This is a genomic window from Pseudoalteromonas sp. K222D (genome assembly GCF_017653575.1).
In the GTDB taxonomy this organism is placed as follows: domain Bacteria; phylum Pseudomonadota; class Gammaproteobacteria; order Enterobacterales; family Alteromonadaceae; genus Pseudoalteromonas; species Pseudoalteromonas nigrifaciens.
Genome location: NZ_JAGGDL010000012.1, coordinates 1 through 57,199 on the forward strand (window position 1 = coordinate 1; position 57,199 = coordinate 57,199).

General features: G+C 40.9%; 55 protein-coding genes, 1 pseudogene and 1 riboswitch. Of the genes and pseudogenes, 31 read left to right on the top strand and 25 right to left on the bottom strand.

All coding sequences use genetic code 11. From position 1 onward, the window contains the following. Positions 1–78: 78 nt before the first annotated feature. Positions 79–1,389 (bottom strand): TIGR00366 family protein, encoded by a 1,311-nt coding sequence (locus J5X91_RS08045; RefSeq protein WP_011326858.1) that lies wholly within the window; start codon positions 1,387–1,389, stop codon positions 79–81. A 179-nt stretch (positions 1,390–1,568) separates the two neighbouring features. On the opposite strand from J5X91_RS08045, the gene J5X91_RS08050 reads away from it, so the two are divergent. Further along, positions 1,569–2,639: a potassium channel family protein gene (locus J5X91_RS08050; protein ID WP_179807379.1), complete on the top strand. Its 1,071-nt coding sequence runs from the start codon at positions 1,569–1,571 to the stop codon at positions 2,637–2,639. Further along, positions 2,636–2,839, top strand: coding sequence for a PLDc N-terminal domain-containing protein (locus J5X91_RS08055; RefSeq protein ID WP_011326860.1), 204 nt, complete (start codon positions 2,636–2,638; stop codon positions 2,837–2,839). The genes J5X91_RS08050 and J5X91_RS08055 overlap by 4 nt, the downstream gene beginning before the upstream one ends. A 62-nt stretch (positions 2,840–2,901) precedes the next feature. Here the strand turns inward: J5X91_RS08055 and J5X91_RS08060 are convergent, their stop codons facing one another. Together J5X91_RS08060 and J5X91_RS08065 are read right to left on the bottom strand one after the other, a co-directional pair. Beyond that, entirely contained in the window at positions 2,902–3,933 is a 1,032-nt protein-coding gene (locus J5X91_RS08060; RefSeq protein ID WP_208834377.1) for a cytosolic protein, read from the bottom strand. 186 nt (positions 3,934–4,119) lie between these two features. After that, complete coding sequence (locus J5X91_RS08065; protein ID WP_182684122.1) at positions 4,120–4,581, bottom strand: EVE domain-containing protein; 462 nt, start codon at positions 4,579–4,581, stop codon at positions 4,120–4,122. Between the two features lie 76 nt (positions 4,582–4,657). On the opposite strand from J5X91_RS08065, the gene tesB reads away from it, so the two are divergent. Then, a complete protein-coding gene (gene tesB, locus J5X91_RS08070; protein ID WP_011326863.1) occupies positions 4,658–5,515 on the top strand; it encodes an acyl-CoA thioesterase II in 858 nt (285 codons plus the stop codon). Between the two features lie 103 nt (positions 5,516–5,618). Here the strand turns inward: tesB and plsB are convergent, their stop codons facing one another. Beyond that, positions 5,619–8,057: a glycerol-3-phosphate 1-O-acyltransferase PlsB gene (plsB, locus tag J5X91_RS08075; RefSeq protein WP_208834378.1), complete on the bottom strand. Its 2,439-nt coding sequence runs from the start codon at positions 8,055–8,057 to the stop codon at positions 5,619–5,621. A gap of 438 nt (positions 8,058–8,495) precedes the next feature. On the opposite strand from plsB, the gene rpsJ reads away from it, so the two are divergent. The 15 genes from rpsJ (at position 8,496) to J5X91_RS08150 (ending at position 18,867) form a co-directional block, all read left to right on the top strand. Beyond that, entirely contained in the window at positions 8,496–8,807 is a 312-nt protein-coding gene (gene rpsJ / locus J5X91_RS08080; protein WP_002957900.1) for a 30S ribosomal protein S10, read from the top strand. A gap of 27 nt (positions 8,808–8,834) precedes the next feature. Beyond that, positions 8,835–9,470, top strand: a complete 636-nt coding sequence (gene rplC, locus J5X91_RS08085; protein WP_011326865.1) for a 50S ribosomal protein L3 — start codon at positions 8,835–8,837, stop codon at positions 9,468–9,470. A gap of 17 nt (positions 9,471–9,487) precedes the next feature. Further along, positions 9,488–10,093, top strand: coding sequence for a 50S ribosomal protein L4 (gene rplD, locus J5X91_RS08090; RefSeq protein ID WP_002957897.1), 606 nt, complete (start codon positions 9,488–9,490; stop codon positions 10,091–10,093). Continuing rightward, a complete protein-coding gene (gene rplW, locus J5X91_RS08095; RefSeq protein ID WP_011326866.1) occupies positions 10,090–10,392 on the top strand; it encodes a 50S ribosomal protein L23 in 303 nt (100 codons plus the stop codon). Before rplD ends, rplW begins: the two co-directional genes overlap by 4 nt. Before the next feature lie 15 nt (positions 10,393–10,407). Next, complete coding sequence (rplB, locus tag J5X91_RS08100) at positions 10,408–11,232, top strand: 50S ribosomal protein L2 (protein WP_011326867.1); 825 nt, start codon at positions 10,408–10,410, stop codon at positions 11,230–11,232. Positions 11,233–11,248: 16 nt separating this feature from the next. Next, entirely contained in the window at positions 11,249–11,527 is a 279-nt protein-coding gene (gene rpsS / locus J5X91_RS08105) for a 30S ribosomal protein S19 (protein WP_010376377.1), read from the top strand. 13 nt (positions 11,528–11,540) lie between these two features. Beyond that, entirely contained in the window at positions 11,541–11,873 is a 333-nt protein-coding gene (gene rplV, locus J5X91_RS08110) for a 50S ribosomal protein L22 (protein ID WP_002957892.1), read from the top strand. Between the two features lie 12 nt (positions 11,874–11,885). Further along, a complete protein-coding gene (gene rpsC / locus J5X91_RS08115; protein ID WP_011326869.1) occupies positions 11,886–12,587 on the top strand; it encodes a 30S ribosomal protein S3 in 702 nt (233 codons plus the stop codon). A 12-nt stretch (positions 12,588–12,599) separates the two neighbouring features. Continuing rightward, on the top strand, positions 12,600–13,013 hold the full coding sequence (gene rplP, locus J5X91_RS08120) for a 50S ribosomal protein L16 (protein WP_011326870.1): 414 nt from the start codon (positions 12,600–12,602) through the stop codon (positions 13,011–13,013). Beyond that, the gene (rpmC, locus tag J5X91_RS08125; protein ID WP_011326871.1) at positions 13,013–13,204 is read left to right on the top strand and encodes a 50S ribosomal protein L29; all 192 of its coding nucleotides are present in this window, start codon (positions 13,013–13,015) and stop codon (positions 13,202–13,204) included. Before rplP ends, rpmC begins: the two co-directional genes overlap by 1 nt. Further along, positions 13,204–13,461 (top strand): 30S ribosomal protein S17, encoded by a 258-nt coding sequence (gene rpsQ / locus J5X91_RS08130; protein ID WP_011326872.1) that lies wholly within the window; start codon positions 13,204–13,206, stop codon positions 13,459–13,461. Before rpmC ends, rpsQ begins: the two co-directional genes overlap by 1 nt. 421 nt (positions 13,462–13,882) lie before the next feature. Continuing rightward, on the top strand, positions 13,883–15,697 hold the full coding sequence (locus J5X91_RS08135; RefSeq protein WP_182684121.1) for an assimilatory sulfite reductase (NADPH) flavoprotein subunit: 1,815 nt from the start codon (positions 13,883–13,885) through the stop codon (positions 15,695–15,697). Positions 15,698–15,745: 48 nt separating this feature from the next. Beyond that, positions 15,746–17,443, top strand: coding sequence for an assimilatory sulfite reductase (NADPH) hemoprotein subunit (cysI, locus tag J5X91_RS08140; RefSeq protein ID WP_011326874.1), 1,698 nt, complete (start codon positions 15,746–15,748; stop codon positions 17,441–17,443). Positions 17,444–17,486: 43 nt separating this feature from the next. Continuing rightward, on the top strand, positions 17,487–18,227 hold the full coding sequence (locus J5X91_RS08145; protein ID WP_011326875.1) for a phosphoadenylyl-sulfate reductase: 741 nt from the start codon (positions 17,487–17,489) through the stop codon (positions 18,225–18,227). Positions 18,228–18,363: 136 nt separating this feature from the next. After that, complete coding sequence (locus J5X91_RS08150) at positions 18,364–18,867, top strand: DUF4124 domain-containing protein (protein WP_208834379.1); 504 nt, start codon at positions 18,364–18,366, stop codon at positions 18,865–18,867. A gap of 7 nt (positions 18,868–18,874) precedes the next feature. Here the strand turns inward: J5X91_RS08150 and J5X91_RS08155 are convergent, their stop codons facing one another. The 9 genes from J5X91_RS08155 to glnA all read right to left on the bottom strand — a co-directional run bounded on the left by J5X91_RS08155 (position 18,875) and on the right by glnA (position 28,290). Continuing rightward, a complete protein-coding gene (locus J5X91_RS08155) occupies positions 18,875–19,126 on the bottom strand; it encodes a hypothetical protein (RefSeq protein ID WP_208834380.1) in 252 nt (83 codons plus the stop codon). 141 nt (positions 19,127–19,267) lie between these two features. Continuing rightward, the gene (acnA, locus tag J5X91_RS08160; protein ID WP_208834381.1) at positions 19,268–22,012 is read right to left on the bottom strand and encodes an aconitate hydratase AcnA; all 2,745 of its coding nucleotides are present in this window, start codon (positions 22,010–22,012) and stop codon (positions 19,268–19,270) included. 186 nt (positions 22,013–22,198) lie between these two features. Continuing rightward, on the bottom strand, positions 22,199–22,633 hold the full coding sequence (locus tag J5X91_RS08165; protein ID WP_208834382.1) for a hypothetical protein: 435 nt from the start codon (positions 22,631–22,633) through the stop codon (positions 22,199–22,201). A gap of 107 nt (positions 22,634–22,740) precedes the next feature. Beyond that, positions 22,741–23,115, bottom strand: a complete 375-nt coding sequence (locus J5X91_RS08170) for an RNA-binding S4 domain-containing protein (protein ID WP_208834383.1) — start codon at positions 23,113–23,115, stop codon at positions 22,741–22,743. A 79-nt stretch (positions 23,116–23,194) separates the two neighbouring features. Then, positions 23,195–23,653, bottom strand: coding sequence for a cyclic nucleotide-binding domain-containing protein (locus J5X91_RS08175; RefSeq protein ID WP_011326881.1), 459 nt, complete (start codon positions 23,651–23,653; stop codon positions 23,195–23,197). A gap of 29 nt (positions 23,654–23,682) precedes the next feature. Continuing rightward, positions 23,683–25,068 carry a nitrogen regulation protein NR(I) gene (gene ntrC / locus J5X91_RS08180; protein WP_208834384.1) on the bottom strand — a complete coding sequence of 462 codons (1,386 nt, stop codon included), beginning with the start codon at positions 25,066–25,068 and terminating at the stop codon, positions 23,683–23,685. Between the two features lie 15 nt (positions 25,069–25,083). Then, complete coding sequence (gene glnL / locus J5X91_RS08185) at positions 25,084–26,154, bottom strand: nitrogen regulation protein NR(II) (RefSeq protein ID WP_011326883.1); 1,071 nt, start codon at positions 26,152–26,154, stop codon at positions 25,084–25,086. Between the two features lie 92 nt (positions 26,155–26,246). Further along, a complete protein-coding gene (locus tag J5X91_RS08190; protein WP_089368922.1) occupies positions 26,247–26,768 on the bottom strand; it encodes a DUF4124 domain-containing protein in 522 nt (173 codons plus the stop codon). 115 nt (positions 26,769–26,883) lie between these two features. Then, positions 26,884–28,290 carry a glutamate--ammonia ligase gene (glnA, locus tag J5X91_RS08195; RefSeq protein WP_086993786.1) on the bottom strand — a complete coding sequence of 469 codons (1,407 nt, stop codon included), beginning with the start codon at positions 28,288–28,290 and terminating at the stop codon, positions 26,884–26,886. Positions 28,291–28,799: 509 nt separating this feature from the next. On the opposite strand from glnA, the gene typA reads away from it, so the two are divergent. Continuing rightward, positions 28,800–30,623, top strand: coding sequence for a translational GTPase TypA (gene typA / locus J5X91_RS08200; RefSeq protein ID WP_208834385.1), 1,824 nt, complete (start codon positions 28,800–28,802; stop codon positions 30,621–30,623). 333 nt (positions 30,624–30,956) lie between these two features. Here typA and J5X91_RS08205 read toward each other — a convergent pair whose 3' ends face one another. Continuing rightward, a complete protein-coding gene (locus J5X91_RS08205) occupies positions 30,957–32,036 on the bottom strand; it encodes an MBL fold metallo-hydrolase (protein WP_011326887.1) in 1,080 nt (359 codons plus the stop codon). 92 nt (positions 32,037–32,128) lie between these two features. Next, entirely contained in the window at positions 32,129–32,785 is a 657-nt protein-coding gene (locus J5X91_RS08210; protein ID WP_011326888.1) for a DUF2959 domain-containing protein, read from the bottom strand. 87 nt (positions 32,786–32,872) lie between these two features. Here J5X91_RS08210 and J5X91_RS08215 point away from each other — a divergent pair, with 87 nt between their 5' ends. Then, the gene (locus J5X91_RS08215; RefSeq protein ID WP_011326889.1) at positions 32,873–33,775 is read left to right on the top strand and encodes a virulence factor BrkB family protein; all 903 of its coding nucleotides are present in this window, start codon (positions 32,873–32,875) and stop codon (positions 33,773–33,775) included. 1 nt (position 33,776) lies between these two features. Further along, positions 33,777–34,214, top strand: coding sequence for a D-aminoacyl-tRNA deacylase (gene dtd / locus J5X91_RS08220; RefSeq protein WP_058372331.1), 438 nt, complete (start codon positions 33,777–33,779; stop codon positions 34,212–34,214). Here the strand turns inward: dtd and J5X91_RS08225 are convergent. Then, a complete protein-coding gene (locus J5X91_RS08225; protein WP_226898060.1) occupies positions 34,198–34,914 on the bottom strand; it encodes a fused MFS/spermidine synthase in 717 nt (238 codons plus the stop codon). The genes dtd and J5X91_RS08225 overlap by 17 nt on opposite strands. Before the next feature lie 174 nt (positions 34,915–35,088). Here J5X91_RS08225 and J5X91_RS08230 point away from each other — a divergent pair, with 174 nt between their 5' ends. Further along, on the top strand, positions 35,089–35,982 hold the full coding sequence (locus J5X91_RS08230; RefSeq protein WP_208834386.1) for a bifunctional GNAT family N-acetyltransferase/hotdog fold thioesterase: 894 nt from the start codon (positions 35,089–35,091) through the stop codon (positions 35,980–35,982). A 76-nt stretch (positions 35,983–36,058) separates the two neighbouring features. Here the strand turns inward: J5X91_RS08230 and J5X91_RS08235 are convergent, their stop codons facing one another. The 5 genes from J5X91_RS08235 to dapA form a co-directional block, all read right to left on the bottom strand. Beyond that, positions 36,059–37,093, bottom strand: a complete 1,035-nt coding sequence (locus J5X91_RS08235) for a phospholipase A (protein WP_089367574.1) — start codon at positions 37,091–37,093, stop codon at positions 36,059–36,061. A 194-nt stretch (positions 37,094–37,287) separates the two neighbouring features. Then, entirely contained in the window at positions 37,288–38,406 is a 1,119-nt protein-coding gene (locus J5X91_RS08240) for a succinylglutamate desuccinylase/aspartoacylase family protein (RefSeq protein ID WP_089367575.1), read from the bottom strand. A gap of 49 nt (positions 38,407–38,455) precedes the next feature. Continuing rightward, positions 38,456–39,661: a PLP-dependent decarboxylase gene (locus J5X91_RS08245; protein WP_208834387.1), complete on the bottom strand. Its 1,206-nt coding sequence runs from the start codon at positions 39,659–39,661 to the stop codon at positions 38,456–38,458. After that, on the bottom strand, positions 39,661–40,401 hold the full coding sequence (locus J5X91_RS08250) for a 2,3,4,5-tetrahydropyridine-2,6-dicarboxylate N-succinyltransferase (RefSeq protein WP_011326897.1): 741 nt from the start codon (positions 40,399–40,401) through the stop codon (positions 39,661–39,663). Before J5X91_RS08250 ends, J5X91_RS08245 begins: the two co-directional genes overlap by 1 nt. A gap of 15 nt (positions 40,402–40,416) precedes the next feature. Next, positions 40,417–41,301, bottom strand: a complete 885-nt coding sequence (gene dapA / locus J5X91_RS08255; protein WP_011326898.1) for a 4-hydroxy-tetrahydrodipicolinate synthase — start codon at positions 41,299–41,301, stop codon at positions 40,417–40,419. A 152-nt stretch (positions 41,302–41,453) separates the two neighbouring features. Then, positions 41,454–41,651, bottom strand: a riboswitch (Lysine riboswitch). 203 nt (positions 41,652–41,854) lie between these two features. On the opposite strand from dapA, the gene J5X91_RS08260 reads away from it, so the two are divergent. The 6 genes from J5X91_RS08260 (at position 41,855) to J5X91_RS08285 (ending at position 50,394) form a co-directional block, all read left to right on the top strand. Next, complete coding sequence (locus J5X91_RS08260; protein ID WP_011326899.1) at positions 41,855–42,553, top strand: DNA-3-methyladenine glycosylase I; 699 nt, start codon at positions 41,855–41,857, stop codon at positions 42,551–42,553. Positions 42,554–42,562: 9 nt separating this feature from the next. Beyond that, entirely contained in the window at positions 42,563–43,972 is a 1,410-nt protein-coding gene (locus J5X91_RS08265) for a protein adenylyltransferase SelO family protein (protein ID WP_208834388.1), read from the top strand. Between the two features lie 386 nt (positions 43,973–44,358). Then, on the top strand, positions 44,359–45,423 hold the full coding sequence (locus tag J5X91_RS08270) for an OmpA family protein (protein WP_011326901.1): 1,065 nt from the start codon (positions 44,359–44,361) through the stop codon (positions 45,421–45,423). Positions 45,424–45,719: 296 nt separating this feature from the next. Next, on the top strand, positions 45,720–48,317 hold the full coding sequence (gene acnB / locus J5X91_RS08275; protein ID WP_011326902.1) for a bifunctional aconitate hydratase 2/2-methylisocitrate dehydratase: 2,598 nt from the start codon (positions 45,720–45,722) through the stop codon (positions 48,315–48,317). Positions 48,318–48,516: 199 nt separating this feature from the next. Continuing rightward, positions 48,517–49,149 carry a 2OG-Fe dioxygenase family protein gene (locus tag J5X91_RS08280; RefSeq protein ID WP_208834389.1) on the top strand — a complete coding sequence of 211 codons (633 nt, stop codon included), beginning with the start codon at positions 48,517–48,519 and terminating at the stop codon, positions 49,147–49,149. A 9-nt stretch (positions 49,150–49,158) separates the two neighbouring features. Beyond that, the gene (locus J5X91_RS08285) at positions 49,159–50,394 is read left to right on the top strand and encodes a cysteine desulfurase-like protein (protein WP_011326904.1); all 1,236 of its coding nucleotides are present in this window, start codon (positions 49,159–49,161) and stop codon (positions 50,392–50,394) included. Between the two features lie 19 nt (positions 50,395–50,413). Here J5X91_RS08285 and J5X91_RS08290 read toward each other — a convergent pair whose 3' ends face one another. Then, positions 50,414–51,118, bottom strand: a complete 705-nt coding sequence (locus J5X91_RS08290) for a 2OG-Fe(II) oxygenase (RefSeq protein ID WP_011326905.1) — start codon at positions 51,116–51,118, stop codon at positions 50,414–50,416. 33 nt (positions 51,119–51,151) lie between these two features. On the opposite strand from J5X91_RS08290, the gene J5X91_RS08295 reads away from it, so the two are divergent. Continuing rightward, entirely contained in the window at positions 51,152–51,550 is a 399-nt protein-coding gene (locus J5X91_RS08295; protein WP_011326906.1) for an acyl-CoA thioesterase, read from the top strand. 12 nt (positions 51,551–51,562) lie between these two features. Here the strand turns inward: J5X91_RS08295 and glpD are convergent, their stop codons facing one another. The 3 genes and pseudogenes from glpD to J5X91_RS08310 all read right to left on the bottom strand — a co-directional run bounded on the left by glpD (position 51,563) and on the right by J5X91_RS08310 (position 55,077). Continuing rightward, on the bottom strand, positions 51,563–53,068 hold the full coding sequence (gene glpD, locus J5X91_RS08300; RefSeq protein ID WP_197108628.1) for a glycerol-3-phosphate dehydrogenase: 1,506 nt from the start codon (positions 53,066–53,068) through the stop codon (positions 51,563–51,565). Between the two features lie 58 nt (positions 53,069–53,126). Further along, complete coding sequence (gene glpK, locus J5X91_RS08305; RefSeq protein WP_179807395.1) at positions 53,127–54,632, bottom strand: glycerol kinase GlpK; 1,506 nt, start codon at positions 54,630–54,632, stop codon at positions 53,127–53,129. 202 nt (positions 54,633–54,834) lie between these two features. Next, a pseudogene (locus tag J5X91_RS08310) lies at positions 54,835–55,077 on the bottom strand (YdcH family protein). Positions 55,078–55,348: 271 nt separating this feature from the next. On the opposite strand from J5X91_RS08310, the gene J5X91_RS08315 reads away from it, so the two are divergent. Next, entirely contained in the window at positions 55,349–55,930 is a 582-nt protein-coding gene (locus J5X91_RS08315; RefSeq protein ID WP_208834390.1) for an aminodeoxychorismate/anthranilate synthase component II, read from the top strand. Positions 55,931–55,975: 45 nt separating this feature from the next. Then, positions 55,976–57,136 (top strand): HDOD domain-containing protein, encoded by a 1,161-nt coding sequence (locus tag J5X91_RS08320; RefSeq protein ID WP_208834391.1) that lies wholly within the window; start codon positions 55,976–55,978, stop codon positions 57,134–57,136. Positions 57,137–57,199 lie beyond the last annotated feature (63 nt).

Here is a 57,199-nt window from a genome sequence, read left to right on the forward strand (position 1 = left end):
CCCTCATGAATTATTTACGGGGCAATCAGAAATACTGGTGGCTGCATAATGATTGCACTTAATACTTGAATTCGAGAGTTAATAAAAGCTCAACATTAAGGATATAAATACCCCAGTTACAAATAGCTGCACTACACAAAATCCCATAATGTCTTTGGCTTTTAGGCCTGCTATAGCAAGTACAGGTAATGCCCAAAAAGGTTGAATTAAGTTAGTCCACGCATCGCCCCAAGCTACTGCCATTGCAACTCGTGAGATGTCGGCGCCAAGCGCTTGCGCTGCGGGTATTACAATTGGCGCTTGTACCGCCCATTGTCCGCCGCCCGAGGGCACAAACATATTAACTAACCCGGCACTTATAAAACTAAAAAATGGCAAACTGTCTGCATCTGCTATGGCAATAAAACCGCTTGATATTTGCTGTGCTAGGCCACTATCAACCATTACCGCCATAATGCCGGCATAAAACGGAAATTGAATAACAATACCTGCGCCACTAGGAATTGCCTGCTGTAAGCTATTGAGTAAGTTATGCGGTGTTTGATGTAAGGTTATAGCTAAAAACAAAAACAACGCAATTACGCTATTTAAGTTTAAGCCGCCACCGGCAACTAAAAAGTAATAACCTAAATAAATTAACCCCAGTAATCCAATTGTAATACCAAGCAATTTACTTTGCTCTAAGTGTTGGGCTGGCCTGGTAATATTAATTATTGCAGGGGAGGTACTTTTTAATAGTGCGGGGTCTATGTAAACACTTTCCTCGGCGCTTGGTAGCATGTAACGGTTAACTAGCGGCATAATAATAAATAACCCTACTAGTATGGCAATATTAAAGCCCGCAAATAGCGTTTGCTCAGTGCTAATAATCCCCATGCTTGATTGCAAAAAGTGCCCTTCGGTGGCTATCGTCAGTGGAATTGAGCCTGCTAACCCGCCATGCCACACTACAAAACCTGAGTAGGCGCTGGCAACTAATAAGCGGTAATCAACTCGGGTGTGTTTAGCAATGGCTTTGGCAAATAACGCGCCAATAACTAAGCCAAACCCCCAGTTAAGCCAACTAGCGAGTAGTGAAATAAGCGTTACTAATATAATTGCTTTTGGTGCAGTGTTAGCAAAGGTGGCGAGCTTTTCTAGTAACTTACTAATAGGTGGAGTGCTTGCCAACATATAGCCGGTAATTAACACCAGCAGCATTTGCATTGCAAAGCTAAGTAAGTTCCAAAAACCATCGCCCCACGCTTGCAGTACTTCAATACCGGTTGTTGGAGTAAACACGCTAGCGATAACTAAGGTAATAACACTTAGCAGTATTACAAATATAAAGGGATCAGGCAGGTAGCGCTCAACGAGCTTGGTAAAGGGAGTGGCTATTTTATTAAGCATAACTAGGGCTGTTGTTAGTATTATTTGCAGGGTAATTAATCACGAAAAACATTAATTGGCAAACCGCATTTAGTCTTATGGGCGTTATGTTTAAATGAGAATAGTGAAAATATTGCTTAAACCAATAGCATAAAGTAACGTGTTGTTTATAGATAATTTACTAACTAAGACTTTGTATTATGCCGGTGATATTTAAAAGGCTAGTGTTACTTGTACGGGCTCATATAGATCAGTTGAGTTGGCAAGCAGTGGCACTGGCTATTTTGACTCATATGCTTTTAACATGGGGATTGTTATATATAGCAAATGAGCAAGCACTCACCTCCCTAACAACCTTTTTTTATTATTACACGGTAACCACTTCAACCGTAGGGTATGGCGATTTTAGCCCAACCACAGATTTAGGGCGTTGGGTGGTGGCTTTAATACAAATACCTTTTGGTTTAGCTTTATTTGGCGTTCTGTTAGGCAAAACAGGGCAAACAATAACTTACTTAATTAGGCGCGCTATGACTGGTGATAAAAACTTTGCTCACAGTAGCAACCATATTATTATTTTTGGTTGGCACGATACCCGTACTAAAAAAATGATTGATTACATTCTGGCCGACACTAAACGTACCGAACGGCGTATTTTACTTGCAGTAACTGAGCAAATGGAGCACCCATTTTTAAGTAACGAAAGTGTCGACTTTGTGCGGTTAAGTAGCTTTACCGATTTAGAGGAGCTAAAACGTGTCGCTATAAGCTACGCCGATAAAGTGATTATTGACGGCCAAGACGACGATCAAACCTTTACTACCGCATTGCGTATTAGCCGTTTAGTTAAAGATGATTGCCATATAAGCGCGCATTTTTTAGATGAAACAAAAGTAGATATGCTATTAGAGCATTGCCAAAATGTAGAATGCAGCAGTGTTAAATCGGCAGAAATACTCGTACGTTCAATGCAAGATCCAGGTTCGAGCCGAGTGCACGAAGAGCTCCTATCAATTTTACATGGCGATACGCAGTTTAGCTTAGCCATTCCAGAGCAAAGCAAAGAGATGGAGTTTGGTACTTTGTTTCATCATTTTAAACATCAGCATGATGCTATTTTACTTGGTGTAGCGCACAACTTAAGTGCACAAAATATGGATTTAAATCCGCCACTTGATTATAAAATTAGCGCCGGCGACATTTTGCACTACATAGCAGTAGAGCGAGTATTAAGTCGTGAGGTTGACTGGCCGGCTTTGGCAAAAGCATGAACGAAGTTATATTTTTAATCATTCTTTTAATTGCCTATATTTTACCTGTGGTTATTGTACTCAATAGTAAGCGTACTCAAGGCCACGAAAAAAATGCTTGGTTAATTGGCATTGTATTTTTTTCGTGGTTAGGGCTTATTATGTATTTAGCCATAGTGCCTAAACATGGGCGTAAAAAAAGGCAAAATAAAAAGCCTTAAATATAAGGCTTTTGGGCAATAGGAAGTAGTGGTATTGCAGGCCGCTAGTTTAAATTTTAGTACTATTCAAGCTCTTTCAGTTTGTGCTTCACAAGAGGGTCGTTTGGCGCTAATTGCTTGGCGACTTCGAGTAATTGGATGGCATCATCGGGGTGCTGATCTTGATGTTTAAGCGCTACATCAATAAGTGGCTGAATATCAATGCTAGCTTGATGCTCCTGTACGTGAGCTGTTTTTTCGTCTATCAAAATATTATGTGCAGTACTTAGTAATTCTAGGCGATGCGCCGATTTTTTATTCGCTTTATTGAGCCTTTTGTAATAGTCCTCTTTAAAGCGTAAGGTTTTAGTTTGCAGGCGAAACTGCGCAATATCAATTTGTTGATGGCGCATAAAGTCCACAGCTACTTGCTTATAAAAACCAAACTTGTTTAAGTAAGTGGCGTGAGTGCCGTGACCCATACCAAATACCCGTAAATGGTTAAGTTGCTTATAGCGCTTGGCATGTAGTCGATCAATACGATTAGTGGGGTCGTAAATAATATAGCCTTGGGCGTTGCCTAAATCTAAATCGGCATAACTGCCTTCCCAATCATATTGCTGAGCTATATCTGTACTAGAGCGGTCGTCCCATGGCACTAAGCTTTTATTTTTAGTGCTAACAGGGTGAAAAAGCAATACCTGATCTAGCTTTAATAATTTTGCAAAAGCACCAACCGCAAAGCCACCCCGGCTTAAGCCATAACCTAATCGAGTCTTAAAAGATGTAAGCAGTGGGGATAATTGTTCCAGAAAAAAAATTAAATTGCGGTTACGAAACCAATTACTTTTCCCTAGGTGCTGAAAGGCAATCACATTTACGTTTTGTTTTTGTGCCAGGTGATAACCCCAGGGCGCGAAGTCTGCGTGAAGGTCTTGCTCCTGCACATCAGTACCAGCAGGCGAAAAGGTAAATAGTAGAGGCTTATTAATATCAATAAAGTCGTACTTAACATATATATCGCCAAGTAAATCTCCCCCAGACATTGGCAGTTTGGCTTGCTGCTCATCACACGAAAGGGTTAACCACTCATCTAACCAATACAGTAACTTCATTTTTCCTCCACAAAAACAAGCGGCGAATTATAGCAAATTACCATAGATAAGAAAAACAAACGTACTTTTGTATTAGTGTCAGAGAGTTATACCTGTTGCATAGAGGATTGCTTTACTTATAAATTAGCCGGTAACTAAATTTACCGCTTTTTAAATAACTAGGCTCAGGTTAAATAGTAAAATATTTTACTCCTCAGCCATGTGGGTGATTATTTGCCAATCACTTTTGGTTACGGGCATTATTGACAATCGCCCGCCTTTTTTAAGCGCTATGTCGGTGATGCGAGGGTTAGCTTTTATTTCTTTTAAGCTAACCAGAGAGTCTAAATGAGATTGATAAGTTACTTCTACTACTACCCAGCGAGGATTGTCGCTGGTGGCTTTAGCATCATAATAATCACTACTTAAATCAAACTGAGTTGGATCTGGGTAAGCTGCTTTTGTTACTACAGCAATACCTACTACGCCTACGAGCTTGCAGCTAGAATGGTAAATCATTACGAGGTCACCTACTTTTACCTCGTCGCGCATAAAGTTACGTGCTTGGTAATTACGTACCCCTTCCCAAAGTGTGGTTTGATTTTGTGCATTTTTAAGATCGTCAATCGAAAATGCATCGGGTTCAGTTTTAAATAGCCAATACGCCATATCAGGACTCGTAGAATGATTTACATCCCTCTATTGTATAGTATCATTTGGGTATTAGAGAATTGAGGAAGTAATAATGAGCCAAGTATTAGATGATTTATTGTCGTTGTTAACACTTGAAGAAATTGAGCAAGGTTTGTATCGAGGGCAAAGCCAAGATTTAGGTTTTGGTGCTGTATTTGGCGGCCAAGTTATGGGCCAAGCGCTATCTGCTGCAAAAGAAACGCTACCAGAGGGGCGTATTGTACATTCACTCCACTCTTACTTTTTACGCCCAGGCGATGCCACGAAGCCTATTGTGTATGATGTAGAAGCTATTCGCGATGGTAAAAGCTTTAGCACTCGTCGGGTTAGTGCTATTCAGTACGGTAAGCCTATTTTTTACATGACAGCGTCTTTTCAAGGAGCTGAAGAAGGATTATCGCATCAGGCGACTATGCCTGACGTACCTTTACCCGAAGAGCTGCGTTCATCGTTAGAGTTTTATAAAGAAAACGCCGAGCAAATACCCGCAGCTATACGCAATCAATTTATTAGTGAAATGCCAATAGAAATACGTCCGGTGACCTTTCATAACCCATTTAAACCTGAAGCAATGGAGCCAGTTAAGCACATTTGGTTTAAAGCTAACGGTGAAATGCCAGACGATCAACGTATTCATAATTACTTATTAGCGTACGCGTCTGATTTTGAATTTTTACCAACTGCTTTGCAGCCGCATGGTGTGTCTTTTATGCAACCTAATATGCAAGTTGCCACGATTGACCATGCAATGTGGTTTCATCGACCATTTAGAATGGATGATTGGATTTTATACTCAGTTGACAGCCCAAGTGCAAGTTCTGGTCGAGGGTTAGTAAGAGGGCAATTTTTTGACCGCCAAGGCAACTTAATTGCCTCAACAATGCAAGAAGGGGTTATGCGTCAGCGCTAACTTACGCACTAGTAACAAAGGGTAGTAGGTGCCATATAAATTGTACGGCACCTACATTTAAACAAGTAAGTAAGCGGCGTTGCACTCACTCAAAACTAAGGCTTTATTTACACTGACCTTGTACTATATCGCTAATTGACTGCCAAACACGTGCTGGCAATAATGCTTTAAGATGCATATAAGTTTCACATAATTGCACGCTGCCTATTAAGCCCGCATCACCATCGGTAATTAAAGACTGTGCGCGTAAATTATCAATAAAGCTGACCAGCACCTTTTTATCAAAAAACTCTGGGGTTTTAATCCCATGCAAAGTACCTAAGCGTTGTGCTAGCACTTGGCTTTCTCGCTCTAACTCTGCTTTTTCAATGCCGTTGCTAGTTTGTATAAAGCCAATCACAATGGCATAACGCTGCAACGTAAAGTTTAGTGCTTTACCTAACATATCCAATTTAGCCAAACAGTCGTTGGTATTGGTTATATGAATGTTATCGCCATCAAGTTCTATTAAGTTTTGATCTACAAAATTAGCTAAAATACGCGTAATGTAGTCCTCATCTAGCTCTCGTAAATACCATTCTTTAGCAAATAGCGGATAAAACGCAGCAACTAGCTGCTGACACTTTGAAACTGTTGTGGTTTTTTCTCTAAACAAATGCAGTGCAATTAAACTTGGTACGGCAAAAAGATGTAAAATATTATTACGATAATAATTAAAGAGTGTTTTTTCTTTATCGTTAATCGCGATAATTTCGCCAAATTCATCACTTATCACATCAAACTTATTAAGCTTTAATGCATGCGTTAACAGTTGCTCTGGCGTTTCCTCTGGAGCTGTTACTTTATTACTGTAGCTGGCGTCGCGTTGTAAGCGTAAGTAAAAATCAAGTTGCGCTAAAAGTTTTGGCTTACTCAGTGCATGCTTGTCGTTTACCAGTAAAATCATCGCTAATAAATTAACTGCATTAAGTGCCGCTGCATTGTTAATTTTAACCATAACTTGGTCGGCTAGGTTTGCTACTTGTGGGCCTAACCATTGTGGTTTTTGTACATCGGTAGGGTGTATGTCGTCACGCCAATTGGGTTGGTTGTCGTTTAAGTATTGGTTTATAGAAATAGGGTCACCAAAGTTTAAATAACCTCGACCATAGTTTTTAAGATTTTTAATCGCTTTAAAAATTCCAAAGATAGACTCACCTTTTTTATCATTTCCAGCGAGTTCTTTAAGGTACGTGTTAATTTCCATAACGTGCTCGTAACCAATATATACCGGCACAATAGAAATAGGGCGGTCAATACCACGCAGCATAGCTTGCATGGTCATTGCTAACATACCCGTTTTAGGTGGTAACAAACGCCCGGTGCGGCTACGCCCGCCCTCGGTATAAAATTTAACAGAGTAACCTTTAATAAATAACTGGCTTAAATATTCTTTAAATACTGCAGAGTAGAGCTTATTACCGGCAAATGAACGGCGAATAAAAAACGCACCCGAGCGGCGAAAGATCCCGCCTGCCGGAAAAAAGTTAAGGTTAATACCCGCGGCTATATGTGGTGGTACTAAACCTTGATGATAAATAGCATAAGTAAGTAGTAAGTAATCCATATGGCTGCGATGGCACGGCATATAAATAATTTCGTGGCCTTTATTAGTCAGCTCATGAATTTGATCTGTGTATTTTATATCTATACCGTTATATAGCTTATTCCACAGCCAAGTTAAAAAGCGCTCAGCTACGCGTATCATTGCCTCTGAATAGTTAGCCGCTATTTCATTAAGTAACTTAACCGCATTTTGACGTGCTTGCGCTTGGCTAATATTTTTAGCTTTTGCTTCGTCTTGTATGGCTTTTTTTATTGTTGGAGAGGCTAATAATGAGTTAAATAGCTGCTCGCGCGATGGCATTTTAGGGCCTGTTGCGGCAAGTTTTTGGCGGCGAAAGTGCACGCGGGCTACTCTTAATAGTTTTTGTGGAAGCTCGTTAACGTCCGCTTTTTCGTCTACTAAAAGTGATAAGTCGAGTGGTTGGCTAAAGCGGATAAAGTTATCTCGGCCAGAAAACAACACCACAAATAACTTTCTAAACCAACTTGGTGTTAATGAGTGTGTTATGAGCGTGCTAAGTCCGGGCTTTTCTTTGCCGGGCGCTCGGCCCCATAAAATAGTAACAGGAATAACCTGTACATCTTTTTGACCACTACTTAATAAGTGATCAATAATTTGTTTGCCTTGCGCCAGTGCATTAGTTGGCTTTGCTATGTCACCAATTAATGGAGGTGGGTTTTCAATCCCTATAAAGCGGTCTAAGCGTTGTGTGCCTAATACTTGTTGTTCTCTAGGATCGGGTAATCCATGGCGTTTACATACCCGAGCAAGCGCCGCTAAGTCAAAGCGAGAGTTTAGGCGCACAATATAAAAGGTAGGGTTTTTAGAGTTTAATTCATATTGTTCAGTCGGCTTTTCTGGCAGTACCTTACTTCTTACAAGTAAGCGGCTTACTCCAGCTGATAAAACATTTAAGCAATAATTTACAATACGCATCGACTCACCATATAGAGAGTAATTACCCATATAATTTGGGTATATAAAAGCAAAATTGGCGCATATGATAACATAAGATCTAAAAAAGCCTTTAATTTGCGTTGCCGATTAGTCAGTACGTTATGGCTTAATATATATGCATTACACTTGATTGTAGCTGCTCTATAATAGGTTGCAGTATATTTGAGCAACCAGCAGGCTGTAATTATTTACTAATTAGCTGTTGCATTTATCACCAATGTAATTATAATACGCAGGCTTTCAAAATTCCCAAGGGAACTTGGAAGGATAAATTAAGCTAGGATTTCTAGCTAATAAACAGGAGTTCCGATTTGGAACTCAACGTAGATATAATCTAACAACCGACATCTTAATATTTAAGATTGTTTCGGTCGTTTTTTTATGCTCTTTTAAATGCTCTTTATATTGAGGTTAAGAATGTCAAATCAACGCATTCGTATTCGCCTAAAAGCTTTTGACCACCGTTTGATTGACCAATCAACGGCGGAAATCGTGGAAACTGCGAAACGCACTGGCGCACAAGTACGTGGACCAATTCCACTACCTACACGCTTTGAACGTTTTACTGTACTAACATCACCGCACGTTAATAAAGACGCGCGTGATCAGTACGAGATCCGCACCCATAAACGTCTGATCGACATCGTTGAACCAACTGACAAGACTGTTGACGCTCTTATGCGTTTAGATCTTGCTGCTGGTGTAGATGTTCAAATCAGCCTGGGTTAATCGGAAGATTAGAGAGGTTTTAGGAAAATGGCATTAGGTCTAGTCGGTCGTAAAGTGGGTATGACACGAATCTTCACTGAAGATGGTGTATCTATCCCTGTGACAGTTATTGAAGCGACACCTAACCGCATTGCTCAGATTAAATCTGAAGCAACAGACGGTTATAACGCGCTTCAAGTAACCGCAGGCACTAAAAAAGCAAGTCGTGTAAACAAAGCTTCAGCGGGTCATTTCGCTAAAGCTGGTGTTGAAGCGGGTCGCGGTCTGTGGGAATTCCGCCTAAATGGTGGTGAAGGCGATTTTGAAGTAGGCGCTGAGCTTACTGTTGAATTATTCAACGAAATCAACAAGGTTGACGTAACCGGTACTTCTAAAGGTAAAGGTTTCCAAGGTGGTGTTAAGCGCTGGAATTTCAGCATGCAAGACGCTACACATGGTAACTCTCTATCTCACCGTGCTCCTGGTTCAATCGGTCAAAACCAATCACCTGGTAAGGTGTTTAAAGGTAAGAAAATGGCCGGTCATATGGGTGCTGAGCGTGTAACGACTCAAAACTTAGAACTAGTTCGCGTTGACGCTGAGCGTAATTTGCTTTTAGTTAAAGGTGCAGTACCTGGCGCTATCGGCGGTGACGTTATCGTTAAACCAGCTGTTAAAGCATAAGTCCTGGAGATTTAGTGATGGAATTAGCAATTAAAGACGCTTCTGGCGGTCTTGAAGTTTCTGAAGCTACTTTTGGACGTGAGTTTAACGAAGCATTAGTACATCAAGTAGTTGTTGCATACGCAGCAGGTGCTCGTCAAGGTACTCGTGCTCAGAAGACACGTTCTGAAGTAAGCGGTGGTGGTAAAAAGCCATGGGCTCAAAAAGGTACTGGCCGAGCACGTGCTGGTACGATTCGTAGCCCAATTTGGCGTTCAGGTGGCGTTAGCTTTGCAGCTAAACCACAGGATCATAGCCAAAAAGTAAACCGTAAAATGTACCGCGGTGCGATTAAAAGCATCTTATCTGAATTAGTTCGTCAAGAGCGTTTAATCGTTGTTGAAAGTTTTGCTCTAGCAGCACCAAAAACTAAAGAACTAGTTGCTAAGCTTAAAGAACTTGAGCTTAAAGATGTTCTTATCGTGACTGAAGAAGTAGATGAAAATCTTTTCTTATCGGCACGTAACCTTTATAAGGTTGACACGCGTGATGTAGCTGGTATCGATCCTGTAAGCTTAATTGCTTTCGACAAGGTACTTATTACAGCCGCTGCTGTTAAGCAACTTGAGGAGGCGCTAGCATGATTCGCGAAGAACGTCTTTTAAAAGTGATCGTTGCTCCACATATCTCTGAAAAAAGCACTATTGCTGCTGAAGAAAACAATACTATTGTTTTTAAAGTAGCAAAAGATTCAACTAAAGCTGAAGTTAAAGCAGCAGTTGAGAAACTTTTTGAAGTAGAAGTAACGGGTGTTCGCACACTTAACGTTAAGGGTAAAACAAAACGTACTGGCGCACGTTTCGGTCGTCGTAACGACTGGAAAAAAGCTTACGTTACTCTTAAAGAAGGTAGCGAGCTAGACTTTGTCGGCGGCGCCGAGTAATAAGGGGATAGAATTATGGCACTTCAAAAGTGTAAGCCTACTTCTGCGGGCCGTCGTCACTTAGTTAAAGTGGTTAACTCTGATTTACATAAGGGTAAGCCGTACGCACCACTATTAGAGAAAAACTCTAAATCAGGTGGTCGTAATAACAATGGTCGTATTACGGTTCGTCATATCGGTGGTGGTCATAAGCAACATTACCGTTTAATCGATTTTAAACGTACTAAAGATGGCATTCCAGCCACTGTTGAACGTTTAGAATACGATCCAAATCGTAGCGCAAACATCGCTCTTGTATTATATGCAGACGGTGAGCGTCGTTACATTATCGCACCAAAAGGCTTAAAAGCTGGCGATGCAATCCAGTCTGGTGTTGATGCACCAATCAAACCTGGTAATGCATTACCAATGCGTAATATGCCTGTAGGTTCGACTGTTCACAACGTAGAATTAAAACCAGGTAAAGGTGCTCAAATCGCACGTTCTGCTGGTGCATACGTTCAAATCCTTGCTCGTGATGGTCAGTATGTAACATTACGTCTTCGTTCAGGCGAAGTACGTAAAGTTGAAGCTGATTGTCGTGCGACTCTAGGTGAAGTAGGCAATGCTGAGCATATGCTTCGTTCACTTGGTAAAGCAGGTGCAAATCGCTGGCGTGGTATCCGTCCGACAGTTCGTGGTGTTGCCATGAACCCGGTAGATCACCCACACGGTGGTGGTGAAGGTCGTACATCTGGTGGTCGTCATCCTGTGTCTCCATGGGGTAAGCCGACTAAAGGTGCTAAGACACGTAAGAACAAGCGTACTGATAAGTTTATCGTACGTCGTCGTACTAAATAATAGTTGAGGAATAGCCATGCCACGTTCTCTCAAGAAGGGTCCTTTTATAGACCTACACTTGCTGAAGAAGGTAGAGAAAGCGTTGGAAAGCGGAGACAAGAAGCCAATTAAAACTTGGAGCCGTCGTTCAATGATCATACCTAACATGATCGGATTGACCATCGCTGTCCATAATGGTCGTCAGCACGTTCCTGTGTTTATCACAGACGAAATGATCGGTCACAAACTAGGTGAATTTGCACCAACTCGCACTTACCGTGGCCATGCTGCGGATAAGAAAGCGAAGAAACGATAAGAGGGGAAGATAAATGCAAGCATTAGCTAAACATAAATTCGCCTCTGGTTCGGCGCAAAAAGCACGTCTAGTTGCAGATCAGATCCGCGGACTACCGGTTGATCGCGCACTAGAAATCCTGGCGTACAGCCCGAAAAAAGCGGCTGTATTAGTAAAGAAAGTACTTGAGTCTGCTATTGCTAACGCAGAGCATAACGAAGGTGCTGACATTGATGAGCTTCGTATAACAACGATCTTTGTGGACGATGGTCCTACAATGAAACGTATTATGCCACGTGCTAAAGGACGCGCAGACCGCATCCTTAAGCGTACAAGCCATATCACTGTTATGGTTTCAGATAGCTAGGAGATATAAGTAATGGGACAAAAAGTTCATCCTACTGGTATTCGCCTAGGTATATCTAAACCTTGGGTTTCTACCTGGTACGCGAGTTCAAAAGATTTCTCTGCACAGCTTTTTGGCGATCACAAAGTACGTACATTCCTTACAAAGGAATTGAAAACGGCTTCTGTGTCTAAAATCGTTATTGAGCGTCCAGCAAAATCAATCCGCGTAACAATCCACACGGCTCGTCCGGGTGTTGTTATCGGTAAAAAAGGCGAAGACGTAGAAAAATTACGTCAAGCGGTAACTAAAATCGCTGGTGTACCTGCTCAGATTAATATTTCTGAAGTACGTAAACCAGAACTAGATGCACAACTAGTAGCAGACGGCATTGCCTCTCAACTAGAACGTCGTGTTATGTTCCGTCGCGCTATGAAGCGTTCGGTACAAAATGCAATGCGCATCGGTTCTAAAGGGATTAAAGTTGAAGTTAGCGGTCGTCTTGGCGGCGCAGAAATCGCACGTACAGAGTGGTATCGTGAAGGTCGTGTACCTCTACATACTCTTCGTGCTGATATCGACTACGCAACTTCTGAGGCCTTAACCACTTATGGTATCATTGGTGTTAAAGTTTGGATCTTCAAAGGCGAAGTTATTGGTGGTTTACCACTAGTACAAGAGCAAGAGAAGCCAGCTAAACGCGCACCAAAGAAAGCCAAAAAAAGTGCTAAGTAGAGGTAGCGAGTAATGTTACAGCCAAAACGTACAAAATTCCGTAAAACGCACAAAGGTCGCAACCGTGGTCTAGCGCAAAACGGTAACAAAGTAAGCTTCGGTACTTTCGGTTTGAAAGCTACTGGCCGTGGCCGCATGACTGCTCGTCAAATCGAAGCAGCTCGTCGTGCCATGACGCGTCACGTGAAACGTCAAGGTAAAATCTGGATCCGTGTTTTCCCAGACAAGCCAATCACGAACAAACCGCTTGAAGTTCGTATGGGTAAAGGTAAAGGTTCTGTTGAGTATTGGGTTGCTGAAATTCAGCCTGGTAAAGTACTTTACGAAATGGAAGGTGTTTCAGAAGAGCTTGCTCGTGAAGCGTTTGACCTTGCTGCTCGTAAATTGCCATTCAAAACAACTTTCGTAACTCGGACGGTAATGTGATGAAAGCTAGCGAACTAAAAGATAAAAGCGTAGAAGAGCTTAATACTGAACTTCTAGGACTTCTTCGTGAGCAATTTAATATGCGCATGCAAGCAAGCACTGGTCAGTTAGCTCAGACACACACGCTAAGAACAGTACGCCGCGATATCGCGCGTGTAAAAACAGTTATTAACCAGAAGGCAGGTCAATAATGAGCGATAAAATTCGTACTCTTCAAGGCCGTGTAATTAGCGACAAGATGGAAAAATCTTTCACTATTGCTATCGCACGTTATGTGAAGCACCCAATTTATGGGAAATTCATTCGACGCACGACTAAGCTACACGTACATGACGAAAATAATGAAGTTCAGGCTGGTGACGTAGTTACTATCCGTGAATGTGCTCCAATTTCTAAGAGTAAATCTTGGACATTCGTAGCAGTTATTGAACGTCCAAAACAAGCTTAATTTTTAATTAAGTCTGTTTTATAAAAAGCCCCGGCATTTATTTGCTGGGGCTTTTTGTTTTTACGAAGCTGCGAGTTTGAGCTGCAAGCAATCAGCAACTCAGAGTTAATTTAGCGCTCTTTTATGATTGTGGTATTTATACATAACAACAATATTTATCTACTCAATAAAGCTCAGGCACAAATAGCCCCTTTTATCCTTCGAAAATACATTTCTTAATCTGTTTTTAACTATATTTACTAAAGTTAATAACTAAATAGAATATCAAAGTTGATTCTGTTCTTTTTTTAACTCTGCATTGCCCGCTATCCTACAAGCTCAGTAAACCTCAACAGATAGTCTCTGGGTGAGGTAAAACTCATTTTGAACGACGTATAACAGTACGTTGTGTTTAACTTTTAGGGTTACGGGGAATTGATTCATGTTGCTAGGTCAACTAAACGCTGCGGCAAGTCCGCTATCGCAAGAGCAAGTACAAAAGCTGCAAGGTTTAGTGGCTGAGCTTAATCCAATTCAACAAGCATGGGTTAGCGGCTATCTTGCTGCAAATGCTAATACGGCGGCCTTAGGCGGTGCTATGGGCGCAGCTCCAAGTGCTGGTGAGGCAGTTGCATTAACTATTTTATATGGCTCGCAAACAGGTAATGCAAAGGGTGTAGCTGCTAAGTTAAAAGCACAAGCAGAGTCACGCGGTTTAGCCGTAAAGCTAGTGAGCATGGCCGATTACAAACCAACTGCACTAAAAAAAGAAAAGTTTATAACTGTGGTTGTTGCAACTTACGGCGAAGGTGAACCACCAGAAGATGCAGAGGCTTTACACGAATTTTTAACCACTAAAAAAGCGCCTAAGTTAGATGGGGTGAAGGTAGCCGTGATTGGCTTAGGGGATTCGAGCTATGAATTTTTTTGCCAAACAGCAAAAGACTTTGAGCAGCGGTTAAATACACTCGGCGCAGAAACAATTTATCAACGCGCCGATTTAGATGTAGATTACGAAGACGAAGCGACAACTTGGATCACTGGCGCACTGGATGCCTTTGAACCGGATTTAAAAGCACAGCAAGGTAGCTCAGGTGGTCAAGTTATCGCAATGCCGTTTGCTGGGTCAACTACCGTGGCAAGCCAATATACTAAGCAAAACCCGTTTGCCGCAGAACTAGGTTTAGTGCAAAAAATTACAGGTCGCGATTCAACTAAAGATGTCCGCCACGTAGAAATTTCGCTTGAAGGCTCAGACATTAGTTATATACCAGGTGATTCATTAGGTGTGTATTTTTTAAATGACGAAGCCCGTGTTGATGAGTTGCTTACACACACGCAAATTGATGCAGCTAGTTTAGTAAAAGTTGCAGATGAACAGCTAAGTATTCGCGATGCACTGATTGAAAAACTTGAATTAACGCAGTCGTACCCTGGCTTTGTGGAAAAATATGCAATAGCGACAGGCACACCACAACTATTAAAATTGGTTGAAGATAAAGCGGCAATGCATCAATACATTGAGCCGCGCCAAATATTTGATGTAGTTGCACAAAACCCCGCTAAGCTTGACGCGCAAACACTCGTCGATTGCCTGCGTAAATTACAAGCACGTTTATATTCAATTGCCTCTAGCCAAAGCGAGGTTGAAGACGAGGTACATTTAACCGTAGCATTAGTTGAGTTTGATGCCTTTGGTCGTGAGCATTTAGGCGGTTGTTCGGGCTATTTAGCGCGCCGTGCTGAGGAAGGCTGTAAAGTTAAGATATTTAGTGAGCATAACGATAATTTTCGTTTACCAACGAATGATGAAACACCAATCATTATGGTTGGCCCTGGTACGGGAATAGCACCGTTTCGAGCCTTTTTACAAGAGCGTGATGCGCGTGGCGCATCAGGTAAAAACTGGCTGTTTTTTGGCAATCCACATTTTACTCAAGACTTTTTATACCAAGTTGAAATTCAAGGTTACTTAAAGTCGGGTTTACTAAGCAAAGTAGATGTTGCATTTAGCCGCGATCAAGCCGAAAAAGTGTATGTGCAAGACAAGTTGCGTAGTAACAGCAAAGCTATTTTTGAGTGGCTTGAAGCTGGCGCACATTTTTATGTGTGTGGCGACGCTAACAATATGGCAAAAGATGTGCACCAAACATTACTCGAAATTATTAAAGAAAATACCGGCAAGAGCGATGAAGATGCTCAGCAGTATTTAAAAGATTTACGCAGCGCAAACCGCTATCAGAAAGACGTTTACTAAAATTAAATATTTAAAGCAGCCGTCACTGTCACTAATTTAGGATTAAACATGAGCGAACAAGATAAAAACGTAAAGCTTTCTGATAACGAGCGCATGAAACGAGAAAGTAATTTTTTACGTGGCACTATAGCAACAGATTTAAAAGATGAGATCACCGGTGGTTTTACCGCTGATAACTTCCAGTTAATTCGGTTTCACGGTATGTACCAGCAAGATGACCGCGATATTCGTGGTGAGCGCGCTAAGCAAAAGCTTGAACCATTACACAACGTAATGTTACGTGCGCGTATGCCTGGCGGTATTATTAAGCCTGAGCAATGGTTAGCCATAGATAAATTTGCAGAAGAAAAAACCAGCTATGGCAGTATCCGTTTAACTACGCGTCAAACGTTTCAGTTTCATGGTGTATTAAAGCCTAATATTAAAGGCATGCATCAATTACTGGATAGCGTTGGAATTGACTCTATTGCTACCGCAGGCGATGTTAATCGAAATGTGTTGTGTACTACTAATCCGGTTGAGTCAGAGCTGCATCAAGAAGCGTATGAGTGGGCTGCAAAAATTTCAGAGCACCTATTACCAAAAACCAAGGCTTACGCCGAAATTTGGCTTAATGGTGAAAAAGCAGAAACCACAGAAGAGCCAATTTTAGGTTCTAATTACTTACCGCGTAAGTTTAAAACAACGGTAACAATTCCGCCGAATAATGAAGTGGATGTGCACGCCAATGATTTAAACTTTGTAGCTATTGCCGAAAATGGTAAATTAATTGGCTTTAACGTACTTGTCGGTGGTGGCCTTGCCATGACACATGGCGATACAGCAACCTACCCACGTAAAGCAGACGACTTTGGTTTTATTCCACTAGAACATACGTTAAAAATTGCCGAGCATGTGGTGTCGGTACAGCGCGATTGGGGTAATCGTTCAAATCGCAAAAATGCTAAAACAAAATACACATTAGATCGAGTAGGCGTTGATGTATTTAAAGCGGAAGTAGAGAAACGTGCGGGTGTTGAGTTTGCTTCAAGTCGTCCTTATAAATTTACTCACCGAGGCGATCGTATAGGTTGGGTTGAAGGTATAGATGGCAAACATCACTTAACATTATTTATTCAAAGTGGGCGTATTTTAGATTATCCAGACAAACCACTAAAAACAGGCTGTCGTAAAATAGCAGAAGTTCACCAAGGTGACATGCGCATGACGGCAAACCAAAACTTAATTATTGCTGGTGTAGCTGCAAATCAAAAAGCCGTGATTGAAGAAATTGCCCGTAACCATGGTTTAATTGACGATAAAGACACCGAACAACGTAAAAATTCTATGGCGTGTGTGGCACTGCCAACATGCCCATTAGCTATGGCTGAAGCTGAGCGTTATTTACCTAGTTTGGTTGAAAAAATAGAAGCACTGTTAGCCAAGCATGGTGTGCCGAATGACAGTATTATTATGCGCGTTGTGGGTTGCCCCAATGGCTGTGGGCGTGCCATGTTAGCCGAAGCGGGATTGGTTGGGAAAGGTCCGGGTAAATATAATGTGTATCTAGGCGGTAACCTTGAAGGCACACGTATTCCTAAATTATATTTAGAAAATGTGGGTGAAGACGTGTATTTAGCTGCTTTTGATGAATTAATTGGTCAATGGGTTAATGAGCGTAATGACGGTGAATGCTTTGGTGATTTTGTGATCCGCAAAGGCATTGTTGCTGAAGTTAAAGTATCAGTTACCGATTTTCACGCATAATAATAAGCCAGTGCAACACACTGGCTAAGGTTTGGAATTTACCATGAGTGAATTTAAAAACATTTTACAGTTAGATAAACAAAGCCAAACTAGCATGCTAGCAGACGCCAATGGCATACTGAAAAACATGAGCGCCGAGCAGCGCGTGCAATGGGCACTTGAAAACTTACCTGAGACACATTTTTTATCATCGAGTTTTGGTATTCAAGCGGCCGTAATGTTGCACTTAATAACATTACAACAGCCAGATATTCCGGTGGTATTAACAGATACAGGTTATTTGTTTCCACAAACGTATCAATTTATTGAGCAAATGACGGCACGTTTATCACTCAATTTAAAAGTGTACAAATCAGAGCTTAGCCCTGCTTGGCAAGAAGCTAAATTTGGCAAGTTATGGGAGCAAGGAGAGGCCGGAATTAAGCAGTACAATCAGCTTAATAAAGTTGAGCCGATGACTCGCGCCTTAAAAGAAATTAATGCTGGTACGTGGTTTAGTGGCCTGCGTCGCGACCAAGCATCAAGCCGTGCTGATAAGCAAGTAATTGAAATTAGCCGTGGTACAGTAAAAGTTTACCCAATTATTGAGTGGACAAACCGCGATGTATATCAGTATTTAACTAAGCATAACTTGCCGTACCATCCTCTTTGGGAAGAAGGCTATGTCTCTATGGGAGACATACATACTACACGTAAGCTAGAGCCCGGTATGACCGAAGAGGAAACTCGCTTTTTTGGTTTAAACCGAGAGTGTGGTTTGCACATTGATGGTGATGGTATTTAATATTATTGATTATCTCGCTCAATATTTAATAAAACGCAGCCTTGGCTGCGTTTTTTACTTACACAAAAGGATTGCCTGATTGATTGCTTTTTATTAAACTTGGCCGAATAAAGGATTAATTTTAAGCAGGAAGGCTATGAAATACTTTACCTATTTAGCAGTGTCAGTAATGATTATTGCTATTATTTCTCTGTTTTATTTAAAAAAGCCAAACGGAGAAACATGGCTTAGTACATCTGTTGTGATCAACGAATCTCAGCAAATTAAAGATAAAATAATCTCGTTTACCAGCAATACGTTTGAGCAAGCCGTTAGTAGCGTGTCGAACACACCCTCAACAACCCGCAGTAAAATATTTAAGTGGCAAGATCGGCAAGGCCAATGGCATTTTTCAGATACGCCTCACCCTAATGGTAAAAGTGTTGAAGTAAAACTAGACCCTAAAGATATTAACGTGGTGGTTGCCCAAGATACGGCTATTTTATCGGGCAGTTCCAAATCCTCAGCAGTAAATAGCACTTCAGCTACACCTACAGTTTATGATCCAGTATCAATTAAAAAGGTGTTTGATGACGCTGAAAAAGCAAAACAAAAATTAGAGCAACGTACTAAACAATTAAATGATTTAAACGGTTTTTAATTATTCATTATTTGTGTTTATGGCTATGCGCTTTTAAATAACGCTTTTCTGCTTCCATAAGTAAAATAGTTAAATAAATTTTAGTGGGTAACGATAATAATACGCCAATAGCAATGCAGGCTGCCGCTGTAATTATGCCGTTAATACCATGCTGGCGAGTAAAGTAGCTTGATACAATTAACGCATGACCAGTCACAATTAGGCATAACCCAAGTACAATTGATATTTTAAGTAGCCTAATAATTATGATTTGTGACATAGCGCCCTCACTAATAGTCTTACTAGTGTAGGGTGTTTTTAAAGCATTACCTTGATTTATCGCAACTGACGCGCATAAAAAAGCCTAACAAAATTGTTAGGCTATGATTAAATTTTAGGCGTAAGTTTAAGTTGCTATTAGTTAATCGAGCATATTACGAAGTACATACTGTAAAATGCCACCGTGTTTGTAGTAATCCCACTCTTTTGGCGTATCAATACGTACATCGGCACTAAAGCTTACTTTTTTACCTTCACTATTAGTTGCAATAACGCTAACTTCCTTGGTTTTATCAAACAAGCCTTCAATATCAAACTGCTCTTGGCCGGTTAAACCTAGCGACTCATGACTTTCGCCATCTTTAAACTGTAGTGGTAAAACTCCCATACCAATAAGGTTAGAGCGATGAATACGCTCATAGCTTTGTGCTATTACAGCTTTAACACCTAACAGTAGCGAGCCTTTCGCCGCCCAGTCACGAGATGAGCCGGTACCATATTCTTTACCAGCTAAAATAACCAATGGCGTATCGTTCTTTTGATATTCCATGGCGGCATCATAAATACTGGCAAGCTCATCATCAGGTTGCGTGCGGGTAACACCGCCTTCAGTACCAGGTGCAAGGAGGTTTTTAAGTCTAATATTAGCAAATGTACCGCGCATCATTACTTCGTGGTTACCACGACGCGAACCATAAGAGTTAAACTGCGCTTGCCCTACTTTGTTATCTTGTAAATATAACCCTGCTGGTGAGTCTGCTTTAATCGCACCGGCTGGCGAAATATGATCCGTAGTAACCGAGTCACCTAGTTTTGCTAAACAACGTGCGCCGGTAATGGTTGGAATACCCGGAGGCTCAATACTCATACCATCAAAAAAGGGTGCTTTTTTAATATAGGTTGATGCATCATCCCAATCGTAAAGTTTCCCATCAGGTATTTGAATTTTTTGCCAACGGCTATCGCCTTCGTATACGTTAGCATAACTTTTTTCGAACATTTCTCTGGTTACCGTTTCCTTAACTAAATCGCTTACTTCTTTAACACTTGGCCAAATGTTTTTAAGGTAAATATCGTTACCGTTAGCATCTTGTGCCAGTGGTTCGTTATATACGTCAATATCGGTTCTGCCCGCAATGGCGTAAGCTACAACAAGCGGAGGAGATGCTAAAAAGTTCATTTTAACATCTTGGTGAATACGCCCTTCAAAGTTACGGTTACCCGATAAAATTGAGCTCACAACCAGTTTGTGCTTTTGAATAGCATCTGAAATTTCAGGAGCCAGCGGGCCTGAGTTACCAATACACGTTGTACAACCATAGCCAACTAAGTTAAAGCCTAGGCTTTCTAAATCGTCCATTAGCCCTGCTTTTTCTAAGTAGTCAGTAACGACCTTAGAGCCAGGAGCAAGTGATGTTTTAACCCAAGGTTTTACATTAATCCCTAATTGCTTGGCTTTTTTAGCAACTAAGCCAGCCGCTAAAATAACACTGGGGTTAGAGGTGTTTGTACAACTAGTGATTGCGGCAATAACACAGGCACCATCTTTTAGTTCGAACTCTTGGCCCTTAAAGTTTACTTTTGCTGCGCCTATAAACGGCGCTTCATTGCTTGATTCGTCAGGATTAGTTACAGGGCCTTCGCTTTCGATACGTGCTTGCTCTGTATCACTGCTGCTAATTTTTGCTAAACGCTCGTCTTGAAACTCTTTTAAATGCTGACTAATTGCTTCGCCAGCTTTATCAAGTGATATTCTATCCTGTGGGCGTTTAGGGCCAGCAAGGCTTGGTACTACGTCATCTAATATCAGTTCAAGTTTATCGGTGTAAGTAGCTTCATCGCCATCGTTACGCCATAAGCCTTGATGCTTAGCATAATCTTCAATAAGTTTAAGCTGTTTCTCATCGCGGTTGGTTAAACGCAGATAGTTAATGGTTTCGTCATCAATCGGGAAAATACCACATGTAGCACCATATTCTGGCGCCATGTTGGCAATTGTTGCTCTATCGGCAAGTGGTAAGTCGGCAAGGCCATCACCATAAAACTCTACAAATTTACCTACGACACCATGGTTACGTAGCATTTCGGTAACGGTAAGTACTAAGTCGGTAGCTGTGGTGCCCTCTGGTAAACGGCCGTTTAATTTAACCCCTACAACCTGAGGTATTAATAAGCTAATAGGTTGGCCAAGCATAGCGGCTTCGGCTTCAATGCCGCCTACGCCCCAGCCAAGTACGCCTAAGCCGTTAATCATAGTGGTGTGCGAATCGGTACCCACTAAGGTGTCTGGGTACGCGTACTTTTGGCCATTACGTTCATCATTAAAAACAACGCGCGCTAAATACTCTAAATTTACTTGGTGCACAATACCGGTTGCTGGAGGGACAACTTTTAAGTTATCGAAGGCAGTTTGGCCCCAACGTAAAAATTCATAACGCTCTTTATTACGGTCATATTCAAGCTTGGCGTTTAAGTCAAACGCACCCTCGTTACCATAGCCATCTACTTGCACAGAGTGGTCAATAACAAGTTCAGCAGGAGAAAGCGGGTTAATTTTTGCAGGATCGCCACCTAGTTTTTCCATCGCATCGCGCATTGCCGCTAAATCGACAATGGCAGGTACACCGGTAAAGTCTTGCATCACAACACGGGCAGGCGTAAACGCTACTTCAGCAGAGGGCTTAGCTTGAGGGTCCCAATCTAATAGGGCTTGAATGTCTTGTTCTTTAATGTTTTCGCCGTCTTCGTTACGAAGTAGGTTTTCGAGTAGTATTTTTAAAGAAAAAGGTAAGCGTTTGGCTTTGTCGCCAAGGCCTTTAAGAGAGTGAATATGAAACTGCTCACCATTAACGGTAAGTTGCTGCTGGGTTTTGAAACTATTATTCATTATTTGCCCCTTTTGTTATTAGATAAGTGTTGTGTAGAGTGACCTTTTATAGTTTGTGAATTGCAAAGTGTATACCAAGATAAAAAACAGTGTTTAAAGCGTGATTTTTAAACAGCCATTACAATAGAGATGATGCTGAAAGTTTTTAATTCAAGGGAGCCAGCTAGACTTACCCAAAAGATATTTTTAATTTGCATACAACCAGCCTTGCTGTTTGCCTTTAAAGCTAACGCAAAGTAGCAATATGGCAATTACTACCACAAACAGTGGCATAAATACCGCACTAGATCCCATTATTTCAACGCTGTTAATAACAATAAAATTGTAATACTGTTGGATTAAAATAGCCATTAACGACACGGTAAATACGGGCAGTGCAAATGACTTTTTAGCGAGCAATAAAGCACTGCCAAGCGTGCCGCCAAAGACTGCAATAGCAAATGCAATGGTTGACCAAACGGGAATGTTAGAATATGCAGCTTGCTGATCTATAGGCATTTTGCTAATTACTTCAGGTGTCATCAGCATTTGTAGTGCAAAGGCAATAACGCCGCATAAGTTCCATATAAGCGCTACCCATGCGAGTGGTTTTAACCACTTAGGAGGGGTGTGTGCAAGCATTTAATTACCTTACTTTTTTTATAGTTAGTGAGGTAATTAAAGATCAAAAAAGCCAACTATACAAGCTGGCTGGTTTTATAAATAAAAAATCAAAAAAAGACTATAATTTAACCGAATGAAATAGGGCGACGACCGGTTTTTTCATCTACTTTAGGTTTTTTAGTACGCTTACGTTTATTTTTTGCAGGCTGACTCGCTGCTGCTTGGCTTGGCTCAGATTGCGGCTGCTCGGCAGGTCGCTCTACCGGTGTTGCATCTTCGGTTAATGCAAGTTGAAAAAGCTCACCATCAAATTCTAGTATGTCGCCACTGTATAGTTTTTTCCGTTTAATTGTACAAATTTCATGGTTAACACCCACATAACCTTCAGCAATTAAGTTTTTTGCTTGGCCGCCGCCTTCTACTAAATTTAGTACTTTTAATAATTTACACAGCTCAATCGGCTCTTCTTCTAATTCAATTTCTATATATTCTTCGTTCATGTTTGCTCTCGGTGGGGTAACGCATTAACGCTAGTATAAAGTGAAGTCACTATTTTTGCATCAAAGTGCGTATACAAATCTAACCATGGTTTTCTATGTGTTCGCTCAACTTGGCAATACGTAAGCTCATACCTTCAATTATTCTATCTTTAATTTTTTCGCGTATTACATTGGGTAAGCGAGTAAGGGCATCAGAGGTAATAGCAAGCACAATTGCATCCGTTTTAGCACGTGCGCTAATGCTGCGTGCGCGGTTATTAATAAAAGCGCCTTCACCAATAAACTCCCCAGGACGTATAGTACCGAGCTCTAATAAATGGTTGTGCTTAAACACTATTAATGCACCGCTAAGTACTATAAATAAGCGCTTATCGTTGTCGTGCTGTTTAAATAAAAATGAATTTTCGCGCACTAAATATAATAAACCAAACGACTCTAAAAGTATTTGGCGCTCGTTAAGGCTAAATTCTTTAAAAAATCCTAAACGGTTGATAATTTCCATCTGTTTAAATAGCGGAATGTTCTCTATTAACTTCATTAATTACCTAAGAGTTATTACGCGCAAAACTAATTAATGTTGCGCTCTTTTAATTTACGGGTCAATGTATTGCGTCCCCAGCCTATTTTTATAGCGGCTTCTTGTTTGTGGCCTGCGCAATTGGCGAGTGCTGCTTTTATTAAGCGGGTTTCGAGTTGCGCTTGAATATTAGGCCAAATATTTTCCTTACCTTGTTTAAGTTCCTGATTAAGCCATAACTGGAAGGCATCTAACCAATCGCCTTCTTCTTGAGTTAGTGAGGCATTAATAATTTCAGGTGGCAAGTCTTGCTCGCTAACAAGCTCACCAGGAGCCATAACCGTAAGCCAACGGCAGGTGTTTTCTAATTGACGTACGTTACCGGGCCAACTGAACAAGCGTAGCTGCTCAATTGCTTTAAGGCTAAGAATTTTACTTTCTACTTGTAGATCTTTAGCGCTTTTATGTAAAAAGTGCAGTGCTAGACGCTCAATGTCTTCGGTACGTTCTCGAAGGGCTGGTAAGCGCAGACGGACTACATTTAAGCGATGAAATAAGTCATCCCTAAACTTGCCTTGTTTTACGAGCTCTTCAAGGTTTTGATGGGTTGCAGCAATAATACGCACATCTACTTTTATGCTTTTATGCCCGCCAACACGGTAAAACTCTCCATCAGATAATACTCGCAGTAGTCGAGTTTGTACGTCGAGAGGCATATCGCCAATTTCATCTAAAAATAGGGTGCCGCCATTGGCTTGTTCAAAACGGCCTTTTCGCACGCTATCTGCACCAGTAAAAGCCCCTTTTTCATGGCCGAATAATTCTGACTCAACCAGCTCTTTAGGGATTGCGGCCATATTTAGCGCAATAAATTGGTTTTCTTTACGTGGACTATGGTTGTGCAGGGCGCTGGCAACAAGCTCTTTACCCGTTCCTGACTCACCATTAATAAGTACACTCATGCTTGAGGCTGCAAGCTTACCTATGGCCCTAAACACTTCTTGCATGGCAGGTGCTTCGCCAATTATATGTGCGCTTTTAGGGGGCGTGAGTTTACGTTTAACTTTTTTTGTAGAATTAGCTCTATAGGCGCTTTCAACTAGGGCAATCGCCTCGTTTAAATCAAAAGGTTTGGCTAAATATTCAAAAGCCCCTTTTTGAAAGGCATTTACGGCGGAATCGAGATCTGAATGCGCGGTAATAATAATAACCGGTAAGCCGGGCACTTGCTCTGCTATTAGCTCTAGCAGTGCCATGCCGTCCATACCGGGCATTCTTACATCGGAGATCAGCACACTAGGTTGGCTAAATTTTAATGCATTAAGCACACTTTGTGCTTCAGCAAAGCTTTGTACTGTAAAACCTGCGCGAGTAAGCGCTTTTTCTAATACAAAACGAATTGAGGCATCGTCATCTACAAGCCAAACTGTTTTCATGCATACTCCAAGGCGTTAATCTGCAAAAGGCAGATAAATATTAAATTCGGTGTGACCAGGCCAGCTATCGCACTCAATATAACCATTGTGTTGATCAATTAATGTTTGCGCTATAGAAAGCCCCAATCCAGAGCCGCCATCTTTATTAGTGATCATAGGATAAAACAAAGTATCGCGTACACTAATATCAATCCCTGGGCCATTATCGAGCACTTGAATTAACAAGGCTTTTTTGGGTGCCTTACCGGGCCGGCGGTGCTGATAGTTAATTCGGGTTTTAATTTTTATTTCCCCACCATTAACTAATGCCTGCTGGGCATTACGCACAATATTAAGCACCACTTGCTGCACTTTACTTTGGTCAATATAAACATCGGGAATACTCGGATCGTAATCTTTTACCAAGCGAATATTGTCACTATTATCTAGGGTACTTAATTTGATCACCGACTCTAAGGTTTGATGTATATTGCCATAAGACTTTTGCGGCAATTGGTTAGGCCCAAGCAGTCTATCTACTAATTCACGCAATCGGTCGGCTTGCTCAATAATAAGCTCGGCACATTCATTTCTTTCTTGCTGGTCTACCTCGTATTGCAATAACTGCGCCGCTCCGCGAATTCCCCCTAAAGGGTTTTTAATTTCGTGCGCTAAACCTCGAATTAAATTACGTGCGGCTTGGTATTGGTGCATTTGATTTGATGCTTGATCGAATTTAATTTCATCATCGGTTTGCCGACATTCTAATAAAATATAAAGTGCACCTTGGTATTTTATCTGTTTTGAACTGACTGCTAATTTAGCATGGCGAGAATCAACAAATACCACGTCAGCCCTATGCTGGTGGCAATCTACGCCATCAATTAAAGAGTATTGCGCTATGCGTTTTAAATCGATTGAATGGTAGTTAAATAAATCATCAAAAGACTGCCCTAATAAACGCTTAGTGCCTAAACCAAGTAGTTCACTGGTACTGGTATTGGCATAAATAAGCGTAAAGCTTTCGTTTAAAAGCATCACGGCGGTGGTTTGATTTTGCCATATGGCATTGAGTAGCTCAGGGCTAAAGTGTGTGTTATTAAGCATTGTTGCACCATTTTAGTGCGCCTGTGTTTTCAGGCAAGTAATTTAATGAAATTGCACTGCAATTGCTATTTTTAATGTGAATTAGGTGGGAGTTAATTACCTAAGCTTAAGCCTTTTCTATGCATAAAAAATACACTCAATGGGCTTGTCGCAATGACTTGGTTTTGTTTGTTGTACAGCTTAACTTGCAGAGTGTGCTCACCACGCTCTACATCTCTTAAAGCAAAGGTTGAGGTATCACTTGCTGCGCCATAGGCTTTACCATCAAGAAATAGCTGTATTGTAAAGTCGTTTTCAAAGCGGGGGGTAATTCGAGTAGATACATACACAGAGCCGGTGTTTTCACGAATAGTTTGCTGATGCTCAGGCGATGCAATACCAATACTAAATGCAACCGGCTGCGCTTTAGTTTGATTATTTAATATATCAGTATTTGTTGCAGGCATGGTTAAATCTTGGCTGGTGAGTTTTATCTCTTTGGCGCCAATATGGGGGGTATCTGAAAACACCAGTACGCCATTTTTATCTTTCCATGCGTAAATTTTTTTTTCACCAGCGTAACTACAAACACTTAATAATGAAGTAATTAGTAGTAATAAAATCTTGCTACTCACTCTGCAACCCTGCATTTTTAACATTAACTTTACTTTAGTGGAGAAAGTACTAATTTACCATTAAAAAAGCCCGCAAAGCGGGCTTAAAGGTATATTTTATAACTGTTAATTAAAATTAACAGCTGTAATACATTTCAAACTCAATTGGGTGCGTTGTCATGTTAAGTCTTTCAACTTCTTGACTCTTAAGTTTAATGTAAGCATCAATTAAATCATTAGAGAACACGTCACCTTGATTTAAAAACTCACGGTCAGCATCAAGAGATGCCAGTGCTTCTTCTAATGAAGAGGCAACGGTTGGAATTTCTGCTGCTTCTTCTGCAGGTAGGTCGTATAAATCTTTATCCATTGCATCACCAGGATGGATTTTATTTTTAATTCCATCAAGGCCAGCCATAAGCATGGCAGCAAAAGCAAGATACGGGTTAGCCGTTGCATCAGGGAAGCGTACTTCAATACGACGACCTTTAGCTGATGGTACTACCGGAATACGAATCGATGCAGAACGGTTACGTGCAGAGTATGCAAGCATTACTGGTGCTTCGTAACCTGGTACTAAACGTTTGTACGAGTTAGTAGAGGCATTAGCAAACGCATTAATTGCTTTAGCATGTTTAATAATACCGCCAATGTAATAAAGCGCATCTTCAGAAAGACCGCCGTACTTATCACCTGCAAATAAGTTAACACCGTCTTTAGCTAACGACTGATGACAATGCATACCAGAACCGTTATCGCCAACAATAGGTTTAGGCATAAAAGTGGCTGTTTTGCCGTATAAATGAGCCATGTTATGAATAACATATTTCATTTCTTGAATTTCATCGGCTTTAATCACCATAGTATTAAAGCGCGTAGCAATTTCGTTTTGTCCTGCAGTTGCTACTTCGTGATGATGTGCTTCAACAACTTGTCCCATTTCTTCTAATACTAGACAAGTAGCAGAGCGCCAATCTTGAAAGTCATCAACAGGAGCAACTGGGAAGTAACCGCCTTTAACGCCAGGGCGATGACCTGTATTGCCGTCTGCGTATTCTTTATCTGAGTTCCAAGCAGCTTGCTTAGAATCGATTTTGTACATAGAGCCAGACATGTCTGTTTTATATTTTACGTCATCAAATACGAAGAACTCTGGCTCTGGGCCAAATAAAACCGTATCAGCAATACCTGTAGAGCGCATATACTCTTCAGCACGCTTTGCTACAGAGCGAGGATCGCGCTCGTAACCTTGTAATGTAGAAGGCTCTACTACGTCACAACGTATAATTAATGTGGCTTCTTCAGTGAATGGGTCAAGCTTAGCTGATTCAGCAACAGGCATTAGCACCATGTCTGATTCGTTTATGCCTTTCCAGCCAGCAATTGAAGAACCATCGAACATTTTACCATCTTCAAAAAAGTCTTCATCAATTTGGTGATGAGGAATTGAAATATGCTGCTCTTTACCTTTGGTATCAGTAAAGCGTAAATCAATGAACTTAACGTCATTTTCTTTAATAAAATCTAAAACCGATTGCGACATGTGTCCTCCAACTATAAGGTTTTGTTATTGCTGCTTAAATGCTTTGTGTTTTATAAGCTGATTTTGTGCCACTATTGTAACTTAATGTTTATAAACATAAAAAATACAAAAGTAATAACGGCTGTTTCTAATGCGCACCATTATGGTGCGTAAATGCTTCAATATAGTGCAACAGTTACAGAGTAAAAAGTTGCTCGCTATTTAATCGTGATAGACTAACATAAAGTAAATACAAAAGACTGACCAAAATAGCAATAAAGTCATTAAAGTGGAGGTTTTTATAAAAATATTAAAAATTTTATTTTTATAATTAGTTAATTTAAAACAGTAGGTTAAATAAAAAAACCAGAAAGTTTGCAAATTTATTTTGGATAAACTTTCATCCATTCCATTTATAAGGGATAATATGCGCCCTTTTAAATCCTATGCTGGGACATCTCGTGAAAACGCAGGTGAGTGCGTAAGCCCCTGCAGGATCAATGAGATTCAATTTCTCTGAGTGAATATTAATGAGTATCGAAAAGATAAGAAATATAGCAATTATCGCCCACGTTGACCACGGTAAAACTACACTGGTTGACAAACTGCTTGAGTTTTCAGGCACATTAGAAACACGCGGCGGTAATGAAGAGCGCGTGATGGATTCAAACGATATAGAAAGAGAACGTGGTATTACCATTTTAGCGAAAAACACCGCTATTTCATGGAACGGCTACCACATTAATATCGTAGATACTCCAGGACACGCCGATTTCGGTGGTGAAGTGGAACGCGTACTTTCAATGGCTGACTCAGTATTACTAATTGTTGACGCTCAAGAAGGCCCAATGCCACAAACGCGTTTTGTTACGCAAAAGGCATTTGCGCAAGGTTTAAAGCCAATCGTAGTAATTAACAAAATCGACAAGCCAAGTGCACGTCCTGATTGGGTTATGGATCAAATCTTTGATTTATTCGATAACTTAGGCGCCACTGACGAGCAGTTAGATTTTAAAGTAATCTATGCATCAGCAATCAACGGCTGGGCAACATTAGATTTAGACGAGCCATCTGATAACATGGATGCCATGTTCCAAATGATCGTTGACGAAGTATCACCACCAGATGCAGATCCTGAAGGTGACTTCCAAATGCAGATTTCTCAACTTGATTACAACTCATACGTGGGTGTAATTGGTGTTGGTCGTATCAAGCGTGGTTCTGTTGCTCCAAACCAACAAGTAACTATTATTAGTGCTGATGGTACTAAACGTAACGGTAAAATTGGTACAGTACAAAGCTACTTAGGCCTTGAGCGTATTGAAACAGACCGTGGTTATGCAGGTAACATTGTTACTGTAACCGGTATTGGCGAGCTTAAGATTTCAGATACTGTTTGTTGTCCTACTAACGTTGAAGCATTACCACCACTAAGTGTTGATGAGCCAACAGTAACAATGACATTCTCTGTAAATAACTCACCGTTTTGTGGTAAAGAAGGTAAGTTTGTAACGTCACGTAATATTCGTGAGCGTTTAGAGAAAGAGCTAGTACACAACGTAGCACTTCGCGTTGAAGATACTGCTAGCCCAGATAGCTTCCGTGTTTCTGGCCGTGGTGAATTACACCTAGGTATCTTAATCGAAAATATGCGTCGTGAAGGTTACGAGCTTGCTGTATCTCGTCCAGAGGTAATTTTGCGTACTGTTGACGGTGTATTAGAAGAACCGTTTGAAACAGTAACAATTGACTGTCAAGAAGAGCATCAGGGTTCTGTAATGGAGCAAGTTGGCCTACGTAAAGGTGAGCTTACTAACATGTCTCCAGATGGCAAAGGCCGTATGCGTTTAGACTTTATTATCCCAAGCCGTGGCTTAATTGGTTTCCAAACTGATTTCATGACACTTACTTCGGGTTCTGGTCTTATGTACCATACGTTCGATCATTACGGTCCTCATAAAGGCGGTTCAATCGGTGTTCGTAAAAACGGCGTAATCATTGCAAATGCTACAGGTAAAGCACTGACTAACGCATTGTTTAACTTACAAGAGCGCGGCCGTTTATTCATCGGCCACGGTGTTGAAGTTTACGAAGGTATGGTTATCGGTATTCATAACCGTGATAACGACCTTACAGTTAACGCCCTTAAAGGTAAGCAGTTAACTAACGTACGTGCATCTGGTACAGATGAAGCACAAACGCTTTCTCCACCTTTAAACTATTCACTTGAGCAAGCGCTTGAGTTTATTGATGAAGATGAGTTAGTTGAAGTAACGCCACTAAACATTCGTATTCGTAAGCGTCATCTTACAGAAAACGAACGTAAACGTGCGGGTCGTGCGCCTAAGTCATAATCTATTAATTTAGAATAATGATTTTAAAAGCCGCTGTATTGCAAAATACAGCGGCTTTTTTGTGTTTGTGGGTTAGCTAAATAAAAGGTTAAAGAGGGTAGATTAAAGAAATTACCACCACCGCGATAATTGGTGTGCTGTGCACTTGTGCACTACATTGAGTTTTTTCCTCTAAAAGCGCAGCGCCTCTTAACCTCTTTGTGAATAATTCACTTAAAGATCTTTTGTACGCAGAGTGAGCTTAAAACAGCCGATAAGGCTAAGTACTAGTGTTTGTTGGTAGGGTATTTTTCGTTGGGTTTCGCTGCGCTCAACCCAACCTACGTGCATTAGTTAAAGTTTAATTGTTTCGCCTTCATTTAAAATATACAGCGGTACTGGTGCATTCATTTGTTTATACATATGCAGTAAGCGCGATAGCGCTGAGTGGCTGCTGTGATCGCCCATTTGCCAACTTGAGTTGCCATATCCCCATGGTATCATTACTTTGCAATTAAGCTCTGTGGCCGCATTAAGGGCATCCTCTGGCGTAGTATGAACGTATCGATACCCTTTAGCGTTGGTTTTATGGTAATAAGAGGCAATTGGCATTAGGCATAGGTCTATATCACCGTATTTTTGTTGTATGTCTTTAAAGTGTTTTGAATAGCCAGTATCGCCGGCAAAAAATAAGGTGCTGCCATTTTGTTCAAGCAGCCAGCCATTCCAAGAATCTTTATTATCATCTTCGTAAATATAGGGAATAAGCACCCGATTACTAAAGTGATGTGCAGGCACTGCGTGTATGGTTAAGTCCTCAATGCTGGTTTTTGCATACCACGCCATTTCAGTAATATTAAAGCCACCCGTTGGGAAGTTATCTGCCATGCCTAGCGGGGCTAAATAACGTGGTTGATTACCCAGTTTTTTAATATCTGCTTTATTAAAGTGATCATAATGAATATGCGAATACATAACGGCGTTAATGTTTTCAAGTGTTTGCTTATTTGGCCATGCTCCGGGTTTGCGATAAAACCCACCTGCAAGCTTAAAGCCTAAATCAACCGGTGAATCAAACTGCTCACTAACCGGATCAAATAATACATTTTGCCCATTACGTGTGCTGACCACAAAGCTGGCATGCCCTAACCAACGAACCGTATAACCGGTATTGAGCGGCGGCTTAATTTGCTTACCTTGATACTGGCAGTTGCTGCTGGGTGTTTCGCAAATCAAGTTCGGATGTGGCGGGTAGCAGTTTTGCTCGCAGGTGGTTGGGTAAACCTTTTTGCCTTGATATAAATTATGGTAACGACCTGTTTGGTTGTTAACAGCAATAACTGAGTTTTTATCAGCTATTTTTTGCACCTGGTTAGGTGTACTACACGCTGATAAAAAACAGCTTATAAAGATTATAAGGGTAATGTGTTTCATAATTAAATCCGTTTTAAATAGTGCTAAAGCAGCCATGCAGCCATAAAAAAGCCTGCAATAATGCAGGCAAATTTAAATATAATATCAGCTAATTAACCGGCACTATTCATTTGTTCAATAAATTTATTTGAGTCGGCAATCGATTTGTTCATGTCGTTCATAAGCAATTGTATATCGCGTTTAAGGTTAGTGAACTCGCCTTTAATAGCCGATACCGCTTGTGCGTTTAAGTTATGCTTTAAGTATAAAACGTTATCATGAAGCGATGTTAATACCGGCTCCATTTTGCTCTCTGCGCTGCGCATTGAGCGTAATAGCTGATCAAATTGACGCTTAGTCGCGGCTAGCTTTTTACTGCTTTCACGTTTAAGTGATGCGCTTTTATATTGCTCTAGCTCATCGCTCCACTCATCAAATAAGGCTTCTGCTACGTCTTCTACTTTATTGATGTTAGTTGACACTTCGTTAGCGGCATTTAAGCTCGACTCATAGTCATCGTTTAACTGATTGTAAGTGTCTTGCAGTTCGCCACCATTAAAATCAATAAGTGTAGTTAAGCGCTCAAGCGCTGATTTAAACTCTTCTTGAGACTCTTGTTGCGAGTCTTTGGTTTCTTCTACGCGGTCAATAAGAATATCGCGCTTGTGTACGCCTACCTTTTCCATGGCCGAGTAATAAGCCGACTGGCAACCCGATAATGTTAGTACAAGTGCAAGTACGGTAACACTCAGTAATGTTTGTTTTTTCATTTGGTTTCCTATTTACGTGTGTTAATGCTGTAAATTATGGTGCTGATTGTTATTATGGTCAAAATTATATTAGCACAAGTCAATGTTATGAACGATAAGCTCTCTTATTATAAACAGCAAGTTGGATCTTTTTTACGGCAGCAACCCGGCTGGTGGATGCAATATATTAACCGCTGTATTGATGACCAAATAACCGTTAACGCGGGCTATTTAGCTTATGTAACTTTGCTGTCTTTGGTGCCATTAATTGCCGTAGGTGTGGCGATATTTTCGGCTTTTCCGGGGTTTGAATCAACTCGATTAGCAATTGAAAGCTTTTTATTTACTAACTTTGTGCCTACTTCGTCAGATGTTATTAAAGAGCATATTAGCTCGTTTGCGGGCAATGCAAATCAAATGACCGCAGTGGGCATTGGCTTTTTAGCTGCTATTGCCTTGTTACTTATTCGTAATGTTGATGCCACGCTTAACCGTATTTGGCGAATTAAGAAAAAGCGTCCAATGATGATTTCGTTTGCCGTTTATTGGATGGTACTTAGTTTAGGGCCCGTATTTTTAGGCGGCAGTATTGCAGTTACTTCGTATATTGTATCGTTGGTGTCGTTTGCTGATCAGGGGATTCCGGGGTTTAGTGGCTTTTTATTAAAGTTATTGCCGTACGGCATTTCTATGGTGGGTTTTATTATGCTCTACACCTTGGTGCCCAACACTCGGGTTTCGTTTAAAGCGGCGATACCAGGTGCACTATTTGCTGCCATGTTGTTTGAGTTAACTAAAAAAGGTTTTGCGCTTTATATTAGCCACTTTCCATCTTATGAAGTTATTTATGGTGCAGTTGCTACCATTCCTATTTTGTTTGTGTGGATATATTTGTCGTGGATAGTGGTGTTGCTAGGCGCTGAGCTTACGGCGTGTATTAGCCCTGAAAATATTGAAGACACGCCCGAAATAGAGCTAGACGAGCAAGAAAATACAAAGGATACGCTATAAAATGCAAGGTTTAATACAACGTGTAAAACATGCCAAAGTAGAAATTAATAACCAAGTAGTTGGCGAAATTGGCCAAGGAATTTTAGTGTTGTTGGGTGTTGAAAAACAAGATGACGAGCAAGCGGCCGATAAGTTGCTGCATAAGATTAGTAATTACCGCATTTTTACTGACGAAAACGACAAAATGAACTTAAGTCTAAAAGATATTGCTGGTGAGCTGTTGGTAGTATCGCAGTTTACTTTGGCGGCAAATACTAAAAAGGGCATGCGACCTAGCTTTTCATCGGCGGCAACTCCAAGCCAAGCTAATGAGTTATACGAATACTTTGTAGCGCAAGCCAAGGCGCTCAATTTAACGGTTGCTACCGGTGAGTTTGGTGCCGATATGCAAGTGAGCTTGTGTAACGATGGGCCAGTAACCTTTAATTTAGCTGTTTAGTGATCACCACAATATGATTTATATAGCCTGCTACCTTTTGCGGGCTAACTTTATAACCAAATACATTAAGTAATACTTGCTGTAACTGTTTTAATTGCGACTCATGTTGCGATAAAAAATTAATAAATAGCGTGCCGTTGTTGTTAAGGGCTGCGTGTATTTTTTGATAAAAAGCGGGTGCGAATAAAAATCGTGGTGCGTCTATTTGGCTAAATAAATCTAAAATAATCCAATCTATGTTGCGGGCGCGACCCAGTACTTGTTGAGCATCCTCACAAAGTAACCGCTGTGTATTATTACTAGGCACTTGCTGCGTAGTAAAAAACTTTTTATAACAACTAATTATATCTGCATTTATTTCAGCTGAGGTGATTTTTGCGTGTGGATATTGGTGCAGCAAATAATTACGAATTGCGCCGCCGCCAAGCCCCAGTTCGAGTACTTTTTTAGGGGTACTTAATGTGTGCCAATGCTGTGCTAAGCACTGTAAGTGTGGCAGTAATAAATTGCTTGGTTGCTGCTGCGTTACCACAGATTGCAGAGTGTCATTTATTAGCAGCCAACGCAGTTGCTGATGTTGGCGTACTTGAATGTGATCGCCCCCATATTTATGCCAATAAAGTAACTGGCCAATACTGTGGCTATTTTCAATAAAATAGCTATTAATCAGGCCATTTACAGGGTTTATGTATTCGCTCATGTTGCCCAGCATAAACTAGCCGAAGCAAAGCGCAATGGCTTTTGTCATTAATTTTTTACACTTTGTATTTGCCATCACCAAAGTCGTATTGGCAGTTTTTTTTAGATGGAGTATGGTATTTGCCATAATTAAGTGACGTTGTATTTTATTTACGGCTTAACAGCAGGAGTATGTATGTTTCAGGTAAGTACACCGCAAAGTAGTGAAGATTGGCAAGCCTATTATCAATTACGTTGGGAAATTTTACGTGCCCCTTGGGGTGAGCCACGTGGTTCTGAACAGGATGATTTAGAACAAGATGCCGAGCATCGCTTTATTAAAAATAAAGCGGGTAAAGTATTAGGGGTGGCGCGGCTGCACTTTAATAACCAGCAACAAGCTCAAGTTCGCTATATGGCTGTAGCTGAAGAAAGTCGTAATCAGCATATTGGTAGTCGTTTATTACATGACCTAGAAAAAATAGCATGGTCACAAGACGCTGCAGAGTTGGTGTTATTTGCACGCGAGCGCGCACTCGAATTTTATAAGCGCCATGGTTATGAAACACAAGAAAAAGCGCATTTAGCGTACGACGATGTACAACACTATAAAATGGTAAAACAAAAGCCATCAGAGCCAGGCTGGTTTCGCCACCCTAACTGGACTCAAGTGCTGCAAAACACCTGGCGGGAGTCAATTCCAATTAGTGATGCAATGGGCATTAAAGTAGAGAGCTATACCGACTGGCAGTTTACTACTAGCGCAGATTTAGATGCTAATTTAAACCTGCATAACACTATGTTTGCTGGTTCTATTTATAGCTTAGCAACCCTTACGGGTTGGGGCGCAACCTACTTAGCACTAAAAGAAGCAGGGCTTGAAGGAAATATTGTATTAGCCGATGCCAATATTAAATATTTAAAACCGCTTAGCAGTGATCCACGCGGCTGTGTTGATATACAAAGCTGTAAGGGTAAGCTCAGCGAGTTAGAAACTGAAGGTAAAGCCAGCTATTTAGTACCTGTTATTATTTATGATGGTGATAAGGTAGTGGCTGAATTTGAAGGGCAGTTTGTAGTAAAAAAATAACTGTTTAACTCTTTAAAACGCAAAAAAGCCAAGCGATGCTTGGCTTTTTAATTTGTTTAATTTAATCGCTAATTAATTAAAGTAAATCGGTAAGTAGTATACCTACGCCAATTCTTTCTATATCAGCGTTATAATCAATTAAGCTTTCGCCATAGCCATTAAAGTACTGTGCATAACCACGCACTCGGCCCCAAAGCGGAAATGACCAATCGAGCTGTAATGCACCGCGATTGTCTGAATTTAAGTTGTTACGGGTCATAAAGCTAAATTCATGTTCATTAAGGCGATACGCACCGCTAAACTCAAAGTAACCCATGTATTTGTAAATGTCAGGGTTGTCGTCGCCTCTTGGATCTAAAGGTGTTTCTTTCTCGCTTTCTGAAATACGATACCAAGGCTTAAAGTTAAACACAAAGCCATTTTTTTCCCAAATAAAGTTAGCGTAAATACGGTTCCATGAACGTGAATTTGGCTGACTATTACCGTTAGATTGATGCGAAATACCCAAAACAACAGCCATTTCGTCGCCCCAAGGAACGTGTTCTGGATCTAAATAGTTAACCCAAAAAATCTCTGGCTCGTAGTTGGTCTCACGAAATGGTGATGAGCTTTCTTTGTTATAAAGCTGCCAATATGACTGTAGTGTAAAGGCAAAAAATATAGCTTGGTCTTCATCAGAAAAGTCATTGAATAGAGGCACTTTAATTGAAAGCTGATATTTGGCTTCTAAGTTATCGAGTGGCTCGTCATTTTTTTCGCCTGTTAGCTCGTCGAATGTTTCAAACGAGCTATTGTTCGGATGCGATACATACGAAATAGGTAAAATGTAGTTACGTTTATGTGGCGTAATAACATTACGGTTTTTTTGGCTTACTGCTTCTCGTGCTTTGCGCTTATCGATGGCGGTAAGTTGCTTATCTTCTTCAAGAGCGGAGCACTTTTTACGAAGCTGATCGAGTGTTTGCTTGCCGTCTCCACCAATCACTTCATTTAAAATACATTGTTTTACCAGCTCAATATTACTATTTTGCTCATTGCTTTTAGGTTTTTCTTCAGCAAAAACAGTAGTACTAACTAATGTTGAAAGTATGATCAAGTATCGCCAGCTCATTGTAATTCCTTTGTGAGTATTGATGGTTTAATGCGTTAATTTAATTATAACGCCTTTTTACATATGTAACGGTGAACTTTTACTGAATTTACGTATATTTAGTATAATTAGATCAAAATAAAAGCGGCCTAAGCCGCTTTTATAATGCAAATTAACTATAGTTAACTTACTCTCACGCAATGAGAAGGGAGAGCTTAAAGCTCAAATACGTTAGTAAAAAACTTATACAGTTCAGTGCCTTGATTAACGCTCGCCGAGGCAAAATGCAGTATGGCAATAGCGTCAGATTCAAGGGAAAGTGTTTGTAGTGGTTGCTCACTTAAATAACGCTCCATGCGCAGTATTTTAGCAATTGGCTCACCGGCTTTTATATGCCCGCCTAGGGGGGCAATATACTCAACCATTCCGCCCATGGGCGCGTAGTAAGCAAAGTAATCGTTTAAATGACACGCGTAGCGAGTAATGTTAGCTGGAGTGTGGGGCGCATTTACAAATACGGCTTTATAATTTAAGTAACTTAAAATACTGTTTGCATCGTTTAGTGCTTCGCTCAAGTCTATTTTTTCTTGGCTGCCTAGCTCTACAGTAAAAGCTTCTACAGGTATGCTGAGCTCGCGGCCTTGCTTGCTCAGTGCTTCGCTTAAATGCCACCACGGACAAAAGTTTGCCTCATCCATCGCACCATCAAAGTCACTTGGAATAAGCAGTACGTGCTCAATATTAAAGTAGCGAGCGCTATTAGTCGCATAGGTTGGGCAGTACAAGTGCTTGCTTGAAATAGGACCTGTGTGTAAATCCAGTACTATATCAGCTTGGTGAGCGAGCTTTTGTAAGTTAAGCGCAATGCGTTTACCAGTATTGAGTAAATAAGCAGGGCCATTAAGTTTACTGTCAACTTCGTCAATAAGTGCCTGTTTGAACGCGCTTTTTAATATGGCATCGTCGTATTGCATATGGTTTTGTGCAAACTGAGTGACTAAATCAGTATTATAATGATACATCCTATTCCAATTAGTGCCGGTGATAGGGTCGAACCGACCTAGGGTAAATTCCCCCGACTTTTGATTGCAACCAATAGGGTTGGCATAGGGCACTAAAGTAATATCACCTTTAAGATTAAGGTGCTTTAATTGTTCAAGTAGTTGAAAAATTACCGCGTTACCTTGTACTTCAGCTCCGTGCATGTTGGCCTGAATATACACACTTGGCCCCGTGCCATCGCCTTTTAAACGATACACAGGAATAGTGAGTGGTAAGCCATTGGCAACTTCACCAACGACGATGTTTTCTTGACTAATTGGTGAGGCGATCATGAGTATCTCAACATTTTAATTTTATCTCAGGTACATTATCTTAGGTACATTATCTCAAGTAATAACTGGCATCTTCGGCTGCACGCAAACAGCTAAGTTTGTTTCGTTCTAAAACATATTCGCCAGCAAGTTCGTGGCATAAAAAGTACGGCATACTTTCACTAAAACCATAGGCACCACATTGACTAAACACCAACCAGTCGTGCTCATTTAGATCACTTGGTAATGCGTGCTCGCCCAAGCAATCGAGTGCGGTACAAAGTGGCCCGTATAAGCTCATAGCTTGGGTTGGTGTGTTTGAATCTCGTAGTAATGCTGCTGGAAAGTCTTGACTGGTGACGGCTGGGCGCAATAAGTGGTTTATACCGCCACTTAAAATAACTTGTTGTTGGCCATAGTTTTGTTTGCGCTCTACTACTGGGGCTGCGTAATGTCCGCATTCACCCACGGCATAGCGGCCAAGCTCCATCCATAACTCTTCAACGCCCGCCTGTTTTTTAATTTTAGCGAGGGCAGTTATTAAGTCACCCCAATTAAGCGTTATGTCGTTTTGCGTATACGGAATACCTAAGCCGCCACCTAAATCTAAAATTTTAAGGTTTATATTTAAATCGCGGGCAAGTTGGCTAAGTGGTGCAATCATTTGTGACCACAACTCACTGAGTTTTTGCGTGCTGAGCATATTTCCCCATTGAAAAATATGCAGGCCATCAAAGCTAAGTGCTTCATAGTCGGTAATATTAAGTGCCTGCCACTCTGTACAACCGAGTCCGAATGGCGTGAGGCTATCGCCACCTAGTGGATTTTTTTCGCCCTCGGGCCAACGTAACTGTACGCGCAGTAATACCTGTAGTTGACAGTTTTGTAGCTTGGCTTGTTCATTGAGCCAGCGAACTTGATTAATACTTTCGGCAACAAAAGTACGTACGCCGCGCTCAATAAAGTGTTTAATTTGTTTTGGGCTTTTAGCTGGCCCGGTGTTGAGCACGCGATCGCTACTAACGCCTTGAGCAAGTACTTGCTCAAGCTCGCCTTTACTGGCTACGTCAAAATTAAACCCGGCGTTATCTAAGCATTGAATAATTTTAGACAGCGGATTCGCTTTAACCGCATACCAAAGTTTTACCTCGGTTTGTGCGACCAATTGTGCCAAGTGACTATTTAGCGTATCTAGGTCGTAAACAAAAAATGGGCTATCGAGTTGGCTTGATAATTCATTAATTGCCGTTTTAACGCCCGTGCTCAAAAAGCTCATTAACGTAAAACCTCTTCAAGTAGTAATGATGCATCACTTTGCTCATCGCGGTACTTAACAATTAACGCGCACGACATGCTTAAACCTTGTGCACGCGCCCATTCGTTTGAAGCAGGGCGAGAGCCTGGTATTACAATAGCGTACTCAGGAATTGGCTCGCCTTTGTCTAGTTGGCGCTCGTTTACACAGTCGTAAACCGGAATTGTGGCCGATAAACGCACACCAGGGGCAAGTACTGCGCCTTTTTTAATTACTACGCCTTCAACAATTACGCAGCCTGCGCCAATAAATGCATCATCTTCAACTACCACTGGGCTGGCACCAATTGGCTCTAACACACCGCCAAGTTGCACGGCTGCGCTAAGGTGGACATTTTTACCTACTTGCGCGCACGAGCCAACTAAAGCGTGACTATCTACCATAGTGCCTTCGTCAATGTATGCGCCAATATTTACATACGCTGGTGGCATAATAATAGTGCCTTTAGCTACATAAGCACCACGGCGAACGCTTGAGCCACCCGGGACCATACGTACGCCATCGGTGGCACTAAACTGTTGTGGCGCTAAGTTATGTTTATCAACAAAGCCACCGACAAATTCGGTGTTTGTACCATTTTTAAAGGCTTCTAAAATACCTTGTTTTACTGCAACGTTAGCCTGCCATTGGCCGCTTTCGTTTTGTGATGCTGCGCGTACTGCGCCCGACTCTAAATTATTTAATAGTTCTAACCAGCTCATTATAAAAACCTATGTTTAATGCCAAGATAAAATGGTGTTGTTTGCTTGTTCAATGCACGTTGTTTGCGTTAATTCGAGGTGAGTTAACGGTGGGCGTAAATACGAACTCGTTAATCGCCCTTGTAAATGCATGAGTACTTTAACGGGAATGGGGTTTGCTACAGTGAACAAGCTACTGATTGCGCTTGACCACTGAGTAAATAAATTGGGGTATTGGCCACTTAGGCTACGCTGTACAAATTCGTGAGTTTGTAGCGGCCAAGCATTAGCTGCTACCGATACCAGCCCTTTAGCGCCGGCTTGGGCAAAGTAGGGCATAAGCGCATCGTCGCCGCTAAAAATAGCTAAGTTAGGAGCCGCTTGACGGTAAGCTTCAAATTGCGCAATGTTGCCACTGGCTTCTTTAAGTGCCCATAGGTTTTTATGTTGTTGTAGGTTTTGAATGGTTGCCACTGGAATATCGACAGCGCTTCGCCCTGGTACGTTATAAAGCATACAAGGGTGTTTACTTATATTTAAAAGGCTTTCAAACCAATGGGTTTGCCCAATTACACCGGGCTTTGCATAAAGCGGCGAGCCAAGTAAAAAGCTATGAATAGGCAAGTGGTTACAGTATTCAACCCAGGCTAATTGCTGTTTGAGGTTCATACCACCTACAGCCACCATTAAGGGTACATTAGGCGATAATTGGCACACGTGCTCAACAATGGCTTGTTGCTCTTTAAGTGTTAAGGCTAAGCCTTCACCTGTGCTGCCTAGTAATAAAATAGCATTATTGGCAGCGGCTTGCTCAGCAACCAAAGTGGTTAAGGTGCCATAGTCGATTGTACCGTTTTGATTAAACGGAGTAACGAGCGCCGTCCAGACTGAGTAGTCATCTAAATTAAAGTTTTTGATCATCTCTCGCGAACTTATAGAATGTTCGGTGAGTTAAGAAGCTATATAGGAAAGAGCCGCATTAACATCGTTCGAACAAATACCCACGTGTAGGGTATGTTATAATTCGAAGAGCGAATGGGCTTAAATAATAGGGCGCACGGCCTTATTATACTAAGACCAGAAGCTCTCCACCAAACTAATAAGCTACGTTTAAATAGCTATTGGTGACAGTCGCTAGGATTCAACCTAGTCGCCCGAAACAACAATGACACAAATATTGTTGTTTCTCGGCGTTGATTCCCCTTACGTATGCTCAATGGAGTTTGTGCTCCTAACATACGCTACCTGAATAACGCACCTCTTCCAGCCCTTTATATTTGTACTGCTAGCAATACAAATATAATTAAATAGGGTAAGTGCGATGATTAAATCATTTTAGCCATCTGGGTGTCAAGCAGCTAAGTGCAGATAGTGTCATCGATTTTGGTAACGGTTACGTATAAGGACGATTTCCCTTAAACTAGGGGGTAATCGCGGCGCGAAATTTGTAACTGCAAAATAAGGTTTCAAGCAGATGGAAAAATTTAATGATATTTATCAGCGAGCAGTAGAGCGAAAAGGCTCAACACAAATGCTACAGCAACTACTCGCTAAACCTGCATCTAAGCGACAATTAGTAGCTTTAAGTGATGATGATTGGCTGGAAGAGTTTACGCGCAAGGTTTTTCAAAGTGGCTTTTACTGGTCGGTTATTAACAGCAAGTGGGCAGGCTTTAGAGAGGTTTTTTGGCAGTTTAGCGTTGAAAAATTATTAATGATGCCACCCGATATGTTGGAGCAAAAAGCCAGCGACGAGCGTATTGTTCGCAATTATAAAAAAGTAAAAACGATCCCCGAAAATGCGTTCATGATCCATGAGGTTACCCAGCAACATGGTAGCTTTAGTCAGTTTATTGCAGACTGGCCAAGTGAAGATATTATTGGTTTGTGGGCGTACTTAAAAAAACACGGTGCACGCTTGGGTGGAAATACCGGCCCTTATACTTTGCGTGCATTGGGTAAAGACACCTTTTTATTATCGCGGGATGTTGAGAGTTATTTGCGCGCGCACAAAATTATTGATGGTGGCTTACAAACTAAAAAGTCGTTAACTGCAGCGCAAGCGTTCTTTAATGAATTACAGCAACAAAGCGGTTTGAGCATGCAAGAGCTAAGCTTAATTATAGCCTACAGTGTAGGCGATAATCGTGTAGGTATAAGCCAACAACAGTAGAGGGTAGTTATGAATTTAATGCCAAGGTACAGACAAGTAGCCGACAATTTTGCAATTGAAGATCGCCCATCTAAGGTGGCCGCCCCACAGCTATTACTATGGAACGACAGCTTAGCTAAAGCGTTTAATATTAATGTAGTTCCTGAATTACGGGCCAGTACTTTTAGCGGCAACGAACAGCAAGCAATTGCAGCGGTTGCACTGGGATACTCAGGGCATCAATTTGGACATTTTTCACCACGTTTAGGCGACGGGCGTGCTCATTTTCTAGGTGCAGTAGAGGATGCGCAAAACCAGTTGTGGGACATTCAATTAAAAGGCTCTGGTGCCACTCCTTACTCTCGTGGTGGCGATGGCCGCTGTGCACTTGGCCCAGCAATTCGTGAATATATAATGAGCGAAGCAATGCAAGCGTTAGGTATTAAAACTACGCGCTGCTTAGCTGTGGTTGGTAGTGGCGAAACCGTGTACAGAAACCCACCTCAACCTGGCGCTATTGTAACGCGCTTAGCCAGTAGCCATATTCGTGTTGGCTCGTTTCAGTATTTAGCAACGCAAGGCGACGTTGCAGGGCTTAAAAACCTTGCCGACTTAGCTATTGAGCGTCATTACCCAAAAATTCAAGCAACAGGACCTGAGCGCTATTTAGCATTTTTAGCTGCAGTGATTAAAAACCAAGTTGAGCTGGTGGTTAGTTGGATGCGAGTAGGCTTTATACATGGGGTAATGAATACCGATAATACGCTGGTTAGCGGCGAAACTATCGACTATGGCCCATGTGCCATGATGAACAGCTTCGATTTTGATACCGTGTTTAGCTCTATTGATAAGCAAGGGCGTTATGCATTTGGTAATCAACCTAATATTGCTAACTGGAACTGCGCCCGCTTAGCTGAGAGTTTAATACCGCTTGTAAATGATGACGACGAACAAGCTGTGGCGTTAATGACCCCAATAATAGATGGTTTTGCTGAGCAATTTAATGTTGAATTTAGTGCAATGTGGGCAACAAAACTGGGCTTAGCTGGCACAGATACAGCCGATAAAGAGTTAATTGCAGAGCTATTACAGTTATTAAAAGAGCACCAACTCGACTATACCAACACGTTTGATGCACTAACCGAGTCTTTAACAGGTGGAGTGAGCATCCCAGAGGTATTAGTTCAGTGGGCCGGTAAGTGGCAAAAACGTACCGATGATCGCAGCTATACCGTAATGCGCGCAGCTAATCCGCGAGTTATTCCTCGTAACCATGTGATCGAAAAAATACTTAGTGAGTATAATAAGACTGGCTCAAGTGAATTACTGCATGAGTTTATGCAGGTTATGCACACACCTTATGAAAATACTGACAAATTGGCAAAATTTCAGGATGCACCTAGCAGTGATAAAGAGTATTATACTTTTTGTGGTACTTAATTATTAGATTGAAATTTAAGTTGCTGATTATTAAAGGTCATTTAGCGGCCGTAGCGCTGCTTTATTATTGAGCACAATAAACTGAGCTGATATTATTGATATGAATTTAAAGCTAGGAGCTTGGAGCTCAATATAAACTCAGCTAGTGAAGTCGGTATGGTTATTTAATAAATTTAGATACCAGCGATAGTATTTATTATCTAGGGGTTGGGTAAAGTAATTAATATGTCCTAAACTTACTGATACTTGTATATAGAGTGTTGAAAACGAATTAATTTATCTTTTGTTAAGTATTGATTAATAAAGGATCAGGTAATATTAATAAAACTGGTTGAGCTAGAACGAATTAGCTATATTTTTTTAATTGTTAAAATGGGAAGAAAACAATGAAATTAAAATCACTTACAATCGCAATCGCGTTAGCTGCAACTAGCGCATCAGCATTTGCAGCAGAAAAAACTGAAGGTTTTTACATTGGTGTGTTCGGTGACTATTACGATGCATCTTGGAAAAACTTAAACATGCACCAAAACTTGGAAGTTAATGAATCTGCAAGTTGGGGTGCTGAAGTTGGCTACCGTTTCAGTGATTACTGGAGTGCACGTCTTGAGTATGCAGATATGGACTTTAATGCATTTCTTAAAAATCCGATTCCTAATGGTAATCGTAACGACGTAGACGGCGAGCGTTTTGGTGTTGATGCACTTTACCACTTTGGTGGCGGTCCTTTCTATGGTTTATTTGGTATTAAAGAAGTAAAAGTAGCAACAGATAATACTTTCTTAAACGCAGGTGTTGGTTACCAGCACTTCATTACAGACGGCTTATTTGTTAACGCAGAAACATCTGTTTATCAAGGTCTTGACCGTGGTTATACCGATGTGAACGCTAAACTAGGTATTAACTACTTATTTGGTCAAAGCTCAGTAGCAGAAGAGCCAGTTCAACCAGCTCCAGAGCCAGTAATTGTTGAAGTTGCACCAGTAGATAGCGACAACGATAACATTCCAGATGCAGATGATCAGTGTCCTAACACACCAATGACAGATGCAGTTGATGGCACAGGTTGTACTTTATACGAAGATAAAGAAGTAACTGTAAGCTTATTAGTGACTTTCCCTAATAATACATCTGCAGTATCTACACAGTACTTAAACGATATCGATAAAGTAGCTGAGTTCTTAAAAGAGTACCCAGATACAACTGTTCTTTTAGAAGGTCATACTTCTTCTGTAGGTAAAGCATCTTACAACAAGTGGTTATCTAAAAAACGTGCTGACGCAGTAGCTAAAAAATTAGTAGCTGATGGCGTAGCAGAAGACCGTATTACTACAGTTGGTTTAGGTGAAGAGCGTCTTAAAAATGAAGCGAACACTAAAGCAGCACACGAAGAAAACCGTCGTGTAGAAGCGCATATCAAAACGATTAAAAACGTTAAAGTTTTACGTTAATAAAATCGATTGAATTACAAAAACCCAGCTTTATGCTGGGTTTTTTTATGCCTACTAAAAACTTAAATTAAAAATTAATACTAATGATTCTTACTTAATAAACATTCATAGAAATTGATTTTACTTTATCTACTATTCATAATACTTATAGTCGGTATAATCAGTTGCTGAACTGGATAGATTTTCATCTACCCACAAAAGCTTTATAATTAAGCGTTAGAATACTATAAGTATTGGGTAACATTGCGCTTATGAAGCGCTACCGAATACTTTCACGTCACCAAGAGGGCAATATTGTGCTACAAGAATATCGTAAACACGTAGAAGAACGTGCCGCGTTAGGTATCGTACCAGCGCCATTAGATGCTCAGCAAACGGCTGATCTTATTGAATTAATCAAAACTCCACCGGCTGGTGAAGAAGAGTTTATTCTCGACTTATTTGCTAATCGTGTACCGGCAGGTGTTGATGATGCAGCTTATATCAAAGCAGGATTTTTAGCGGCAGTTGCTAAAGGTGAAACTAATTCTCCACTACTTTCTAAAGAAAAAGCGGCAGAATTATTAGGTACTATGCTAGGCGGTTACAATATCGCACCTATGATAGACCTACTTGATGACGACACACTTGCACCTATCGTAGTAAAAGGCCTTTCAAACACATTATTAATGTTTGATGCATTTTACGATGTAGAAGAAAAAGCAAAAGCGGGTAACACATTCGCTAAGCAAATTATTGAGTCTTGGGCAAATGCAGAATGGTTTACTAATAAACCAGCTGTTGCTGAAAAGATTTCAGTTACTGTATTTAAAGTAACTGGCGAAACAAATACGGATGACTTGTCACCTGCACCAGATGCATGGTCTCGTCCAGATATTCCACTACATGCTTTAGCTATGCTAAAAATTGAACGTGACGGTATCACTCCTGACAAACCAGGCGAAGTAGGCCCAATCACCCAACTAGAAGAATTAAAAACTAAAGGCTTACCACTAGCTTACGTTGGTGATGTTGTTGGTACGGGTTCTTCACGTAAATCTGCAACTAACTCAGTGCTTTGGTTTATGGGCGATGATATCCCGTTTGTACCAAATAAGCGTGTTGGCGGTGTATGTCTAGGTAATAAAATTGCACCAATCTTCTTTAACACTATGGAAGATTCTGGCGCTTTACCAATTGAGCTAAATGTTGATGAACTTAACATGGGCGAGCAAATTGACATCTACCCATACGAAGGTGTTGTTAAGCAGCATGGTACTGATAAAGTAATCTCTAAGTTTGAACTTAAATCTGAAGTGATTTTAGATGAAGTTCGTGCTGGTGGTCGTATTCCACTAATCATTGGTCGTGGTTTAACAGACAAAGCACGTACATCACTTGGTTTAGGTGCTACTGATATATTTAAAGTACCAACAGCAACTGAAGTATCAGATAAAGGCTTTACACTAGCGCAAAAAATGGTTGGTAAAGCATGTAACGTTGCAGGTATTCGCCCAGGTCAATACTGTGAGCCTAAAATGACAACTGTTGGCTCGCAAGATACAACAGGTCCTATGACACGTGATGAACTTAAAGATTTAGCTTGTTTAGGTTTCTCTGCAGACTTAACAATGCAGTCTTTCTGTCATACATCGGCATACCCAAAACCTATTGATGTAAACACGCATCACACGCTTCCTGATTTCATCATGAACCGTGGCGGCGTTTCACTTCGCCCAGGTGACGGTATTATTCACTCATGGTTAAACCGTATGTTATTACCAGATACCGTAGGTACTGGTGGTGATTCGCATACACGTTTCCCATTAGGTATTTCATTTCCAGCTGGTTCGGGTGCAGTAGCATTCGCAGCAGCAACAGGTGTTATGCCTCTTGATATGCCTGAGTCAATTTTGGTTCGTTTTAAAGGCGAAATGCAACCAGGTATCACATTACGTGACCTTGTACATGCAATCCCTTACTACGGTATCAAGCAAGGCTTATTAACAGTTGAGAAAAAAGGTAAAATCAACGAGTTCTCTGGTCGCGTACTAGAAATTGAAGGCGTTGAGCACCTAACTGTTGAGCAAGCGTTTGAATTATCAGATGCATCTGCTGAGCGTTCAGCTGCAGGTTGTACGGTTAAGCTTTCAAAAGAGTCTATTTCTGAATACCTAGAATCAAACATTGTTATGCTTAAGTGGATGATCTCTGAAGGTTATGGCGATGTACGTACGATTGAACGTCGTATTAATGCAATGCAAGATTGGTTAGCTAATCCTGAGCTTATGGAAGCAGATAAAGATGCTGAATACGCTCACGTAGTTGAAATCGACTTAGCTGAGATTAAAGAGCCAGTTCTTTGTGCTCCAAATGATCCAGATGACGCGCGTTTACTTTCTGATGTTGCTGGCGAGAAAATTGATGAAGTATTCATCGGTTCTTGTATGACTAACATTGGTCACTTCCGCGCGGCTGGTAAGTTACTAGATGGCTTTAAAGGTCAACTACCTACTCAGCTTTGGGTTGCTCCACCTACTAAGATGGACAAAGACCAACTAATTGAAGAAGGCTACTATGGCATCTTTGGTCGTGTTGGCGCACGTATAGAAACTCCAGGTTGTTCATTATGTATGGGTAACCAAGCACGTGTTGCTGATAAAGCAACGGTAGTGTCTACCTCTACACGTAACTTCCCTAACCGTTTAGGTAATGGTGCAAATGTATTTTTAGCATCATCTGAACTTGCTGCAGTTGCGGCAATTATCGGTCGATTGCCAACTGCTGCTGAGTATCAAGAATATGCAGCGAAGATCAATGCAACAGCGTCAGATACATATCGCTACTTGAACTTCCATCGCATGCCTGCTTACACTAAAAAAGCAGACAACGTGATCATTCAACAAGCAGTATAATTTTTACAGCTTATTTAAAAACCCGCTTTTGCGGGTTTTTTATTGGCAAAAATAAATTTTAGATAGTTAATGTTGTTTTTTTGCATTTATTGTATTAATTTTGGTGGTTAATTGTTTTGAAGTTAAATAATAAAGCAATAAATCCTCTTTGCATGCATTAAAATCCCTGCAATATTATAATTACTATAGCAGGATTTTTATGACCGCTTTAAACCCCCAGAATTTACTGCAGCTGCGTTTTATTAACCAAACAAATATTGATTTGGTTAAGCCTTCTTTTGATAACCTGCCGACTAATCCTTATGCAGATGGTGCCTTTCGTAAACGCCGTTACTCTGTAGTTAAACTACAAAATGGTGAGCTAAAGCTACAAGCAACAAAAGCATTTGTACAAGATGATGCAATTAATACCTTTCAGGGTAATGTTGAGCGTAGTTACGAAAATTTAGAGCAAAGCCTACTTGAGTCAGCGGGCATGAAAAGTATTGTGGATGAGTTTCGTCAAATTACCGGGATTGATGAAGAACGTGATATCGAAATTCACCAATTTCGTATGTTAGCCATTGATAGTGATACGCCTGCAGCGCCAGAAGGCGTGCACCAAGATGGTTTTGATCATGTGTGTGTATGTGGTGTATCGCATGAAAACTTAGAGGGCGGTGAATTGCTTGTATACGAAAACAAGCAAGCCGATCCCTGTTTTAAAATGGCCATAAAAGACGGTATGTTTGCAGTAATTAACGACCGTCAAGTGTGGCATAACGCTACTCCAATGAATAAACTTGATGCCAGTAAGCCAGGTTACCTGGATTGCTTTGTATTAACGTCTTAAGGAATGAGCATGAATATAACGCAATTACGTGAGCAATTTCCGGCATTAATGCAAAGCGTTAATGGTAAATCTCCCGTGTTTTTAGACGGCCCCGGTGGCTCGCAAGTACCGCAATCGGTACTTAACGCTATGACTGCTTATTTGGGTTATTACAACTCAAATTTAGGTGGAGCATTTTTCTCAAGCGATAAAACCGTTGAGCTAATGGCAAATGCTCGCCAAGCTGCTGCCGATTTACTCAATGCACCCAGCTCACAACAAATTGTATTTGGTCCGAATATGACCAGCTTAACGTTTAGCTTTAGCCGCGCAATTTCACGCGACTGGCAAACGGGTGATGAAATTATTGTCACTAACGCGGATCACTTTTCTAACGTTTCGTCGTGGCAGCAAGCCGCAGAAGATAAAGGTGTTAAAGTTAATACTGCGCTTATTAACGAAACCGACTGCACACTCAATATGGCGCAGTTCGAGAGTTTACTAAACAGTAATACTAAGCTGGTAGCGGTAACTTATGCTTCAAATACCACAGGTTCAATTAACAATATTAAACGTATTGTAGAGCTTGCCCACAACGTAGGCGCACTTGTTTATGTTGATGCCGTACATTATGCACCGCACGAACTTGTAGATGTACAAGCGCTTGATTGCGACTTTTTAGCCTGCTCTGCGTACAAGTTTTTTGGCCCGCATTTAGGTATGGTTTATGGCAAAAAAGAGCACCTTGAAGGATTTACCCCGTACAAAGTTGAGCCAGCTAAAGACGTAGCGCCTGGTCGCTGGGAAACCGGCACGCAAAGCTTTGAAGCCATGGCTGGTTTTATAGCGGCGGTTGATTACATTGCAGCAATTAGCGAGCTTGACGACAGCCATTCACGCCGCGAAAAGTTAAGTGTTGCCTTTGCTAAAACCAAGCAACACGAAATGGCGCTGAGTGAATACTTTTTAACGCGCTTAGTTAATTACCCGCGTATTAAATTGTTTGGTATAGATGACTTAGATCGTTTAAATGAGCGTACGCCTACTTTTGCGTTAACTTTTGAAGGTTTAGAGCCGCGCGCTGTATCTGAATGTTTAGGTAAGCAACATATTTGTGTATGGGATGGCAACTTTTACGCGCAAGGTTTGTGTGAGCAATTAGGCGTACTTGATAAAGGTGGCGTAGTGCGCATTGGTTGCATGCACTACAACACCACCGCAGAGCTTGATCAGTTATTTAATTTGTTTGATGAGCTACTAGGTTAATATACATAAAAAAGGTGCGCTAGCTCTTTGGCGCACCGTATATTTGCTCTGCGCGGTTAAACAGTACCCACGAGGTTAAAATATACTTATCGTTAGATACTGGCTTATTGCCACGGTGAGTGTGAGTAAAGTAGCCGGGCGCTATTACCATAGTGCCTTTTTTAGGCGCAATTTTACGCTTTTGATAATAAAACTCCGTTTCCCCACCTTGTTCAACATCGTTCAAATAAAACATAAACAGCAATACTCTATGTAGCGCCTCGTTATGATTTAACTGCGGATAAACTTCGCTGTGCCAATACGGGTAACCGCCTTTATTAACTTGGTATTTTTGCGCCTGAATATTTCCTAGCCTAAAAATTTGCTGCACTAATAAGGGCAGTTGTGGTTTACCCACTTCATCAAAGTTTGCGTGTGTTAAGTCAACAGGTTCGCCACTTTTAGGGTGATACACTTTTAGGCCAAAGGCACCAATCATAATAAAAATATGTTCTTCAATGTATTTAAAAACATACTGTGCAGTGGTTTGTTGAATGTGTTTTAATTGCTCAACGTATTCCGGATGATTGTTTAAGTGCAAGTCGTGGCTATCTTTTTTATTTAAATCGATACCGCCAGATGTCATCCCTTGTTTTATATGCGGGCTTTGAGAAAAGGTAGTGATAAAGTTATCACAAAAGTCATTGCTGAGCGCGTTATCGTATACGCGAATAAAGTCCGTCATAGTTTACCTTTATATAATTATTATTGGATTATTATGTTTATTGAAAAAGTGATGCCGCGCTTTAGTGAAACAGATGCGCTAGGACATATTAACAATACCGTACTCCCTGTATGGTTTGAAGCTTCGCGTGCGCCTATTTTTAGGTTTTTTACCCCAGATTTAAACCCACATGACTGGAAGCTAATTATTGCCAAAGTCGAAGTGTCGTTTGTTGGTGAGTTATTTTATGGCCATGAAGTAACCATTAAAACCTCAGTAGAGCATGTAGGTACCAGCTCATTTGTATTACGCCAAGAAGCTCACCAGCAAGGTAACTGCTGTGCAGTTGGTAAAACGGTATTGGTACGTTACGATTTTGCAGCAAAAGCAAAGCAATCGCTTTCAGTATCTGAAAAATCGTCACTTAATGAGCATTTAGCCCCGGCTAGCTAGTTTGGTAAATGTTTACAGCGGTATTGAGCCATTATAATTTTGAATATACTGGCTCAGCGCTGTTATTTGCTCAGTATTAAAACGCAAACCTAACTTACTACGACGCCACAATATATCCTCGGCGCTGCTAGCCCACTCGCTATTAACTAAATAATTTACTTCAGTGGCGTATAAACCATGGCCAAAATGCTGGCCTAAATCAGCTACGCTTTGGGCATCTGTAAGTAGGGTATAAGTGCCAGTACCGTAACTGCGTATAAAGCGATTTAAAATAAACTCAGGCAACCATGCGTACTTTACCTGTAGTTGTTGCTTTAATACTACCTTTGATGAAAAGTCGCCACCGGGTAATGGAGTGTTTTTTGTCCATGTTTGGCCCATATGCGGATAAAAGCTGGCGAGTTCGTTTACTGCGTTTTCAGCGAGCTTGCGATAAGTGGTAATTTTCCCACCAAATACACTTAGCAGTGGTGCCTGGTTATTATTGCTCGATAATATCAGTTTGTAGTCGCGAGTAACGGCTTGTGCGTCGCATGAGTTATCATCTAGTAAGGGGCGTACACCACTAAAGGTATGCACTATGTCGTTATGAGTAAGTTGTTTTTTAAAGTAATTATTAGTAATGCCAATTAAGTAATCGACTTCTTTATCGCTAATTTTTACATCTGCTATATTGTCGCTGTATTCTTCATCTGTAGTGCCAATCAGTGAATAGTCATCTTCAAATGGGGTAACAAAAATAATGCGCTGATCTTTATTTTGTAAAATATAGGCCTGCGGCTCAGTGTGAATACGCGGCACAATAATATGGCTGCCTTTAACTAAGCGAATATTATGTGGCGACGGCCCAGTAATTACCTCATCAAAAAGTGATGCAACCCAAGGGCCCGCTGCATTAACAACTCCTTTAGCAACTATAGAACATTGCTTTTTGCTACCTTGTTGCTCTAAGGTCACACTCCAATTATTGTTATTGCGAACTGCTTTAATACAGCGCGTGCGGCTTAAAATGGTTGCACCTTTTTGCTGTGCTGCCAACGCATTTAAAATAACTAACCTCGAATCATCAACCCAGCCATCAGCGTATTCAAAACCGCGGGTAATAGTATTATTCAATATACTATCGCGGGTAAATTTAATTGATTTTGAGGCGGGTAAAGTAATGCGTTTGGCAAGATGGTCGTATATAAACAACCCAATTCTAATCATCCAGTAAGGGCGTAAGTGTGCTTGATGTGGCAGCCTAAAAGATAGCGGCCACATAATATGTGGGGCATTTTTTAATAACACTTCACGCTCTTTAAGTGCCTCTTTTACTAGCCTAAATTGGTAATGCTCTAAATAGCGTAGTCCACCATGAATAAGTTTACTGCTACTTGATGATGTAGCAGAGGCTAAATCATTTTGCTCACACAGTAATACTTTTAAGCCTCTACCGGCGGCGTCAGCCGCAATACCAGTGCCATTAACGCCACCGCCAATAACCAGTAAATCATATTCATTATCGAGTAATTTCACTGAATACCTCTTTATTAATTTAAGCGATGGCATATCAATAGCGAATAACACTATCGCATTAGCAGTCGTCTTTTGTTGCGTTATTTGAAAGTGTGACTTGTGCTATACAGTGCTGCCATTTTGCGTATAAGTCGTTACGTTCATCTATGCTCATGGTTGGTTCAAAACGACGGTCGCATTGCCACATAGTAGCTAATTGCTCCGTTGACTTATAAATCCCAGTTTGCAGCCCTGCTAAATAGGCAACACCCAGAGAGGTTGTTTCTGTTAGCGCTGGGCGTTCCACACTTGCGCCTAAAATATTAGCTAAAAACTGCATGGCCCAATTATTTTTTGCCATGCCACCGTCCACGCGCAAAATACTTGGACGCAGGCCATCACCTTCCATGGCTTTTTGTAAATCTTTGGTTTGATAGCCAACAGACTGCAGCGCCGCTGCTACTATAGTGCTAATGCCAGAATCACGGGTTAAACCTAAAATAGCACCACGGGCATTGGCATCCCAGTATGGGGCGCCTAAACCGGTAAACGAAGGCACTAAAAATACGCCGTGATCCAGTGGCACGTCTTTGACCATAGCCTCGCTGTCGCCGGCATGTTCAAGTAGCTTTAAGCCCTCAACAATCCATTGCATAGTGGCACCCGCCATAAAAATACTGCCCTCTATAGCGTAGGTCACTCTACCATTGAGCCTGTAAGCCACAGTAGTTAATAAGCGGTTATTAGAGGTAAGGGCTTTATCGCCCGTATTAAGCATTAAAAAGCAGCCCGTTCCGTAGGTACTTTTAGCCATGCCTTCTTTAAAGCAAGCTTGACCAATTAATGCGGCTTGCTGATCCCCCGCCATAGCGCAAATTTTAATCGGTTCACCAAAAATTTCACTGCTGGTACTGCCAAACTCGGCTGCGCTGTCCATCACTTCTGGAAGCATAGAGTGTGGAATATTAAACTGCGTTAGTAACTCTTCATCCCAACATTGCTGATGTATATTAAATAATAGTGTACGTGAGGCGTTGGTGGCATCAGTACGGTGTACTTTGCCAGCGGTTAAATGCCACAGTAAATAACTGTCAACCGTACCAAATGCTAGCTCGCCGGCTAGCGCTTGTTGCTGTGCATCGGCAACATTATCTAAAATCCAGCGAATTTTAGTGGCTGAAAAGTACGGATCTAATAATAGCCCGGTTTTATCGCTAATTTTTTTACTGAGTTTATCGCTACGTATTTGCTCGCAATACTCGCTGGTACGGCGATCTTGCCACACAATGGCATTATAAATTGGTTGGCCAGTCTTTTTATTCCATACTAAAGTGGTTTCGCGCTGATTAGTGATACCAATGGCAATGACCTGCTCGGCTGTAACCTGGTTATTAGCCAGTACTGTTTTACAGGTACTTAGTACGGTTTGTAAAATATCGTTAGGGTCGTGCTCAACCCAGCCATTATTGGGAAAGTGCTGCGGGAATGTTTGCTGAACAGTATCAACTACCTTGGCATCTTTGGTAAATAAAATAGCCCGAGAGCTGGTAGTTCCTTGATCAATCGAGAGTATGTATTTAGACATAAGCTTAACGTTATTTATCTTAGATACAGATAGCTTGTCTGCAAGTTAAATTAATAGCAATGCTTTTTAAATATTAGGAAGGGCTGTTATAGCTATAACGCTGTAATTTATACCAAGGGTGGTGGCAGTGTATATTAAGAAGCAAGAGTAATAAGAGCCCATAAGTCAGAGGGCTCTTAAATACAATGGGTATAAATTGCGCTTAGCTGGCTTTTAACAATTGTTGATGTAGCCAATCTTTTAACACCACACGGTCATGTTTTAATTGCAGCATTTCCTCGTCATCGATAGGCGCGTCTTACAGCTCTAAGGTACGAATTTCTTTATCAAGCGCGTTGTATTTTTTGGCTTTATCTGCAAACTCTGGATCATTGCTATTGAGTTTTTTAATGGTATTTAGGTGCTCAGGAAAGTCTTGAGTTAATGAATGATCTTCGCCTAACATAGGTACTCCTTAACGGTGCGTGTAATAAATGTGTTTTAAAAATAACACGCTTAGGGTTTAGTTAAATTCAGATTGTATGGGTATTTATGTACGCCATAATATTAGAGCTGGGGGTTGCTTGAGTATAAATCAACACATAGCCGTTATTAATTATTATTACGGAAATACTTATATATCACTATACAAAGCACTGACACTCAAAGATGCTTAAGTTAGAATACAAAATGCAACAACTCCTCGCAAACAATAACTATTTTGAGTGCTTTATTACATGCTTTTAATGATCGACAATTACGACTCGTTTACCTATAACTTGGTACAGTACTTTCAGCGTTTAGATCAAGAGGTACTGGTTAAGCGCAACGACCAAATAACGCTTAGCCAAATTAAGCAGTTAAATCCTCAACATATTGTTATATCACCCGGTCCTAAAAGCCCAAGCGAAGCGGGTATTTCGTTAAGCATTGTTGAGCAATTAAAAGGGCAGTATCCTATTTTAGGAATTTGCTTAGGGCATCAAACTATTGCCCAAGCCATAGGAGCAAAGGTGGTGCGTGCTAAAAAAGTAATGCACGGTAAAACATCGCCAATTTACCATAGCGATCAAGGAGTATTTAAAGGTTTAGCTAAGCCCTTAACGGTCTGTCGGTATCATTCTTTAATTGTTGAGGCGCAGTCGCTGCCTAAAGAGTTACAAGTAACAGCCTGGACACAAACCCAGCAAGGTGAGTTTGACGAAATTATGGGATTATTACATACAGACTTAGCACTTGAAGGTGTACAATTTCATCCGGAAGCTATTTTAACTGAGCAAGGTTTAGCGTTACTTGATAACTTTTTAACTCGCTTCTAAGCTTATAGTATTAAGTAAATATCATTACATTAAAGACAGAGAGCCATGACCGAAATAGTGCAGCAACCGCGTATTGTTAAAATGCTTAATCAACGAGCACATGATTTGCTGCTTGGTCATAACTTTGCTCATCAACAAATTGGCTTTATTCATACGCTAGAAATGGACTATGGCGAACCACTAAAGCAACGCACATTACTTGAAGTAGAGGTTGCCGCTCAGCAAAAGCGCAAGCTAAAAAGCACCGCGCATCATAAATATCGTGCAGCAGCGAGCGAGCAACTGCATAAAGCAATAGAAAAAATGATGTCTGAGCAGCTTAGCGATATAGACAGTGTTATTCAAAACACCATAGGTGTAGAGGACAGCGTATGTGCCATGTTAGATATTTTAGCCACAAAAAGCGCATCGGTTGGGCGCTTAGAGCCCTTAGTTAACGACCTAAGCTGGCTTGGCAGAGAGTTAGTTACTTTAGTTAACTTGCCTTATTATCGTAATCAGCGCAGCAAAAATACCGCAGTGAAAGTAGATAGCCCCGCTTTAGCGCTGCGTTATATTGGCCTAGATAACTTACAGCTAGTAGTACCAACTTTTGCAGTGCGCCATTGGATGCCTTATAGCACAGCGCCTTTTTCGTTACTAAAAAGGCGCTTAAAAGAAAGCGCCATGGCGAATGCTATTGCGGCACAAAAAATTGCTGAAGTTAACGAGGTTAACCCAAGCCATGCTTTTACTTTAGGGATGTTATTAAACGTGGGGCAAATAGCCTTAGTGCGTTTATATTTAAAAGTGTTTGAGCAAATTTGGCAGCGAAAAGTACAATTTGCTCGCACTACAGCGAATAAAGGCTTGCATACTGCATTGCTAGAGCTAAAACCAGACCCTTTATTTTTAACCACCTTACTGAGCGAGCAGTCGTTGGCTATTAGCGCTAAAATAATTGAAAAAATGGCCTTTAAGTATTTGCCGTTTAATAGCGTAATGCAGCAACTCGTTAATGGTGTAGAAAAAGGCGATACAGCGCTGCCTTTAACGCAGGTAATGCTAAAAGCACGATGTTACTCTCAGTACTTAACGCTAAAGCAGCATCAGCTAGTTGAACCGGATGAAACGCTTAGTTGGTTTTCGTACTTTAAGTTCACCAAAAAAGAGCTAAAAGCACTCCAAGCAAGCAATTTTAATAATCTTGCTATTCAAATTGATTAAATTTGTTAATTTTTTTGCGACTATCCATTCACTTTTTATTATCTCTTTTCAATACATTTCCCC

What these genes read in the sequence shown, in the direction of transcription:
- J5X91_RS08045 (WP_011326858.1), bottom strand. Translation starts at nt 1,389, where the DNA reads ATGCTTAATAAAATAGCCACTCCCTTTACCAAGCTCGTTGAGCGCTAC.
- J5X91_RS08050 (WP_179807379.1), top strand. Translation starts at nt 1,569, where the DNA reads ATGCCGGTGATATTTAAAAGGCTAGTGTTACTTGTACGGGCTCATATA.
- J5X91_RS08055 (WP_011326860.1), top strand. Translation starts at nt 2,636, where the DNA reads ATGAACGAAGTTATATTTTTAATCATTCTTTTAATTGCCTATATTTTA.
- J5X91_RS08060 (WP_208834377.1), bottom strand. Translation starts at nt 3,933, where the DNA reads ATGAAGTTACTGTATTGGTTAGATGAGTGGTTAACCCTTTCGTGTGAT.
- J5X91_RS08065 (WP_182684122.1), bottom strand. Translation starts at nt 4,581, where the DNA reads ATGGCGTATTGGCTATTTAAAACTGAACCCGATGCATTTTCGATTGAC.
- tesB (WP_011326863.1), top strand. Translation starts at nt 4,658, where the DNA reads ATGAGCCAAGTATTAGATGATTTATTGTCGTTGTTAACACTTGAAGAA.
- plsB (WP_208834378.1), bottom strand. Translation starts at nt 8,057, where the DNA reads ATGCGTATTGTAAATTATTGCTTAAATGTTTTATCAGCTGGAGTAAGC.
- rpsJ (WP_002957900.1), top strand. Translation starts at nt 8,496, where the DNA reads ATGTCAAATCAACGCATTCGTATTCGCCTAAAAGCTTTTGACCACCGT.
- rplC (WP_011326865.1), top strand. Translation starts at nt 8,835, where the DNA reads ATGGCATTAGGTCTAGTCGGTCGTAAAGTGGGTATGACACGAATCTTC.
- rplD (WP_002957897.1), top strand. Translation starts at nt 9,488, where the DNA reads ATGGAATTAGCAATTAAAGACGCTTCTGGCGGTCTTGAAGTTTCTGAA.
- rplW (WP_011326866.1), top strand. Translation starts at nt 10,090, where the DNA reads ATGATTCGCGAAGAACGTCTTTTAAAAGTGATCGTTGCTCCACATATC.
- rplB (WP_011326867.1), top strand. Translation starts at nt 10,408, where the DNA reads ATGGCACTTCAAAAGTGTAAGCCTACTTCTGCGGGCCGTCGTCACTTA.
- rpsS (WP_010376377.1), top strand. Translation starts at nt 11,249, where the DNA reads ATGCCACGTTCTCTCAAGAAGGGTCCTTTTATAGACCTACACTTGCTG.
- rplV (WP_002957892.1), top strand. Translation starts at nt 11,541, where the DNA reads ATGCAAGCATTAGCTAAACATAAATTCGCCTCTGGTTCGGCGCAAAAA.
- rpsC (WP_011326869.1), top strand. Translation starts at nt 11,886, where the DNA reads ATGGGACAAAAAGTTCATCCTACTGGTATTCGCCTAGGTATATCTAAA.
- rplP (WP_011326870.1), top strand. Translation starts at nt 12,600, where the DNA reads ATGTTACAGCCAAAACGTACAAAATTCCGTAAAACGCACAAAGGTCGC.
- rpmC (WP_011326871.1), top strand. Translation starts at nt 13,013, where the DNA reads ATGAAAGCTAGCGAACTAAAAGATAAAAGCGTAGAAGAGCTTAATACT.
- rpsQ (WP_011326872.1), top strand. Translation starts at nt 13,204, where the DNA reads ATGAGCGATAAAATTCGTACTCTTCAAGGCCGTGTAATTAGCGACAAG.
- J5X91_RS08135 (WP_182684121.1), top strand. Translation starts at nt 13,883, where the DNA reads ATGTTGCTAGGTCAACTAAACGCTGCGGCAAGTCCGCTATCGCAAGAG.
- cysI (WP_011326874.1), top strand. Translation starts at nt 15,746, where the DNA reads ATGAGCGAACAAGATAAAAACGTAAAGCTTTCTGATAACGAGCGCATG.
- J5X91_RS08145 (WP_011326875.1), top strand. Translation starts at nt 17,487, where the DNA reads ATGAGTGAATTTAAAAACATTTTACAGTTAGATAAACAAAGCCAAACT.
- J5X91_RS08150 (WP_208834379.1), top strand. Translation starts at nt 18,364, where the DNA reads ATGAAATACTTTACCTATTTAGCAGTGTCAGTAATGATTATTGCTATT.
- J5X91_RS08155 (WP_208834380.1), bottom strand. Translation starts at nt 19,126, where the DNA reads ATGTCACAAATCATAATTATTAGGCTACTTAAAATATCAATTGTACTT.
- acnA (WP_208834381.1), bottom strand. Translation starts at nt 22,012, where the DNA reads ATGAATAATAGTTTCAAAACCCAGCAGCAACTTACCGTTAATGGTGAG.
- J5X91_RS08165 (WP_208834382.1), bottom strand. Translation starts at nt 22,633, where the DNA reads ATGCTTGCACACACCCCTCCTAAGTGGTTAAAACCACTCGCATGGGTA.
- J5X91_RS08170 (WP_208834383.1), bottom strand. Translation starts at nt 23,115, where the DNA reads ATGAACGAAGAATATATAGAAATTGAATTAGAAGAAGAGCCGATTGAG.
- J5X91_RS08175 (WP_011326881.1), bottom strand. Translation starts at nt 23,653, where the DNA reads ATGAAGTTAATAGAGAACATTCCGCTATTTAAACAGATGGAAATTATC.
- ntrC (WP_208834384.1), bottom strand. Translation starts at nt 25,068, where the DNA reads ATGAAAACAGTTTGGCTTGTAGATGACGATGCCTCAATTCGTTTTGTA.
- glnL (WP_011326883.1), bottom strand. Translation starts at nt 26,154, where the DNA reads ATGCTTAATAACACACACTTTAGCCCTGAGCTACTCAATGCCATATGG.
- glnA (WP_086993786.1), bottom strand. Translation starts at nt 28,290, where the DNA reads ATGTCGCAATCGGTTTTAGATTTTATTAAAGAAAATGACGTTAAGTTC.
- typA (WP_208834385.1), top strand. Translation starts at nt 28,800, where the DNA reads ATGAGTATCGAAAAGATAAGAAATATAGCAATTATCGCCCACGTTGAC.
- J5X91_RS08205 (WP_011326887.1), bottom strand. Translation starts at nt 32,036, where the DNA reads ATGAAACACATTACCCTTATAATCTTTATAAGCTGTTTTTTATCAGCG.
- J5X91_RS08210 (WP_011326888.1), bottom strand. Translation starts at nt 32,785, where the DNA reads ATGAAAAAACAAACATTACTGAGTGTTACCGTACTTGCACTTGTACTA.
- J5X91_RS08215 (WP_011326889.1), top strand. Translation starts at nt 32,873, where the DNA reads ATGAACGATAAGCTCTCTTATTATAAACAGCAAGTTGGATCTTTTTTA.
- dtd (WP_058372331.1), top strand. Translation starts at nt 33,777, where the DNA reads ATGCAAGGTTTAATACAACGTGTAAAACATGCCAAAGTAGAAATTAAT.
- J5X91_RS08225 (WP_226898060.1), bottom strand. Translation starts at nt 34,914, where the DNA reads ATGAGCGAATACATAAACCCTGTAAATGGCCTGATTAATAGCTATTTT.
- J5X91_RS08230 (WP_208834386.1), top strand. Translation starts at nt 35,089, where the DNA reads ATGTTTCAGGTAAGTACACCGCAAAGTAGTGAAGATTGGCAAGCCTAT.
- J5X91_RS08235 (WP_089367574.1), bottom strand. Translation starts at nt 37,093, where the DNA reads ATGAGCTGGCGATACTTGATCATACTTTCAACATTAGTTAGTACTACT.
- J5X91_RS08240 (WP_089367575.1), bottom strand. Translation starts at nt 38,406, where the DNA reads ATGATCGCCTCACCAATTAGTCAAGAAAACATCGTCGTTGGTGAAGTT.
- J5X91_RS08245 (WP_208834387.1), bottom strand. Translation starts at nt 39,661, where the DNA reads ATGAGCTTTTTGAGCACGGGCGTTAAAACGGCAATTAATGAATTATCA.
- J5X91_RS08250 (WP_011326897.1), bottom strand. Translation starts at nt 40,401, where the DNA reads ATGAGCTGGTTAGAACTATTAAATAATTTAGAGTCGGGCGCAGTACGC.
- dapA (WP_011326898.1), bottom strand. Translation starts at nt 41,301, where the DNA reads ATGATCAAAAACTTTAATTTAGATGACTACTCAGTCTGGACGGCGCTC.
- J5X91_RS08260 (WP_011326899.1), top strand. Translation starts at nt 41,855, where the DNA reads ATGGAAAAATTTAATGATATTTATCAGCGAGCAGTAGAGCGAAAAGGC.
- J5X91_RS08265 (WP_208834388.1), top strand. Translation starts at nt 42,563, where the DNA reads ATGAATTTAATGCCAAGGTACAGACAAGTAGCCGACAATTTTGCAATT.
- J5X91_RS08270 (WP_011326901.1), top strand. Translation starts at nt 44,359, where the DNA reads ATGAAATTAAAATCACTTACAATCGCAATCGCGTTAGCTGCAACTAGC.
- J5X91_RS08280 (WP_208834389.1), top strand. Translation starts at nt 48,517, where the DNA reads ATGACCGCTTTAAACCCCCAGAATTTACTGCAGCTGCGTTTTATTAAC.
- J5X91_RS08285 (WP_011326904.1), top strand. Translation starts at nt 49,159, where the DNA reads ATGAATATAACGCAATTACGTGAGCAATTTCCGGCATTAATGCAAAGC.
- J5X91_RS08290 (WP_011326905.1), bottom strand. Translation starts at nt 51,118, where the DNA reads ATGACGGACTTTATTCGCGTATACGATAACGCGCTCAGCAATGACTTT.
- J5X91_RS08295 (WP_011326906.1), top strand. Translation starts at nt 51,152, where the DNA reads ATGTTTATTGAAAAAGTGATGCCGCGCTTTAGTGAAACAGATGCGCTA.
- glpK (WP_179807395.1), bottom strand. Translation starts at nt 54,632, where the DNA reads ATGTCTAAATACATACTCTCGATTGATCAAGGAACTACCAGCTCTCGG.
- J5X91_RS08315 (WP_208834390.1), top strand. Translation starts at nt 55,349, where the DNA reads ATGCTTTTAATGATCGACAATTACGACTCGTTTACCTATAACTTGGTA.
- J5X91_RS08320 (WP_208834391.1), top strand. Translation starts at nt 55,976, where the DNA reads ATGACCGAAATAGTGCAGCAACCGCGTATTGTTAAAATGCTTAATCAA.